The 56546-nt window shown below is 63.7% G+C and carries 56 protein-coding genes (1 of these 56 running past the window's edge); 27 read left to right on the forward strand and 29 right to left on the reverse strand.

Annotated features, from left to right (window positions below):
- The 3 genes from JQ591_RS32660 to JQ591_RS32670 all read right to left on the reverse strand — a co-directional run.
- Positions 1-1212: the 5' portion of a methyl-accepting chemotaxis protein gene (locus JQ591_RS32660; RefSeq protein WP_211400131.1), read on the reverse strand. The gene continues 456 nt to the left of window position 1, outside the view; 1212 of the gene's 1668 nt are visible here — the first part of the coding sequence; its start codon is at positions 1210-1212; its stop codon lies beyond the left edge, outside the window.
- Between the two features lie 175 nt (positions 1213-1387).
- Positions 1388-3049, reverse strand: coding sequence for a pilus assembly protein TadG-related protein (locus tag JQ591_RS32665; protein WP_211400075.1), 1662 nt, complete (start codon positions 3047-3049; stop codon positions 1388-1390).
- A 1-nt stretch (position 3050) separates the two neighbouring features.
- Entirely contained in the window at positions 3051-3461 is a 411-nt protein-coding gene (locus JQ591_RS32670; RefSeq protein WP_211400076.1) for a TadE/TadG family type IV pilus assembly protein, read from the reverse strand.
- Between the two features lie 242 nt (positions 3462-3703).
- Here JQ591_RS32670 and JQ591_RS32675 point away from each other — a divergent pair, with 242 nt between their 5' ends.
- The gene (locus JQ591_RS32675) at positions 3704-4600 is read left to right on the forward strand and encodes a LysR family transcriptional regulator (protein ID WP_211400077.1); all 897 of its coding nucleotides are present in this window, start codon (positions 3704-3706) and stop codon (positions 4598-4600) included.
- 45 nt (positions 4601-4645) lie between these two features.
- On the opposite strand, the gene JQ591_RS32680 is transcribed toward JQ591_RS32675, so the two are convergent.
- Positions 4646-5971 (reverse strand): MFS transporter, encoded by a 1326-nt coding sequence (locus tag JQ591_RS32680; protein WP_211400078.1) that lies wholly within the window; start codon positions 5969-5971, stop codon positions 4646-4648.
- A gap of 182 nt (positions 5972-6153) precedes the next feature.
- On the opposite strand from JQ591_RS32680, the gene cyoA reads away from it, so the two are divergent.
- From cyoA to JQ591_RS32715, 7 genes are read left to right on the forward strand one after another with little or no spacing between them, the layout of a single operon-like run.
- Complete coding sequence (gene cyoA / locus JQ591_RS32685; protein WP_211400079.1) at positions 6154-7314, forward strand: ubiquinol oxidase subunit II; 1161 nt, start codon at positions 6154-6156, stop codon at positions 7312-7314.
- An 11-nt stretch (positions 7315-7325) separates the two neighbouring features.
- Positions 7326-9323: a cytochrome o ubiquinol oxidase subunit I gene (gene cyoB, locus JQ591_RS32690; RefSeq protein WP_211400080.1), complete on the forward strand. Its 1998-nt coding sequence runs from the start codon at positions 7326-7328 to the stop codon at positions 9321-9323.
- Entirely contained in the window at positions 9324-9953 is a 630-nt protein-coding gene (gene cyoC, locus JQ591_RS32695; RefSeq protein ID WP_211400081.1) for a cytochrome o ubiquinol oxidase subunit III, read from the forward strand. It begins immediately after the preceding gene.
- On the forward strand, positions 9950-10330 hold the full coding sequence (gene cyoD / locus JQ591_RS32700; RefSeq protein ID WP_211400082.1) for a cytochrome o ubiquinol oxidase subunit IV: 381 nt from the start codon (positions 9950-9952) through the stop codon (positions 10328-10330). The genes cyoC and cyoD overlap by 4 nt, the downstream gene beginning before the upstream one ends.
- Positions 10327-11187, forward strand: a complete 861-nt coding sequence (locus JQ591_RS32705) for an SURF1 family protein (protein ID WP_211400083.1) — start codon at positions 10327-10329, stop codon at positions 11185-11187. Before cyoD ends, JQ591_RS32705 begins: the two co-directional genes overlap by 4 nt.
- Complete coding sequence (locus tag JQ591_RS32710) at positions 11159-12538, forward strand: ATP-binding protein (RefSeq protein ID WP_211400084.1); 1380 nt, start codon at positions 11159-11161, stop codon at positions 12536-12538. The genes JQ591_RS32705 and JQ591_RS32710 overlap by 29 nt, the downstream gene beginning before the upstream one ends.
- Positions 12528-13061 (forward strand): response regulator transcription factor, encoded by a 534-nt coding sequence (locus JQ591_RS32715; protein ID WP_211400085.1) that lies wholly within the window; start codon positions 12528-12530, stop codon positions 13059-13061. The genes JQ591_RS32710 and JQ591_RS32715 overlap by 11 nt, the downstream gene beginning before the upstream one ends.
- 114 nt (positions 13062-13175) lie before the next feature.
- Here JQ591_RS32715 and JQ591_RS32720 read toward each other — a convergent pair whose 3' ends face one another.
- The 5 genes from JQ591_RS32720 to JQ591_RS32740 form a co-directional block, all read right to left on the reverse strand.
- On the reverse strand, positions 13176-14012 hold the full coding sequence (locus tag JQ591_RS32720) for a CarD family transcriptional regulator (protein ID WP_211400086.1): 837 nt from the start codon (positions 14010-14012) through the stop codon (positions 13176-13178).
- Positions 14013-14356: 344 nt separating this feature from the next.
- Entirely contained in the window at positions 14357-14695 is a 339-nt protein-coding gene (fdxA, locus tag JQ591_RS32725) for a ferredoxin FdxA (RefSeq protein WP_211400087.1), read from the reverse strand.
- A 132-nt stretch (positions 14696-14827) separates the two neighbouring features.
- The gene (locus tag JQ591_RS32730; protein ID WP_211400132.1) at positions 14828-15097 is read right to left on the reverse strand and encodes an RNA-binding S4 domain-containing protein; all 270 of its coding nucleotides are present in this window, start codon (positions 15095-15097) and stop codon (positions 14828-14830) included.
- A gap of 22 nt (positions 15098-15119) precedes the next feature.
- Positions 15120-18557: a helicase-related protein gene (locus JQ591_RS32735; RefSeq protein ID WP_211400088.1), complete on the reverse strand. Its 3438-nt coding sequence runs from the start codon at positions 18555-18557 to the stop codon at positions 15120-15122.
- Positions 18558-19260: 703 nt separating this feature from the next.
- The gene (locus JQ591_RS32740) at positions 19261-20070 is read right to left on the reverse strand and encodes a DUF3108 domain-containing protein (protein WP_211400133.1); all 810 of its coding nucleotides are present in this window, start codon (positions 20068-20070) and stop codon (positions 19261-19263) included.
- 547 nt (positions 20071-20617) lie between these two features.
- Between JQ591_RS32740 and rpmB the strand changes: the two genes are divergently transcribed.
- From rpmB to JQ591_RS32770, 6 genes are all read left to right on the forward strand, one after another.
- On the forward strand, positions 20618-20929 hold the full coding sequence (gene rpmB / locus JQ591_RS32745) for a 50S ribosomal protein L28 (RefSeq protein ID WP_007604603.1): 312 nt from the start codon (positions 20618-20620) through the stop codon (positions 20927-20929).
- A 194-nt stretch (positions 20930-21123) separates the two neighbouring features.
- Positions 21124-21696: a 7-cyano-7-deazaguanine synthase gene (locus JQ591_RS32750; protein WP_211400089.1), complete on the forward strand. Its 573-nt coding sequence runs from the start codon at positions 21124-21126 to the stop codon at positions 21694-21696.
- Positions 21666-22640, forward strand: a complete 975-nt coding sequence (locus JQ591_RS32755; protein ID WP_211400090.1) for a hypothetical protein — start codon at positions 21666-21668, stop codon at positions 22638-22640. Before JQ591_RS32750 ends, JQ591_RS32755 begins: the two co-directional genes overlap by 31 nt.
- Before the next feature lie 2 nt (positions 22641-22642).
- A complete protein-coding gene (locus JQ591_RS32760) occupies positions 22643-23584 on the forward strand; it encodes a CBASS oligonucleotide cyclase (RefSeq protein WP_211400091.1) in 942 nt (313 codons plus the stop codon).
- Positions 23585-23729: 145 nt separating this feature from the next.
- Positions 23730-24149, forward strand: a complete 420-nt coding sequence (locus JQ591_RS32765) for a hypothetical protein (RefSeq protein ID WP_211400092.1) — start codon at positions 23730-23732, stop codon at positions 24147-24149.
- A complete protein-coding gene (locus JQ591_RS32770; RefSeq protein ID WP_211400093.1) occupies positions 24146-24802 on the forward strand; it encodes a hypothetical protein in 657 nt (218 codons plus the stop codon). The genes JQ591_RS32765 and JQ591_RS32770 overlap by 4 nt, the downstream gene beginning before the upstream one ends.
- A gap of 33 nt (positions 24803-24835) precedes the next feature.
- Here JQ591_RS32770 and JQ591_RS32775 read toward each other — a convergent pair whose 3' ends face one another.
- From JQ591_RS32775 to JQ591_RS32785, 3 genes are all read right to left on the reverse strand, one after another.
- Positions 24836-25114: a DUF1488 family protein gene (locus JQ591_RS32775; RefSeq protein WP_211400094.1), complete on the reverse strand. Its 279-nt coding sequence runs from the start codon at positions 25112-25114 to the stop codon at positions 24836-24838.
- A 218-nt stretch (positions 25115-25332) separates the two neighbouring features.
- Positions 25333-25629, reverse strand: coding sequence for a hypothetical protein (locus JQ591_RS32780; RefSeq protein ID WP_211400095.1), 297 nt, complete (start codon positions 25627-25629; stop codon positions 25333-25335).
- A complete protein-coding gene (locus JQ591_RS32785) occupies positions 25622-25888 on the reverse strand; it encodes a hypothetical protein (protein WP_211400096.1) in 267 nt (88 codons plus the stop codon). The genes JQ591_RS32780 and JQ591_RS32785 overlap by 8 nt, the downstream gene beginning before the upstream one ends.
- 358 nt (positions 25889-26246) lie before the next feature.
- On the opposite strand from JQ591_RS32785, the gene JQ591_RS35625 reads away from it, so the two are divergent.
- From JQ591_RS35625 to JQ591_RS32795, 3 genes are all read left to right on the forward strand, one after another.
- Positions 26247-26381 carry a hypothetical protein gene (locus JQ591_RS35625; protein ID WP_283817994.1) on the forward strand — a complete coding sequence of 45 codons (135 nt, stop codon included), beginning with the start codon at positions 26247-26249 and terminating at the stop codon, positions 26379-26381.
- Between the two features lie 271 nt (positions 26382-26652).
- Positions 26653-27987 (forward strand): DUF2235 domain-containing protein, encoded by a 1335-nt coding sequence (locus JQ591_RS32790; protein WP_211400097.1) that lies wholly within the window; start codon positions 26653-26655, stop codon positions 27985-27987.
- 322 nt (positions 27988-28309) lie between these two features.
- A complete protein-coding gene (locus JQ591_RS32795) occupies positions 28310-28555 on the forward strand; it encodes a PilZ domain-containing protein (protein ID WP_211400098.1) in 246 nt (81 codons plus the stop codon).
- Positions 28556-28651: 96 nt separating this feature from the next.
- Here the strand turns inward: JQ591_RS32795 and JQ591_RS32800 are convergent, their stop codons facing one another.
- The 5 genes from JQ591_RS32800 to cobS all read right to left on the reverse strand — a co-directional run bounded on the left by JQ591_RS32800 (position 28652) and on the right by cobS (position 34612).
- Entirely contained in the window at positions 28652-29059 is a 408-nt protein-coding gene (locus tag JQ591_RS32800; protein WP_211400099.1) for a hypothetical protein, read from the reverse strand.
- Between the two features lie 168 nt (positions 29060-29227).
- Positions 29228-30340 (reverse strand): NADH:flavin oxidoreductase/NADH oxidase, encoded by a 1113-nt coding sequence (locus JQ591_RS32805; RefSeq protein WP_211400100.1) that lies wholly within the window; start codon positions 30338-30340, stop codon positions 29228-29230.
- A 154-nt stretch (positions 30341-30494) separates the two neighbouring features.
- Positions 30495-31556, reverse strand: a complete 1062-nt coding sequence (locus JQ591_RS32810) for an esterase-like activity of phytase family protein (RefSeq protein ID WP_211400101.1) — start codon at positions 31554-31556, stop codon at positions 30495-30497.
- On the reverse strand, positions 31553-33454 hold the full coding sequence (cobT, locus tag JQ591_RS32815; protein ID WP_211400102.1) for a cobaltochelatase subunit CobT: 1902 nt from the start codon (positions 33452-33454) through the stop codon (positions 31553-31555). The genes JQ591_RS32810 and cobT overlap by 4 nt, the downstream gene beginning before the upstream one ends.
- Before the next feature lie 159 nt (positions 33455-33613).
- The gene (gene cobS, locus JQ591_RS32820) at positions 33614-34612 is read right to left on the reverse strand and encodes a cobaltochelatase subunit CobS (RefSeq protein ID WP_211400103.1); all 999 of its coding nucleotides are present in this window, start codon (positions 34610-34612) and stop codon (positions 33614-33616) included.
- A 296-nt stretch (positions 34613-34908) separates the two neighbouring features.
- Between cobS and JQ591_RS32825 the strand changes: the two genes are divergently transcribed.
- A complete protein-coding gene (locus JQ591_RS32825) occupies positions 34909-35568 on the forward strand; it encodes a DedA family protein (protein WP_211400104.1) in 660 nt (219 codons plus the stop codon).
- 137 nt (positions 35569-35705) lie between these two features.
- Here JQ591_RS32825 and JQ591_RS32830 read toward each other — a convergent pair whose 3' ends face one another.
- Positions 35706-36935: a citrate synthase family protein gene (locus JQ591_RS32830; protein ID WP_211400105.1), complete on the reverse strand. Its 1230-nt coding sequence runs from the start codon at positions 36933-36935 to the stop codon at positions 35706-35708.
- A gap of 75 nt (positions 36936-37010) precedes the next feature.
- On the opposite strand from JQ591_RS32830, the gene JQ591_RS32835 reads away from it, so the two are divergent.
- Complete coding sequence (locus JQ591_RS32835; RefSeq protein ID WP_211400106.1) at positions 37011-38105, forward strand: citrate synthase/methylcitrate synthase; 1095 nt, start codon at positions 37011-37013, stop codon at positions 38103-38105.
- Between the two features lie 165 nt (positions 38106-38270).
- On the opposite strand, the gene JQ591_RS32840 is transcribed toward JQ591_RS32835, so the two are convergent.
- Positions 38271-38906: a J domain-containing protein gene (locus JQ591_RS32840; RefSeq protein ID WP_211400107.1), complete on the reverse strand. Its 636-nt coding sequence runs from the start codon at positions 38904-38906 to the stop codon at positions 38271-38273.
- Between the two features lie 154 nt (positions 38907-39060).
- Here JQ591_RS32840 and JQ591_RS32845 point away from each other — a divergent pair, with 154 nt between their 5' ends.
- A complete protein-coding gene (locus tag JQ591_RS32845; protein ID WP_433995226.1) occupies positions 39061-39336 on the forward strand; it encodes a BolA family protein in 276 nt (91 codons plus the stop codon).
- A gap of 58 nt (positions 39337-39394) precedes the next feature.
- On the opposite strand, the gene JQ591_RS32850 is transcribed toward JQ591_RS32845, so the two are convergent.
- From JQ591_RS32850 to JQ591_RS32860, 3 genes are all read right to left on the reverse strand, one after another.
- On the reverse strand, positions 39395-40699 hold the full coding sequence (locus JQ591_RS32850) for an HlyC/CorC family transporter (RefSeq protein ID WP_211400109.1): 1305 nt from the start codon (positions 40697-40699) through the stop codon (positions 39395-39397).
- Between the two features lie 92 nt (positions 40700-40791).
- The gene (aroB, locus tag JQ591_RS32855; protein WP_211400110.1) at positions 40792-41940 is read right to left on the reverse strand and encodes a 3-dehydroquinate synthase; all 1149 of its coding nucleotides are present in this window, start codon (positions 41938-41940) and stop codon (positions 40792-40794) included.
- Positions 41937-42560, reverse strand: coding sequence for a shikimate kinase (locus tag JQ591_RS32860; RefSeq protein WP_211400111.1), 624 nt, complete (start codon positions 42558-42560; stop codon positions 41937-41939). The genes aroB and JQ591_RS32860 overlap by 4 nt, the downstream gene beginning before the upstream one ends.
- 183 nt (positions 42561-42743) lie before the next feature.
- Here JQ591_RS32860 and JQ591_RS32865 point away from each other — a divergent pair, with 183 nt between their 5' ends.
- The 6 genes from JQ591_RS32865 (at position 42744) to JQ591_RS32890 (ending at position 47919) form a co-directional block, all read left to right on the forward strand.
- Entirely contained in the window at positions 42744-42890 is a 147-nt protein-coding gene (locus JQ591_RS32865; protein WP_211400134.1) for a histidine kinase, read from the forward strand.
- A 17-nt stretch (positions 42891-42907) separates the two neighbouring features.
- A complete protein-coding gene (gene xerD / locus JQ591_RS32870) occupies positions 42908-43891 on the forward strand; it encodes a site-specific tyrosine recombinase XerD (RefSeq protein WP_211400112.1) in 984 nt (327 codons plus the stop codon).
- Positions 43892-44125: 234 nt separating this feature from the next.
- The gene (locus JQ591_RS32875) at positions 44126-45088 is read left to right on the forward strand and encodes an acetyl-CoA carboxylase carboxyltransferase subunit alpha (RefSeq protein ID WP_211400113.1); all 963 of its coding nucleotides are present in this window, start codon (positions 44126-44128) and stop codon (positions 45086-45088) included.
- Between the two features lie 511 nt (positions 45089-45599).
- Complete coding sequence (locus JQ591_RS32880; RefSeq protein WP_249137958.1) at positions 45600-47129, forward strand: L,D-transpeptidase family protein; 1530 nt, start codon at positions 45600-45602, stop codon at positions 47127-47129.
- Positions 47130-47278: 149 nt separating this feature from the next.
- Positions 47279-47509: an AbrB/MazE/SpoVT family DNA-binding domain-containing protein gene (locus tag JQ591_RS32885; protein WP_211400115.1), complete on the forward strand. Its 231-nt coding sequence runs from the start codon at positions 47279-47281 to the stop codon at positions 47507-47509.
- A complete protein-coding gene (locus JQ591_RS32890) occupies positions 47506-47919 on the forward strand; it encodes a PIN domain-containing protein (protein WP_211400116.1) in 414 nt (137 codons plus the stop codon). Before JQ591_RS32885 ends, JQ591_RS32890 begins: the two co-directional genes overlap by 4 nt.
- Before the next feature lie 122 nt (positions 47920-48041).
- Here the strand turns inward: JQ591_RS32890 and JQ591_RS32895 are convergent, their stop codons facing one another.
- The 7 genes from JQ591_RS32895 to JQ591_RS32925 form a co-directional block, all read right to left on the reverse strand.
- Positions 48042-48737 carry a branched-chain amino acid ABC transporter ATP-binding protein gene (locus JQ591_RS32895; protein WP_211400117.1) on the reverse strand — a complete coding sequence of 232 codons (696 nt, stop codon included), beginning with the start codon at positions 48735-48737 and terminating at the stop codon, positions 48042-48044.
- Complete coding sequence (locus tag JQ591_RS32900) at positions 48730-49464, reverse strand: ABC transporter ATP-binding protein (RefSeq protein WP_211400118.1); 735 nt, start codon at positions 49462-49464, stop codon at positions 48730-48732. Before JQ591_RS32900 ends, JQ591_RS32895 begins: the two co-directional genes overlap by 8 nt.
- Positions 49451-50548 (reverse strand): branched-chain amino acid ABC transporter permease, encoded by a 1098-nt coding sequence (locus tag JQ591_RS32905; protein ID WP_211400119.1) that lies wholly within the window; start codon positions 50546-50548, stop codon positions 49451-49453. The genes JQ591_RS32900 and JQ591_RS32905 overlap by 14 nt, the downstream gene beginning before the upstream one ends.
- A 6-nt stretch (positions 50549-50554) precedes the next feature.
- Complete coding sequence (locus tag JQ591_RS32910; RefSeq protein WP_211400120.1) at positions 50555-51772, reverse strand: substrate-binding protein; 1218 nt, start codon at positions 51770-51772, stop codon at positions 50555-50557.
- A gap of 4 nt (positions 51773-51776) precedes the next feature.
- Positions 51777-52634 carry a branched-chain amino acid ABC transporter permease gene (locus JQ591_RS32915; RefSeq protein WP_211400121.1) on the reverse strand — a complete coding sequence of 286 codons (858 nt, stop codon included), beginning with the start codon at positions 52632-52634 and terminating at the stop codon, positions 51777-51779.
- Positions 52635-52670: 36 nt separating this feature from the next.
- The gene (locus JQ591_RS32920; protein ID WP_211400122.1) at positions 52671-54185 is read right to left on the reverse strand and encodes an amidase; all 1515 of its coding nucleotides are present in this window, start codon (positions 54183-54185) and stop codon (positions 52671-52673) included.
- A 160-nt stretch (positions 54186-54345) separates the two neighbouring features.
- Positions 54346-55533, reverse strand: a complete 1188-nt coding sequence (locus JQ591_RS32925) for a substrate-binding domain-containing protein (protein WP_211400123.1) — start codon at positions 55531-55533, stop codon at positions 54346-54348.
- 178 nt (positions 55534-55711) lie between these two features.
- Here JQ591_RS32925 and JQ591_RS32930 point away from each other — a divergent pair, with 178 nt between their 5' ends.
- Complete coding sequence (locus JQ591_RS32930; protein ID WP_007599198.1) at positions 55712-56146, forward strand: MarR family winged helix-turn-helix transcriptional regulator; 435 nt, start codon at positions 55712-55714, stop codon at positions 56144-56146.
- Positions 56147-56546: the final 400 nt, after the last annotated feature.

The following is a 56546-nucleotide window of genomic DNA, read 5'->3' on the forward strand; positions in this document are numbered from 1 at the left end:
AGATATCTCCCGAATTGACGCGTTCATTTCCTCGCTACCGGCAGCGACCGACTCGATCAGTTCTCGCGCCCGCTCGGCTTTCATTCGTGCGACCGCCTGCGCGGTGACATCACTTGCATATTTCACGATTTTGAAGGGCTTTCCATTGAGATCCATGATGGGATTGTAAGAGGCCTGAATCCAGATCTCCCGTCTTCCCTTGGCAAGTCTCTTGTACTCGGCGGCCTGGAACTCGCCGCGATTGAGCTTCCGCCAGAATTCCGCGTACTCGGGCGAGTTGCGGTAGGCGGCTTCAACAAACATGCCGTGATGCCGTCCCTGAATCTCGGGCAGCGCATATCCCATTGCGTCGAGGAAATTCTGATTCGCCCAGCGAATGGTGCCGTCGATGTCAAATTCGATGACCGCCTGGGATTTCTTGATGGCTTCGATCTGGCCGTTGGTATCGGCCGCCCTCAACTTCTGCTCGGTAACGTCGGTCGCGAATTTGACCACCTTGAAAGGCTTGCCAGTCTCGTCGAGGATCGGGTTGTAGGATGCCAGAATCCATATCTCCCTCCCACCCTTGCCAAATCGCTTGTATTCGGCCGAAAGGTGCTCGCCCCTGTTCAGCGTCGCCCAGAATTCCAGATAGGCAGGGCTTGCGGCGAGGGCCGCGTCGACGAAGATGCTGTGATGCTTGCCGATGATTTCGTCGAGGCCATATCCCATCGCTTTCAGGAAATTGCCGTTTGCCGCAATAATCGTTCCGTCGAGGTTGAACTCGATCACCGCCTGGGCGCGGTCGATGGCCGCGATTTTTCCGGCATCCTCCATCGTCTTGATCTTTCCCGCCGTGATGTTTGTTGCAAATTTGATCACGGAGGCTGGTTTTCCGGACTTGTCGAATATGGGATTGTAGCTCGCCTGGATCCAGATCGGCGTGCCGTCCTTACTGACGCGCCTGTATTGCGCCGACTGGAATTCGCCCCGCTTCAGCCGCGACCAGAACTCGCGATATTCCGCCGTGTCACGCTCGGCTGCAGGCAAGAAGATGCTGTGGTGCTTCCCCCGGATCTCGTCAAGACCATACCCCATCGCCTGGAGGAAGTTCTCGTTCGCAGTGATGATCGTTCCATCAAGCTTGAATTCGATCACTGCCTGCGACTTGTTCATGGCTTGGACCTGCGAGAAGGCATGATCGACGTCGCTCCGCTTGCGCATTCCCAGCATCGGCATCATCCCCCATAGCGGTCATGTGATTGCAATCATCGTCTAAGCTAACGACTAGGCGCAGGGCTTCATCAGCATCCGTTATGCCCCATTCAGATCGCGCAAAGCCGTCGATCGCAAGTGCGCCGCAGCAACATGACGCTCGACCAAGTCGAACGCAGCCCGGCAAAGGAAGCTAGTTGACGAGCACCGCGCCGTCGCAGCGGATTCCGGAAACCCAGACATCGGCTTGACCGACTCCAACGCCGAGTGTCGACAAGGTGGAGACGATGAGTTGATCGATCGAACTGGTGGCTCCGGCCAGGGTGCCGCTGACCGCCGACGTCAGGCCTGGAATCGGAAGGCCGACGCCACTAACACTGAGCGACAGGTCGCCCAACAGGCTGGACGTCAACGACGACGTGAAGTTTCGCGTCGACACCGTCTTCGCCAACTGAGACTGGATGTCGACATAGGTGAAGGTCACCGGCGTCGCCGTCGTATTGCCCATCGCCGCATGCGCACGGCCGGATACGTTCAGCCCACTCACGCTGACCAGGACCGCCGCCGGCGGGTTTGGCTTGCTGGTGAAGTTCGTCATGTCGGCCATGGATACATTCCCAATCCAGGCGTCGACAATGCCGGGCGTCACGCCGAGCGTGACCGTCGAATTGCTGACGTCCGGATGACTGCAGGAAACAACGTTGAGTGCGGCTGTCCCCTGGGCAATCTCGACATAGAGCGGAAGATTGACCGTCGGAACGATGCCACTTCCTCCGACTTGCACGGTGAGCAGGATTCTGGTCTGGGCGGTGTGAACGCTCGCGCCCTCCGCGCCGACCGCCACCCATCCCGACCCGACCGGCCTTTCGCCGATCGTCGCGACCAGGCTGGCGTTCAAGATACCGGGTAGTCCGAGATTGACCGATGTCGCGATCTGATGTGTGCCATTGGCCACTTCCGCGATCGCCGACAGTAGGCTGTACACCGAGACGCTGGCGCCGACCTTCGGCTTCTGGCCGACGGTGAGGCCGTTATACGGGCCGAGATCGATCAGCGAGGCGAGGTTGACCTTGGTCGAGAGGCTGGATACAGCCTGCGATATGGTCGATAGCGCAATTGTCGCCTGGCTTGGCCCGTTGGTGGCCTGCTGCGTGGCAAGGGCTGCGGCGATTGCGTCAGACATCTTGATGTTGCCCGTTAGAATGCTGCTGTACGTCACGCCTGTGAGGCTCAAGCGTGTCGCCAGCGCGGAGGCGAAGTCGAAGGCGTCGATCCTGGCATTGATCAACGACTGGTAGTCCATCGCCGACAGAGACAGGCTGGTGCCGAGCATGCTGCCCAGCATGGCGTTCAGAAGACCGCCATTGATCGAGGCCAGTCGCGAACCGATTGCGAATGAGGCCAAAGCAGTGCTGGAAGCTGTCGCCGTCGTGGTGATCGTGAACTCGCTGGTGCCGGTGAAATAGCGCGCGAAATAGAGCGGCGTCTGGGTCTTCAGCGTGACCCGCGCCGCGTTTGCTGATCCGGTCGCGGGCGTCACGAAGCGGGCCTGCGGTGATACGGCAGAATTCGGAGTATAGGTACCGAGGTCGACGGCAACGAGCGAACTGGTCGAGTATTTGTTCTTCACGACGGTTGCGGATGCTGCATTGTAGGCGTTGCTGAGATTGCTTGCCGCGATGATCGCGGCAAGATCGGCCGCACTCTGCGCCTTTCTCCTGTCGGCGAAGATTGCGCCGACGTCGACAGCGAGGGCGGTGCAGCCGATGACGAGCGTCATGAGCCCCGCACCCATGATCGTGAAGTTGCCCGAACTATCGGCGCCAAAGCGACGAATGACGGAGTCGCCTCTCATCCTAGAACCCTCCGTATGGGATTACCGCCGACCGCGTTATCGGGAAGGGCATCGGCGGTGTGAACGGTAAGGTGAATATAAAGTTTGACGACGCGTCGTACTGGACCGTTACGACGTAGACATTCGGGTCTGAACCGGATGGGGCGGCAATCACATTGACTTTCGTGGCCTCAAGCAGAGGATAGCCGGCGACGTTGGTCGTGACATACGAAGTTGCAAGGCTATTGCGCTCGCTGTTGGTCAAGCCTGCTATCGATGTTCGCGCCGCCTCGGCTGCTAGCTGCTGAACACCGTGGACCATCGTGAGATAGGATCCGAATACCACGATACCGAAGATGATTGCCAAGAACACCGGAAGCAAAATGGCGAACTCGACGGCCGATGCTCCGCTCTGATTGGAAGGAAAACGCATTCGACACGGCCCCCTGCTCGAATCTCCGTAGCTTGACGAAGGCGCTTTTACGAAGCGTATAGTTGAATCTCGTGGAGGTTGAGGGATGTATAGATACTTATAGAGCCATAAATTCGGCTCAAGCGGCGCCGTCGGCGACGCGCAGCGGGTTTAACTAAAGAGCTACGAAAATTGTACAAAGTGGACAGCGCATCACCGAGCTGAGAGACAAGTCGCGATCAAGCTCGATTGCAGGAGACCGGATGCTTCGACACCAGCCCCTCAATATCCCTATGGAAATTGTGCGGACGGTCGTCGCCATTGCTGAAACGGGCAGCATGTCGAAGGCTGCCGAGAGGCTGTTTCTCAGCCAGCCCGCGATCAGCGCTCAGGTGAAGCGGCTCCAGGGGCTCGTCGGCGGCGAGCTGTTCACGCGGACCGCAAACGGAACGGTCCTGACCGAGCTCGGCAAGCTCGCACTTCTGCAGGCCCGTCGAATCATCGACGCCAATGACCAGCTTCTCCGGCTGGGGGGATCGGACAAGGCCACCGCGCGCCGCCTCGGCGTGAGCCAGCTATTGGCAAAGGCGCTCTTCGATGATTTCAGCCGCGAGGATCTTTCCACCCTCTTCCTTCTGGCCGAGCATTCCAGCGAGATCCGACGGGGTCTCCGCGAGGGATTTGTCGACGTCGCATGCCTGTTCCTGCACGACATCTCCGACACGGAGATCGAACGCTTGATCGTCGACGAAGTCGTGTTCGAAACAAGCTGGGTCAAGTCTCGAGACTTCGTCACGCGACCCGGCGCGCCGGTGCCGGTCGTCAGTCCCCCTGAGGACAGCTGGATGCTTGACCCGCTGGATCAGAGCGGAATTGCATACCGGATCGTACTTCGAAGCTCCGATTCGGCCGTTCGCGAAAGAGCCATCATGGCTGGCTTGGGCATATCGGCCATGCCCAGCGCGCTGGTTCCTTCAAGCATGGTGAAATCGAGAGATTACTATCTTCCAGCCCTCGCACCGTTTCGTGGTGTCGTATGTATTCGAGAAGGCTTGACGACTACCGACGTCAAACAGCTGGCAAGGCGCCTTTCCTCGCTTCTCGCGGCATTGAGTGGCAACTCACCTGCAGCTGGGCATCAGGCCAGCTCAAGCGGATGAGTCTTTTCAACCCGCTGCACGCCAATCGATCGCCGGCGAAAGGGCTCAACCGCCCGCATCCATATCGCCGGCCTCGCGCTGGCCGCTGAGCCAGAGCGCGAGCAGGGTCCAGAACGCGCCTGACAGCAGGTACGCACCCGAGGCGATGACGCCGAGATTGGTCGCAAGCAGAAGCGCCACCAGCGGTGCGAAACCGGCGCCAAACAGCCACGCCATATCGGATGTCAGCGCCGAGGCCGTGTAGCGGTACGCCTGCTTGAAGTTCGAGGCGATCGCACCCGACGACTGGCCGAACGACAGGCCGAGCAGGATGAAGCCGATCACCATGTAGATGGTCTCGCCGAACGCGCCGGCATCGAGCAGCTGCGGGGCAAAGCCGCTGTAGATCGCGATCGCGATCGCCGATCCCATCAGCAGCGACTTGCGGCCGACGCGGTCGGCGATGACGCCGGACAGCACGATCGCGCCGACGCCGAACACGGCCGCGACGATCTCGATGATCAGGAAGCGCACCGGGCTTTCGCGGGTGAACAGGAAAACCCAGGACAGCGGAAACACCGTGACCATGTGGAACAGCGCGAAGCTTGCCAGCGGCGCAAACGCGCCGAGCATGATGTTCTGGCCTTCGCGCGCCACGGTCTCGGAGATGCGCGAGGGCTGCAATTCGCGGGTCTCGAACAGCGAGGCATATTCTTCCGTCGTCACCATGCGCAGGCGCGCGAACAGCGCCACGACGTTGATGGCGAAGGCGACGAAGAACGGGTAGCGCCAGCCCCAGTCGAAGAAATCGTCGGCCGAGAGATTCCCGGCAAAATAGGCGAACAGCCCGCTCGCCACGATCAGACCGAGCGGCGCGCCAAGCTGCGGCACCATTGCGTACCAGCCGCGCTTTGAAGGCGGCGCGTTCAGCGCCAGCAGCGAGGCCATCCCGTCCCAGGCGCCGCCCCAGGCCAGACCCTGCGCGATGCGCGCCAGCGCCAGCAGCCAGATCGCCGCAACGCCGATCTCGTGATAGCCGGGCAGGAACGCGATCGCGACGGTGGCGGTGCCGAGCAGGAACAGCGCCGAGATCAGCTTGGCCGTCTTGCCGTACTCGCGATCGACCGTCATGAAAATGACGGTGCCGATCGGCCGGGCCACGAAGGCCAGCGCGAAGATCATGAAGGAATAAAGGGTGCCGGTCAGTTCGCTCGTGAACGGGAACACCAGGCGCGGGAAGACGATCACCGAGGCGATCGCGAAGACGAAGAAGTCGAAGAATTCCGAGGTGCGGCCGATGATGACGCCGATGGCGATCTCGCCGGGACTGGCCTGGTCGTGGCCGTGCTCGCCCGAGTGGTCTGCCATTGCGGGGGTCTGTGCCGTCGCCATTCGTGCGCCCTTAACGTCCTGAAAACCAAAGCCGACCGCCCGGCGAGGCGCCAGGCAATCTAGCCATGTCTGGCGCAACATCCCGCACTGCAACATTGGACAAATTGTCCAATGTCCGAATTGCTGCGCCGCAGCTACCCCTTGGCCCCGCAAAGGAAACTCATTCTCATAAGGCTCGGCCCGTGTCCCGTTTCAAGATTCTGGCGCTGCTACCCCTGGCAGTTGCGCTCAGCGGCTGCAACTACGTCGTGCTGGCGCCGGCCGGCGATATCGCGGCGCAACAGCGCGACCTCGTCATCATCTCCACCGTCCTGATGCTCCTGATCGTCGTCCCGGTGATGGCGCTGACGGTGCTGTTCGCCTGGCGTTACCGCCAGTCCAACACCGAGGCCCGCTACGAGCCGGAATGGGACCACTCGACCAGCCTCGAGCTGGTGATCTGGTCGGCGCCGCTTTTGATCATCGTTTGCCTGGGCGCGCTGACCTGGATGGGCACGCATCTGCTCGACCCCTATCGCGCGCTCGGCCGCATCCATGCCGACCGCGCTGTGGATCAGTCCAAGGCCCCGCTCGAGGTCGACGTCGTCGCACTCGACTGGAAATGGCTCTTCATCTATCCGGACTACGGCATCGCCACCGTCAACGATCTGGCGGCTCCGGTCGATCGTCCCATCAACTTCCGCATCACCGCCTCCTCGGTGATGAACTCGTTCTACATCCCCGCGCTGGCCGGCCAGATCTACGCGATGCCAGGCATGGAGACCAAGCTCCACGCCGTCGTGAACCACGCCGGCAGCTACCGGGGCTTTTCGGCGAACTACAGCGGCGCCGGCTTCTCCGGCATGCATTTCAACTTCCAGGGCCTCGACGACAAGGGCTTTGATGCCTGGATCGCCAGCGCCAAGTCCGGCGGCGGCTCGCTCGGCCGCGCCGAATATCTCCAGCTCGAAAAACCCAGCCAGAACGAGCCGGTGCGGCGCTACGGCACCGTCGATTCCGATCTCTACCGCCTGATCCTCAACATGTGCGTCGAGACCGGCAAGATGTGCCAGAGCGAGATGATGGCGATCGACGCCAAGGGCGGCCTCGGCCACGAGGGCCTGAACAACACGCTGCCGCTGGCTTACGACAAGTACGCCCGCCGCGGCACGGCGCTTGGGCCGGAGCCGACCTTCGTCGCCGGCACCTGCACGCCCGATGCGCCGCAGGGCAAGACCACCGCCTCCATCACGGCACCTGTCGACACCGCGCCGCTGCTCGGCGCCGGCTTGAAGCGGCCGACTTTCACGCCGCTGAAGTCCTCGTCCTTCTTCCTCGGACAACGTCCGAAGTCAGATTCGTAAAGAGATCCCGCATGTCTCCTGATCTTCTCAAGCTCATCTTCGGCCGGCTCACCATCGAATCGCTGCCGCTGCACGAGCCGATCGTCGTCGGCACCTTCGCGGTGGTGGCGACCGGCGGCCTCGTCATGCTCGCCGGCCTGACCTATTTCCGTCTCTGGGGTTATCTCTGGAGCGAGTGGTTCACCAGCGTCGACCACAAGCGCATCGGCATCATGTACATGATCCTCGGCATCGTGATGCTGCTGCGCGGCTTCGCCGACGCGCTGATGATGCGGTTGCAGCAGGCACTCGCCTTCGGCGGCTCGGAGGGCTATCTCAACTCCCATCACTACGACCAGGTCTTCACCGCCCACGGCGTGATCATGATCTTCTTCGTGGCGATGCCGCTGGTCACCGGCCTGATGAACTTCGTGGTGCCGCTCCAGATCGGTGCGCGCGACGTGTCGTTCCCGTTCCTGAACAATTTCAGCTTCTGGATGACGGTCGGCGGCGCGGTGCTGGTGATGGCTTCGCTGTTCATCGGCGAATTCGCCCGCACCGGCTGGCTCGCTTATCCGCCGCTGTCGAACATCGGCTACAGTCCGGATGTCGGCGTCGACTATTACATATGGGGACTACAGGTCGCGGGCGTCGGAACGACACTGTCCGGCATCAACCTGATCTGCACCATCGTCAAGCTGCGGTGCCCCGGCATGACCATGATGCGGATGCCGGTGTTCACCTGGACCGCGCTCTGCACCAACGTGCTGATCGTCGCTTCCTTCCCGGTTCTGACCGTCGTGCTCGCGCTGCTCTCGCTCGACCGCTACGTCGGCACCAACTTCTTCACGAACGATTTCGGCGGCAGCCCGATGATGTACGTGAACCTGATCTGGATCTGGGGTCATCCCGAGGTCTACATCCTGGTTCTCCCCGCCTTCGGCATCTTCTCGGAAGTGACCTCGACCTTCTCGGGCAAGCGGCTGTTCGGCTACACCTCGATGGTCTACGCCACGGTGGTCATCACCATCCTGTCGTACCTGGTCTGGCTGCACCACTTCTTCACGATGGGGTCGGGCGCCAGCGTCAACTCGTTCTTCGGCATCACCACGATGATCATCTCGATCCCGACGGGCGCGAAGATGTTCAACTGGCTGTTCACGATGTATCGCGGCCGCATCCGCTTCGAGCTGCCGATGATGTGGACGATCGCGTTCATGCTGACCTTCGTGCTCGGCGGCATGACCGGCGTGCTGCTCGCGGTGCCGCCGGCCGACTTCGTCCTGCACAACAGCCTGTTCCTGATCGCGCACTTCCACAACGTGATCATCGGCGGCGTCGTGTTCGGCGCGTTCGCCGGTATCGGCTACTGGTTCCCGAAGGCGTTCGGCTTCAAGCTCGACCCGTTCTGGGGCAAGCTGTCGTTCTGGTTCTGGGTCACCGGCTTCTACCTCGCCTTCATGCCGCTCTATGTGCTCGGCCTGATGGGCGTGACCCGCCGGCTCCGTGTGTTCGACGACCCGAGCCTGCAGATCTGGTTCATCGTCGCCGGCATTGGCGCCTTCCTGGTCTTCCTCGGCATCCTCTCGATGTTGATGCAGTTCGCCGTCAGCTTCCTCAGGCGCGAGCAGCTCAAGGACGTCACCGGCGATCCCTGGGACGCGCGCACGCTGGAATGGGCGACCTCCTCGCCGCCGCCGGACTACAACTTCGCCTTCACCCCCGTCGTTCACGACAATGACGCGTGGTGGGACATGAAGAAGCGCGGCTATCAGCGCCCGCTCACCGGGTTCAAGCCGATCCACATGCCCAGCAGCACCGGCACCGGCATCATCCTCGCCGGCTTTGCCACCGCGATGGGGTTCGGCCTGATCTGGTACATCTGGTGGCTTGCGGCCGCGAGCTTCATCGCGATGCTCGCCGTCGGCATCGGTCACACCTTCAACTATCACCGCGATTTCGACATTCCGGCCGACGACGTCATCCGGGCCGAAGACGCGCGCACCAAACTGCTCGCCGGAGCCAAGTAAATGACTGTCGCTGTCAATCCCACGCAAACCGGCGAGCCGGTCTTCTACCTCGCCGACGAACACCCGCATCCGGAAGGCTACAGCACTTCGCTCGGCTTCTGGATCTATCTGATGAGCGACTGCCTCATCTTCGCGATCCTGTTCGCCACCTTCGGCGTGCTCGGCGGCAACTACGCCGCCGGCCCGGCGCCGAAGGATTTGTTCGAGCTGCCGCTGGTCGCGGTGAACACCTCGATGCTGCTGCTGTCGTCGATCACCTACGGCTTCGCCATGTTGACGATGCAGCAGAACAAGATCGGCCAGACCCAGATGTGGCTGGCGATCACCGGCCTGTTCGGCGCCGCCTTCATCGGCATCGAGCTGTCCGAGTTCGCCCACATGATCCATGAGGGCGCGACGCCGCAGCGCAGCGCCTTCCTGTCCGCCTTCTTCACCCTGGTCGGCACCCACGGCCTGCACGTCAGCTGCGGCCTGATCTGGCTGGTGACCCTGATGGTGCAGGTCTGGAAGTTCGGCCTGATCGAGGCCAACCGCCGCCGCCTGATGTGCCTGTCGATGTTCTGGCACTTCCTCGACGTGGTCTGGATCGGTGTCTTCACCTTCGTCTATCTCCTGGGAGTTCTGCGATGAACACCGATACTCACGCCGCCCACGCGGACGATCATCACCACGGCGATAGCCACGCTCACGGCTCGTTCTCGACCTACATGCTCGGCTTCGTGCTCTCGGTCGTGCTCACCGCGATCCCGTTCTGGCTGGTGATGAGCGGCGCGCTTCCGAGCAAGCAGATCACCGCGCTCGTCATCATGGCCTTCGCGGTCGTGCAGATCGTCGTGCACATGATCTACTTCCTGCACATGAACACGACGTCCGAGAACGGCTGGAGCATGATGGCGCTGATCTTCACCATCGTCATGGTGGTGATCGCGCTGTCCGGTTCGCTGTGGGTGATGAACCACCTCAACAGCAACATGATGCCGATCCACCAGATGACCGGGATGAAGTGACCGAAACCCGGACCGCGACGAGCAAGGCAATCGGGGCGCGCGGCGACGCTGCGCGTCCGTCCTTGTGGCTCACGGTCCTCTCGCTCACGGCCTTCGTGCTCCTGATCGCGCTCGGCATCTGGCAGATCGAGCGCCGCGCCTGGAAGCTGGCGCTGATCGACCGCGTCGAGCAGCGCGTTCACGCCCCGGCCCAGCCGATCCCCTCGTCCGCTTCTTGGCCTGCGGTGTCCGCCGCAGCCGACGAATACAGGCATGTCCGCGTCACCGGACGCTTCCTGCATGACCGCGAGACGCTGGTTCAGGCCGTCACCGAGCTAGGCCCCGGCTATTGGGTGATGACGCCACTCAAGCGCGACGACGGCACGCTGGTCCTGGTCGACCGCGGCTTCGTGCCGTCCGAGCGGCGCGACGCATCGACGCGCCGGGACGGCAATCCGCAAGGCCAGGTCGAGATCACCGGCCTCTTGCGCGTGACGGAGCCAAAAGGCGGATTCCTCAGGAACAACGTGCCCCAGCACAATCGCTGGTATTCGCGGGATGTCGCCGCGATTGCAGCGGCACGCGGCCTCGACCACGTCGCGCCGTTCTTCGTCGATGCCGACGCCGGATCACAATCCGGCAGCGGTCCAACCGGCGGATTGACCGTGATCAGCTTTCCCAATAACCACCTGATCTATGCGCTGACGTGGTTTGCCCTGGCTTTCATGCTGGCCGGCGGGCTTTTCGTCACATTCGGCGGCGGGCTGTTCCGCCGCAAGAAGCCCTGGAGCGGCTTCGTCCACGAACCGGCCGGCGGCTCCGATGCTGCCGCCCGCAGGACGGGATCAGATGCTGGAACGATCGTCGAGCCCACCTGACGACGGAAGAACGCATGGCGCCGTCACGCTGCAATCGCAGGCGGACGCGCGCAGCGAGCTGATCGGCGCTGCGCCAACCGACGACGAGACCAACCGCAAGAACATGGCGCTGCTGATCCAGCTGCGCTGGATTGCAGTGGTCGGCCAGATCGTGACGATCGGCGGCGTGCACGCCTGGCTCGGCATTCCCCTGCCCCTCACCCGCATGGGCGCGGTGATCGGCGCACTGGTCTTTCTCAACGTCTCCAGCCTCGTCTGGGTGCGCCATCGCGCCGCGATCACCAACAACGAGCTGCTGGTCGCCCTGATGCTGGACGTCGCCGCGCTGACCGCGCAGCTCTATCTCAGCGGCGGCGCCACCAATCCCTTCACCTCGCTATTCCTGCTCCAGGTGACGTTGGGCGCGGTGCTGCTCGATGGCCGCTCGACCTGGTCGCTGGTCGCGTTGACCTGCGCGAGCTTCGTCTGGCTGACGGTCGCCTATCGGCCGCTCGATCTGCCGCCGAATCCGATCAGCGAGACCTACAGCCTCACGGTCACGGGCATGCTGCTGGGCTTCGTGCTCAACGCCGTGCTGCTGGTGGTGTTCGTGACCCGCATCAACAGGAATTTGCGTGAGCGCGACGCGCATCTGGCGGCGCTGCGCCAGCATGCGGCCGAGCAGGATCACATCGTGCGCATGGGCCTGCTCGCCTCCGGCGCGGCTCACGAGCTCGGCACGCCGCTCGCCTCGCTCTCGGTCATCCTCGGCGACTGGCGCCGCATGCCCGACCTCGCCGCCGATCAGGAGCTGGCCGAGGATCTGGCTGAGATGGAGACCTCGCTGCAGCGCTGCAAGTCGATCGTGACAGGCATCCTGGTGTCGGCGGGCGAAGCCCGCGGCGAAGGGTCGTCGCCGACGACGGTGACGGCTTTCGTCACCGCGCTGGTGGAAGAATGGCGCGACGCGCGCTCGGCGCGCACGCTGTATTTCGTCAACACCTTCGGCGAGGACATCGCGATCGTCTCGGACGTGGCGCTGAAGCAGGTGATCTTCAATGTGCTCGACAACGCCTACGAGGTCTCGCGCGACTGGGTCGAGCTCGTTGCCGAGCGCGAGGGCGATAATCTCGTGCTGTCGATCAGCGATCGCGGTCCCGGCTTTGCGCCGGAAATGCTGGCACAGCTCGGAAAACCCTATCAGTCGAGCAAGGGCCGCGCCGGCGGCGGGCTCGGCCTGTTCCTGGTGGTGAACGTGGTGCGCAAGCTCGGCGGCAGCGTGACCGCCGAGAACCACAGGAAGCGCGGCGCCACCGTCCGCCTCACGCTGCCGCTCGCAACGCTCGCGATCGGAGGCAGCTTTGACGCCTGACCGTTCGCTCATCGTCGTCGAGGACGATGCCGGCTTCGCGCGCACCCTGAAGCGTTCGTTCGAGCGCCGCGGCTACGAGGTCGTGCTCGCCGCCTCGATCGAGGACGTGCGGAAAGTTCTGGAGGAACGATCGTTCGGCTATGCCGTCGTCGACCTCAAGCTCGGCGGCGCCTCGGGCCTCGCCTGCGTCGAGCTTTTGCACACGCACGATCCGGAGATGCTGATCGTGGTGCTGACGGGCTTTGCCAGCATCTCCACCGCCGTCGAGGCCATCAAGCTCGGCGCTTGCCACTATCTGGCAAAGCCGTCGAACACCGACGACATCGAGGCCGCCTTCAACAAGGCCGCAGGCAACGCCGAGGTCGCGCTCGATGCCCGGCCGACCTCGATCAAGACGCTGGAATGGGAACGTATCCACCAGACCCTGATCGAGACCGATTTCAACATCTCGGAAGCAGCACGGCGGCTCGGGATGCATCGGCGGACGCTGGCGCGGAAGCTCGAGAAGCGGCCGGTGAAGTGAGTTCTTTCGTCGGGTCGACATCGAGTTTGTTGAGCGCGCCCTTACGACGCACCAAACAAAAAGCCCGGCCAACCGGCCGGGCTTTTGATCTGTTGCGATGAACGCGCGGGACGCTTACGCCGCCTCGTCGGCGACCGTGGCGCCGCCGTCGCCATCGGTCTCGTCGCTATCGCCCTCGGCATCCGTATCGGCCTCGCCTTCGGCGGCTTCCGACTTGGCTCCGGTGCGGCGCGGGCTCTTGGCGAGCTGGGCCTCGATCTCCTTGACCGCTTCGGTCTCGGTCGAGTGCTGCACCACCGCGATCTCGCGGGAGAGACGGTCGAGCGCTGCTTCATAGAGCTGGCGTTCGCTGTAGGACTGCTCGGGCTGCGACTCGGAGCGATAGAGGTCGCGCACGACTTCCGCGATCGCGACGATGTCGCCCGAATTGATCTTCGCTTCGTATTCCTGGGCGCGCCGCGACCACATGGTGCGCTTGACGCGGGCACGGCCCTTGAGTGTCTCGAGCGCACGCTTCACCAGCGCGGGCTCTGACAGCTTGCGCATGCCGACATTGGCGACCTTGGCGGTCGGCACGCGCAGCGTCATCTTGTCCTTGATGAAGTTGATGACGAACAGCTCGAGCTTCGCGCCGGCGATCTCCTGCTCCTCGATGGCCAGGATCTGGCCGACGCCGTGAGCGGGATAGACGACGAATTCGTTGGCCTTGAAGCCCTGACGCTGGGTGACGACCTTCTTTTCCTCGACCTTGGGCGCAGCAGCCACGGGCTTCACGGCCGGCTTGGCAGCAGCGACAGGGGCCTTGGCAGGAGCAGCAGCAACAGGAGCCTTCGGCGCGGCGGGCTTTGCAGCGGGAGCCTTGGCGGCGGGTGCCTTGGCAACAACAGGCTTGGCAGCAACAGGCTTGGCAACGGTCGCTTTCGCGGCCGGCTTGGCAGTCTTGTTAGGCATTGCGCTTCTTTTGTTCTTCGAGGACTTTGCAGCCGGCGCCTTCGTCGCGGTCCGACCCTTGGATGCGCTACGGCTGGCCGCGGCGACTTTCTTGGCGTCCTTATGGGAAGCCTTCGCTGAAGTACTCTTTTTACGCGTTTTCTGTGACACAGCCTGCGCGCGGAAACTGCCACGCCCCTGTTCGACATTTGGTTTCACGGGAACCCAACGGGGCCGACGGGGCTAACCAGGGTTCGGCTCAATGTGCCCAATATAGCACATTTCCCGCAAAAATCAATGATTTAGGGGTCTTAAGGGCTGGTTTTCGGCGATAACGCCGCTATTAGGGTTAAGTTTGGTCCGAATTAGTCGCCGGAGCCGGGGTTCGAGGAGAAATACTTGTCGAACTTGCCCTCCACGCCGTCGAATTCCTTGGCGTCGGCGGGTGATTCTTTCTTCTGGGTGATGTTCGGCCAGCTCTTGGCGTAGTCGGCGTTGACCGTGAGCCACTTTTCCAGGCCCGGTTCCGTGTCCGGCTTGATGGCGTCGGCGGGGCATTCCGGCTCGCACACGCCGCAATCGATGCACTCGTCAGGATGGATGACGAGCATGTTCTCGCCCTCGTAGAAACAGTCGACCGGGCAGACCTCGACGCAGTCGGTGTACTTGCACTTGATGCAGGCTTCAGTGACGACGTAAGTCATCCAACGCTCCGAAAAGCTCTTTTAAAAGTCGCGGCTTGCGTAGCGCGGATGGCCCGGCGCCGCAAGCTCAGGAACGGTCGATCATGACGGCTTTATGCGCTTGATCGACCAAGAAATGAATTCAAAGCGCAATTAATTGCGCTGAGAATTCGGATGGCCTTCGCTCAGCTCTTCGTAGAGCACACGGGCCGAGGCGGCATCGCCGCGGCGCTCGTTGAAGGCGACAACTTTCAAGACGCGCACGGTGCGATCGAGCGCGATGGTGAGCACGTCGCCGATCTTGATCGCATGCCCCGGCGCTTTCTCGCGTGCGCCGTTGACGCGAACATGGCCGGACTCGACAAGCTCGGCGGCAGAGGTGCGCGCCTTCACCACCCGCGCGTGCCACAGCCATTTGTCGATGCGCTGCCGCTCGGTCGTGGGATCACTCCTTACGCCCGGACAGCTGCTCCTTCAGCGCAGCGAGCTTTGCGAACGGCGAGTTCGGATCGACCGGACGATCGCGCTCGCGCGGGTTGGCGCTCGATGCGTAGGGTCGCAGCGAGGGCCCGCCCTGGCGGTCGCGGCCCTTGTCGCGGTCGCGGCCACGGTTGTCGCGGCCCTTGTCGCGATCGCCGCCGAACTTGCCCTTGTTGCGATCCTTGTTGTCGCGGTCCTTGCCTTGATCTCGACCCTGGAAGCTGCGGTTCTTGTCGTCGCGTCCCTGCCCCTCCGGACGCGGCGCGCCTTCGCCGCCACCTTCGCGCGGCTTGCGGAAGTCTCTGCCGCCATCGCGACCAGAATCCCTGCGATGACCGCCGCCATGGCGATGGCGCTCACCGCGCTTCTCGCCGTCGGCGGCCTGCGCGGCTTCGCCTTCGGCAGGAGCAGTGCCTGCTTCAGCAGCCGCCTGCGGACGCGGCTGGTGATGACGCTGGTTGCGATGGCGCTCGTGGCGCGGCTTGCGTTCGTCGTGACGGCCGCCCGGACGCCAGACCTCGATGAGCTCGGGCTCGGCGGGCGTGGCCGCGGCCTCCGCAGGCGCAGCGGCATCGGCCGACGCGGCGGCTTCGGTTGCAGCGGTCTCTGCAGGCGCGGTTTCGGCGGGAGCGGTTTCGGCAGCTTCAGCGGGGACCGCAGCCTCTTCGGCCGGTGGCGCGATGCCGGGAGCGTCTTCCGGCGTGACGGGAGCCTCAGGGGAAGCTTCGAGCGCCGGCTCGTCATGCGCGGGCTCGTCGTGCTGCTCCATGCCGGGCGCGTCTTCGACGGTCACAGGCTCGGCGGCGGCTTCGATCGCCGTGTCCGCGGGCGCCGCGCCGTCTTCGACCGGCGTTTCGGTTGCTTGCGTCTCGGCGGGGGTCTCTGCGCTGGAGGCTTCAGCAACAGGCGCCTCAACAGCCGCAGCGGGCTTCGCCGGCAGCGGCGGACGCTTGTCCATGCGATAGCCGAGCGCGCGCAGCACGGACGCAAAGTCTTCGCCGGCCGAACCGGTGAGCGACGTCATCGCCTGCGTCACCACGAAGCTGCGGCCGTCGAATGCACCGGCGGGCTTTTCGCCGGACGCGTTCTCGCGCCAGGCCAGCGCCGGGCGGATCAGATCGGCAAGGCGTTCCAGGATGTCGACGCGCACGGCGCGTTCGCCGGCCTGCTTGTAGCCGAGCACGCGATAGGCATCGCGCGGCAGCTGCTTGTCGACCGGGAACGAGGTGCGGCCCGAGCTCGCCAGATGCTGCGCGCCCGACAGCGCGGAGGGATCGACATTGTCCTGCTTCAGCGCCCAGAGCAGCGCGGCCAGCGCGCGCCCGGCCGGCTTGAGCAGGCCGGGGAAATAGATGTGATAGGCGCCGAAGCGGACGCCGTATTTGCGCAGCACGGCACGCGAAGGCTGGTCGAGGTCCTTCAGCTCGTTGGCGATCTTCTGGCGCTCCAGCACGCCGAGCGCCTCGACGAGCTGATAGGCGATGCCGCGGGCGATGCCGGTGACGTCCTCGGCCTTGCTGAGCTCGAACATCGGCCCGAGCAGCTTTTCGACATGCGTCTTGAGCCAGAGGTCGAGCCGGGCCTGCACCTTCTCGCGGGGACCGCCCGTGAGGCGTTCGTCGGAGATGATGCGGATGCGCGGATGCAGCGCGTCCTCTGCGGCAGACAGCCGCGCCACGGCGTCGCCGGTCCAGCGGATGATGCCTTCCGAGGTCAGCACGAACTGCTCGTCCGGCGCATTGCCCAGTTTTTCGGCGCGCGCGTTGATCTCGCCGGCGAGCACGGCCTGCGCTGCAGCCTGCAACGCTTTCGCATCGGAGCCGGCTTCCGCCGCATCCGGTGCAAAGGTGAAGCCATCGAGGCGGCCGATGACATGGCCTTCGACGATGACTTCGCCGGTCTTGCCGATTTCCGTATTCAAGCTCGTGTTCTCCCGCAGGCGGCGCATCAATACACTGGTCCGGCGATCAACGAAACGCTCAGTCAAGCGTTCATGGAGCGCATCCGATAATTTATTTTCGATCTCGCGGGCGATCCCCTGCCAGCGTTCGGGGTCTTTCAGCCAGTCGGGACGGTTGGCGACGAAGGTCCAGGTGCGAATCTGCGCGATCCGGGCCGACAGCGTGTCGATATCGCCGTCGACGCGGTCGGCCTGGTCGATCTGGGTCCTGAACCAGGCGTCGGGGATGCAGCCCTTCCGCATCAGGAAGCCGTACAGCGTGGTGACCAGCTCGGCATGGGCGGCCGGCGACAGTTTTCGGTAGTCCGGGATCTGGCAAGCCTCCCATAGCCGTTCCACCGCATCCTTGCCATGCGCGACATCGCGCACCTCGGCGTCGCGGGCGGCATGGTCGAGCACGCGCATGTCCTCGGCGATCGGCGCGCGCGTCAGCGCCTCATGGCCGGGGGCCAGGTTCAGCGACACCTGGAGCGCGCCCAGCGAGGCGAAATCCAGCTTCGAATTGCGCCATTGCAAAACCTTCACGGGGTCGAAGGTGTGGTTCTGCAGCGCATTGACGAGCTCGGGCTCGAATGGCGCGCAGCGGCCGGTGGTGCCGAAGGTTCCGTTGCGGGTGGCGCGGCCGGCGCGACCGGCGATCTGGGCGAATTCGGACGGCGTCAGGCGGCGGAACTGGTAACCGTCGAACTTGCGGTCGGAGGCGAAGGCGACGTGGTCGACGTCGAGATTGAGGCCCATGCCGACGGCATCGGTGGCGACGAGGTAATCGACCTCGCCGTTCTGGAACATCGCCACCTGCGCATTGCGCGTGCGCGGCGAGAGCGAGCCCAGCACCACGGCGGCGCCGCCATGCTGGCGGCGGATCAGCTCGGCGATGGCGTAGACCTCGTCGGCCGAGAAGGCGACGATGGCGGTGCGGCGCGGCTGGCGCGTGATCTTGCGATCGCCGGCGAATTCCAGCTGCGACAGGCGCGGCCGCGTGATCATGGAGACGCCCGGTAGCAGCCGCTCGATAATCGGGCGCATCGTCGCGGCGCCGAGCAGCAGCGTCTCGTCGCGGCCGCGGCGGTTGAGGATGCGATCGGTGAAGACGTGGCCGCGTTCGAGGTCGGAGGCGATCTGCACCTCGTCGACGGCGAGGAACGAGACGTCCAGATCCCGCGGCATCGCCTCGACGGTCGAGACCCAGTAGCGCGGCGATTTCGGCTTGATCTTCTCCTCGCCGGTCACAAGCGCGACGGCGTCGGGGCCGACCCGCGCGGCGATCTTGTTGTAGACCTCGCGCGCGAGCAGGCGCAGCGGCAGCCCGATCATGCCCGAGGGATGCGCGAGCATCCGCTCGATGGCGAGATGGGTCTTGCCGGTGTTGGTCGGCCCGAGCACCGCAGTGACGCCGGCGCCGGGGAGCCGCTCGGAAGCGAAGGGGGAGGAGGAAAAAGGCATCTGGGGGATTAGGTAATGGCGATTGGGGCGAATGTCAGTGCTGTTTTGGGGCGACGGCGCGAAGCGCCTGGAAGTCACCTCGCCGCGGCTTCTCCGCTGTCATCCCCGGCTTGACCGGGGCATCCAGTACGCTGCGGCTTCTCCGCTCAACCACAGACGCCTCGGCGTACTGGATCGCCCGGTCAAGCCGGGCGATGACACCGAGAGTGTGGGAGCATCCTCCCCGAATCCCGCGCAACTGTCTCACTTTGCGACGCTTTTCCCGTTGGCTTTAAGCTTCGGAACGAGTTGAGAACGAATCGCGGCCGAATCGCTGACTCCCCCTTGAGTCCCGTTCCGTTCACGCAACATGTCGCGGGAGGCTTATTGGCTTCGTACTAGATGGAGTTTTGCCCCGCCGCACAAGCGACGTTTCGATGGCGGATTCGCTAAAGCTGGGGACGGCGCGGAGTCGAATCAGAATCGGGAAGGAGTCAAATGGATTCCCGGCCCTCGACCCCTCCCCAGCAAAAAACGCGAAAACAACCCCATGCACAGTAGGCATGTCTTTGAAATCACTTGCATTTATTTTTGCCAAAACGGCAGGGTCGTAGCCCGTATGGAGCGAAGCGGAATGCGGGGGAGCCAAGGCAAGGAAGAAACCCGGATTTCGCTGCGCTCTATCCAGGCTACGGCTACGGCAGCCGGGCCACTGCAGCGCGGCTCACTGCGTCTTCGCGACCCTGGGCGGCTGTGCCGTGGTGATGAAGGAGGTTGCTTCCAGCATGGCCGGCCCGAGCGGCGTCGGCACTTTCAGCCAGAACGGGACCAGGATGCGCGTGCCCGCCACCGGCGCGAACGCGACCTCGATGTTGCGCTGGGCGGCGAGATATTTGATCACGGGGCGGTCTGGGATGTAGCCGGCAATGGGGACGAAGTAGAGCGAGCAGACCACGACGGGGCCGTGATAGCCCTTCTCCGCCTTCACGGTTTCCATGCGCTTGAAATCGAGCTTGAGCTCGTAGCGCATGCGGCCGTCGAACACGGCGGCGCTGCCGTGGCAGGCGTCCGCCGACAGCACCTCGCCGGTGCCAGCCACGCGCACCAGCGAGGCCGTCATCGGGTCCCAGACGCCGCGGCGATGCGCGTCGGTGACGACGATACGGTCGGGATCGACCGGCGGCTCCGGCACGATGCCGAACTCCTTCACATTGCCCTTGTCGAGCGTGATGCGGATCTCTTCGGTCTTCTTCGAGGTGGTGGTGGAGGCCTGGTAGCCGGTCGCGACCAGCGCGCCGTTGACCACGCGGCCCTGCGAGGCGCCGGTGCCGGACCCGCCCGCGAATGATTTCAGCAGCCCCGAGGTGCCGCCGGAGGCAGCGGCCGCGAACACGTCGTCCTGGATCTCGATATTCCAGGCGCCCTTGCCGACCGGAATGCCGGCCAGCGTCGCCTCGTATTGCGCCTCGAGCTTGCCTTGCGCCGCTGCGGGCTCCGCCGCCCACGCCAAGGCCAGCCCACCGAGGGCCGCCATGGCCAACCGGCCGGCAGAACGCGGACGGGCCGCGCGCGGCTCCGTCGAGCGCAGGCCGGGCGCGAGATGAGGCGTTGTGAGCACGAAACAATCCAATCGGGGCGCGAACGGTTGTTACTTAAGCCAAAAACCACTGCAAACAATGTGTCCGGGCTTGTCCGCTTCCGGAACTCCACCGGATATTTCGGGTGCGAATGCGCCCTTTATGTGATGGTAAGGCGTTTTAAACATTGCCGTTTTGGTGATCGGGGGCGGGGCAGAAGCGCGCACCTCACCCCGCCACCTCCGCCCGTCATGCCCCGGCTTGACCGGGGCATCCGGGACGCTGCGGCCCCTCTGGTCAGCCGCACCGGCCCGGAGTACTGGATCGCCGGTCAAAGCCGGGCGATGACGGCTACCCTGGAGCACGAAACCCGCCCCAAAACCTTGACGGCTCGCCGCTTCCCCCCTATACGTCCGCCCGCTCCCTGCAAGGACGAAAGAATTAGCCCCCGTGGCGCCCCGGATGGCGGCCGCACTCGTTGGGGGCTCGAACAAGGATTTTGACATGTCTCGCCGCTGCGAACTGACGGCCAAGGGCCCCCAAGTCGGCCACACGGTCAGCCACTCCAACATCAAGACCAAGCGCCGCTTCCTGCCGAACCTGGTCAACGTGACCTTCATCAGCGAAGCGCTGGGCCGCAACGTGCGCCTGCGCGTCTCCACCAACGCGATCAAGAGCGTCGACCACAATGGCGGCCTCGATCCCTTCCTGCTCAAGGCCAAGGCCGCCGTGCTGTCGCCGCGCGCCCTCGAGCTGAAGCGCGCCATCCAGAAGAAGGTCGGCCCGACCCCCGCGCCGGCGAAGAAGGCGAGCTAAGAATTTCGAATTGGGCGGGGGCTAAGTAGCGTCGCGTGGCGTAGGCTTAGCCAAGTAGAGTTTGCGTGACGGCCGGATCGGAAGATCCGGCCGTTTTTGCGTTGCACATTGATCAATGCGGTCTAGACCTCGCTGGCAGCCACCACCTAAGGTTTAAGGGCACCGACCGATGATTCGCCTGTAGGGTAGCGTCCATGAACAAGGCGACAGTCCTGCTTAGCGGAGGAATCGACTCCGCATCAGTAGCAATGCTGCTGAAGGCTAAAGGGTTAGCGGTCCGGGGGCTGTTTATCGACTTTGGACAAGCATCACGTGAGATGGAGCAAAAATCAGTCGCGCAACTGAAGGAAATAATCGGAATTCCCGTTGACCAGATTCAGGTCAACTCGCTCCGCTCATATGGCGCAGGCGAGTTAGTCGGAAGGAATGCTTTTTTGATTTTTGCTGCGGCACTACTCGGAAACTGCGACTCAGGCGGAATAGCTATCGGGGTTCATAGCGGTACTGCCTATTACGACTGCTCATCCGATTTCATGCAGAAGATAGATGCCCTCATTCAACAGTGCTCCGACGGAAAACTATCCGTCTTGGCGCCTTTTGTTCGTTGGAGCAAAGATGACGTTTACAGCTATTTCCTCTCCCAAGGCATTCCCCTCGAAAACACGTACAGCTGTGAGGCTGGCAGTTCGCCTCCTTGTGGTCGGTGTACATCTTGTCTCGACCGAGCGAGGCTAGAATGTTCGCTAAAAGGCGCTTCGTCAGATTAAGCAATGGCACTGAACTGAAGACACCTATTCTTTTGCCTTCGTTCTCCAGCAAAGGCTTTCCGAAGGTACAGAAGATACTCAAGGCATGCGAAGAATACATCGCTGATCAGGTACTGGTCAGCGCTTACGACATCTCCTACGGATTGCTGTTACCTGAGCTTGATTTTGCCTCTGCAATATTCCTCGACAGCGGCGGATACGAAGCATCCAAAGATTCTGATTTGTCAGAAATCTATGAAGGCGATCACTCTCCTAGAGAGTGGTCTCCCGAGAAGTACGATGACGTCGTTCGAAATTGGTCTAGCCTCTCTCCGACCATCTTCACCAGCTTCGATCACCCCAAGTATCGAGTGGACACAAAGGATCAGATAGAACGCGCCCGCAGGCTTCCCATTCCTTTGGGCGAACACGCACGATCAATATTGTTCAAACCTGAGGGCGAAAAAGGAATCAGGCTACATCTTGATCGAGTCACTCCACATCTCGGCAAGCTCAGGGAATTCGCCATTGTGGGCGTCACGGAAAAGGAGATCGGCGATTCAATCTTGAACCGCATGGCAAACGTAGCGCGGCTTAGGAAGGCGCTCGACCGACATCATCCAGATCTGCCTATACACATATTTGGAAGCCTCGACACGATCTCCACCTACCTTTTTTTCCTAGCAGGTGCAGACATATTTGATGGGCTCACTTGGCTTCGATACGCGTTTGCTGACGGAGATACAGTCTATCGGCATTCCTTTGGAGCTCTGAAAATGCCCATCAGTATGAATTCTGATATCGTAGAAGGGTGCTGCTGGTCAAACAACTATCAGTACATGCAGCAAATGCGCCTAAACATGTCGAAGCATGTCAACGATAGCGAATTTGAGCATTTTGGGAAACATAGCGAACTCATAAGAAGCGCTTATCAGGCCATGTGCGCAGAAATTGCCGGAGATTGAACATGGGCGGAAGCGGCGGCGGAAATGTCTTTCAGCACAGGTCTCCGGAGCAACTCGCTAAGCAAGTGCGTAAGGCGGAAGACGAGACGACCGTCAAGGTGTTCGAGACGGACCTGAACTCATTACTCGGCGAATTGCTCGCTTCAGCCAATAGTCGCAATGTCGACCTCGTTCAGGATCGTCTTTCGGAGATCAAGGATGAACTTAGCGACACCTTGGAGGAATCCGTGGACTTGCTATTCGGCGGATCAGTAGCAAAGCACACATATGTTGATGGAATTAGCGATATCGATTCGCTTTTAGTTTTTAGCCAATTGGACTTCGAAGGCGATAAGCCCTCCGCTGCGCTTGAAAGGATTTCCGAGATTATCCGAAATGCCGTTCCGACTTCTGCGACGGTCGCGGCAGGCCGCCTTGCCGTTACGATCGAGTACAAAGATGCGATGCAGATTCAACTTCTCCCCGCATTCCGCACCAATGGTGGCCTAAGGGTTCCCTCTTTTCTACGCGACGGCTGGTCTCATATCGCGCCGCAAGAATTTCAAAAGGCCCTAACTGCGCGCAATGATGAGTGCGGCGGAAAACTTGTCCCCACGATCAAGTTGGCCAAGGCAGTTATTGGCACTCTGCCGGAGAAGCAACGCCTAACAGGCTATCACGTTGAGAGCTTGGCCATAGCTGCGTTTAGGGATTATCAGGGTGCAAAGACCAGCGCAGCGATGCTGCCCGTTTTTTTTGAACGCGCTCGCGAACTCGTACTGCAACCGATACGGGACAGCACCGGCCAATCAATCCACGTTGATGGCTATCTTGGCGAGACAAACAGCGCTTCGCGTGTTGCCTCAAGCCATGTACTCGGAAGGATCGCAAAGCGAATGAGAAATGCGAGCGCGCATATGTCCCACGATCAATGGAAGGCGCTCTTTGGATTGGCCGATGAGTGATGCAGCTCTTCGAACCCAAATCGAACACATGCAGCGAGTCGCTGACCAACTTTGTTCAGCGCACGCCGCCTTACGGGATCGCTTCGCTAACAGACAGTTCTATTGTGATGTTGTTATCCTTCTCCTAGCCGGATGGACAACGTGCATGGGATTTGTGGACCCGCACCTCACGTCCTGGCTGACTCCCCCTCATCTGGAGGCTCCGCTCTGGATCGGACTGCTCGGCGCGTTCACATTCGGACTGACGCTTGTTCAGTTTAAGGCCGACTGGCGAGGGCGGAGCGAAGCCCATCAGCGCAGCTTTACAATGTACGCCGAGGTGAAGCGGGAAGCGGGATACCTGCTTGCAGAACAGGGCCAGATCGCATCACGTGATTTCCAGCGGCTTGCCGACCGATACGATATGGCAAGCGACGTCGGGGCGGGAGTGCCCGAGAAAGACTTCTTGCCTCTGAAGCGCCGTCACAAGATGAAAGTAGCACTGAGCAAAATGCTAGACGAACGGCCGGGATCAGCATTATGGTTAACGAAGCTTAAATTGATTTTGCGCGACAATTTGAGATGACTCGCAGTCCATCGACAGACCTTTTTGCCTACTACCAGACTGCAAAGACCTGGATCGAACGCTCGGACTTTTCGGGCGAGATTCGTTGGCAAGCAGAGCTTCAACAGGCAGATTTTTCGGAGTCAGACTTCTTGCGTGAGTATGCGTGGGTCGTGTTGAATTCCGGCTTTCGAGAAGCGGTCATCAGAAAGTATTTTGACTACATTTCGCTTTGCTATTGTGATTGGTCTTCTGCAAAGGAAATATTCGAACTCGGCGATGTGTGCAGCAATGCTGCCGCTAGAGCCTTCGGCAACATTAGAAAACTTAGAGCCATTACGCACACGGCCGGCGTCTTGGACCAGATTGGCTTTGCCAACTTCAAAGGTTCCTTGATTGCGGATTTCGATTCCTGTCAGATCCTGCCGTTCATTGGTCCCATAACTGCCACGCATCTCGCCAAGAATCTCGGATTCGATGTGGCAAAGCCCGATCGGCATTTAGCTCGACTTGCGACGCGGTTCGGCTATTGCAGCGTACATGATATGTGCTTGGCGATCTCAGAGCGCACCGGCGACCGTCTAAGCGTTGCCGACATTGTGTTATGGCGTTTTGCGGAACGATCGAAAGCTGGCCCCACTTCCATTGCGGCCAGCGACCATTGCAGCAACTGATCGGACCGATGCTTCCGGCGTAGACGCCTCCCCCTACCCCCGAAAATCAATGCTCCGCAGCACGATCCCCGGCGGTGTGCCCTCGAACTCCGTCGCCTGATATTTGCGTCCGGTGCAGGCTTCGATGCGCTCGCGCAGGCGGGTGAACTGGGCTTCGCGCTCGCTGGGCCTGGCGCGCGGGCCGCGCTCGAGGTCGTCCATCGCGGAGGTCGAGATCGCGCAGGCGATCTCCTTGGGTCCGTCCTGCATCGAGAACTGGACGATGCCGCGGTCCTGGTCGTGGCCGATGAAGCGGCTGGTGGTGAGCGTCATGGGGTAACTCCTTTACGGCCACGCGTCGTCCCGGCTGAGTTGCGCAACGGCGCACGGGGGACGCCGGTCAGCGTTATCGAAGCACGCTGTGGCACAAGCATGCACAACAACTCACTTCGGTGGTTATGGGTCCCGGCCCCCGTGCGCCATTGCGCACGCGGCCGGGAGGACGCCTGTGTTTGCGAGCATTGCGCGATGGAGACACGAGTTGGCCGCCTTCAGCTGTCGCCGTTGAGCCTTGCGAAATCGTCGAACAGCGCGGCCACCAGCGCACGGTGGCGGGTGTCCTCGGCGGGCAGGCCCGCGGCATAGAGGTTGAGCAGATGGCGGGCCTTCACGGCGGCCTCCGGCCAGGACGCGGCCGGCACCGACATCATGCGGTTTTCCAGATCGGCCTCGCGCTCGCGCAGCTCCCTGACCTGGGCCTCGACATCGGCCAGCGCGCGGCGCAGATCGGTCGCCTTCTGGGCGGCCATGCCGCGATGGCTGTCGAGATCGACCGGGATGTCAGTCATTGGCGGCACTCGCGTCGATGCGTTGGGCATCCGCAAGGTCGACCGAGCCGATCGACAGCATCTCCGTCGCGCCCCGCACGTCCGCGGACGGCACCGTGATGATGGTGGCGATGCGGCGATACGACGCGAAGGACAGGCCCTCGATCATCTCCTCGTCGGTGACGACCTCATAGGCGCCGGCCGGCAACTCGCGCTCGACGCCGCGGATGTGGAATGGATGCTTGAAGGTGATGGTTTCTCGTCGCGAGCGGATGGTCATGCGCCTGCCTTTCGCAAAGAAGGGGCCCCAACCGACGCCAACTGCAGCGAACCATGCGCCTGTTGCCCGGCAATAGCCAGCATTATGTCAGCGCGGGCCGACACTTAAGGCCGATCGCAGCACTCGCGCGCGGCGTTTTAGTCCTCGCAATCGGCATGGTGCGGGCGTACGCTCGACCACGTCAGCGCAGCTCACGCAATTGCCGCGCGTCGATGTTGCGCTGCATCTTCCGCGCCTCGTGCGCGCAGCGGCGATTTTCAATGGTTCGGGCAGATAGATCCCGTCGCCATTCCATGCGGATATTGCAGCACCAATCTCGCACGCGGACGAACACGAAACCACAGAGGAGACGGACGTCATGGCCAAGGGACAGCAACGCAGCAACCGCGAGACCAAGAAGCCGAAGAAGGACAAGGTCAAGGCCAGCGCCGCGGCACCGAGCCGCAAGGATGCCGCCTGGCAGCCGGAGATCGGTCAGGGGAAGAAGAAGTAGGGGCGGGCGAGCAGGGCTCGCGCTGTCTTCCCTTCTCCCCTTGTGGGAGAAGGTGACTTGCCGAAGGCAAGGCGGATGAGGGGTTGTTTCGCGGAGTTCTGACGCAAGAGATTCATGCGCGGAGTAGAGGCCCCTCACCCGTCTCAATCGCGCGGAGCGCGATTGATCCACCCTCTCCCACAAGGGGAGAGGGGAAGAACCACCGTCGTCTCTTGTCCGTCGCGCTTTTCCGCTATACTCGCCCGGGTAGCATTACCGGGAGGGGTATACCGTGGAGCAGGACCGCATCACCGACCACAAATCCGAGAAAAACCTCGTCATCTGCTGTGACGGCACCGGCAACGAGATCTCGGAGAACATCTCCAACGTCCTGAAGCTCTATCGCTGCCTGCGCAAGACCGACAAGACGCAGCCGCGGCAGATGGTGTTTTACGATCCCGGGGTCGGCACGGTGACGGAGCCGTCGACGTGGCATCGCTGGAAGGCCAACGTCAACCTGGTGCTGGGGCTCGCCACCGGCTACGGGCTCGACGACAACGTGCTGTCGGCCTATTGCTTCCTGGTCGAGCATTACGCGCCGGGCGACAAGATCTACCTGTTCGGTTTTTCACGCGGTGCCTACACGGTTCGCGTGCTGGCGGGGCTGATCCACAAGATCGGCCTGATCTCGCCGGAGCAGGCCAATCTCGCCGGCAGTGGCCTCGTCGCCTACAAGCAATATTCCGGCACCGGGCGCGGCAACGACATCGAGGACCTCAAGGACGCGGGCTCCGACGAGAACGGGCCGCTGCCGAAGGACGAGTTCGATCTCGCCGCGCAGTTCGCGCGCATCACCTCCTCGCGCTGGCCGACCATCCACTTCATCGGCGTCTGGGACACGGTGGCGAGCGTGATCGTGCCGCGGCGTGACAATTTCTTCTTCGTGTTCAGCCTGGAGGAGCTCGCCTTCACGCTCCGCAATCCCAGCGTCAACATCTTCCGGCAGGCGATCGCGATCGACGAGCGGCGCTGCATGTTCCGCCTCAAGGACTATGAGGAGCCGCAGGAATACTGGCGCAACCGCTTCGTGCCGGATCACAAGAAGGAGCCGCAGGACATCTTACAGGTGTGGTTCGCCGGCGTGCATTGCGACGTCGGCGGCGGCTATCCCGAGGCCGAGAGCGGCGAGTCCAAATATCCGCTGATCTGGATGATCGAGCAGGCGGAGAAGGCCGGGCTGAACTTCAACCCGCGCACGGTGAACCAGCTCGCCTGGGGCATCCAGCGCAAGAACTCGCCGTTCCAATACGTCGAGCCTGCCTACACCGGCAAGACGGGCGAATTGCATAATTCGATGACGGCGCTCTGGCGCGTGCTGGAGTATCTGCCGAAGAGCGCGACCTACAAGGAATGGCCGGAGCGGAAGGTGTTTCTGGGGTTCTACATCCCCGATTGCGAACCGCGCGTCATCCCCGAAGGCGCGCATGTGCATGAGAGCGTGCTGAAGCGGATGGCGGTGGAGCCGGGGTACCGGCCGGTGAACTTGCCGAAGGATTATGTGACGGTGCCGATGCCGGTGCCGCCGCATGCGGGCTCCGGCGAGGCGGGCGAGATCGTGGCGGGGTGAGGTTTGCTTGCAGGTACTGGTGCCAGAAAAAGGTGTCGTCCTGGCGAAAGCCAGGACCCATACCGCGTGATCTTTCGATTGCGGGTAGTAGACGTACCGAACAACGAATCTTCGCCAAAGCACGTCCTGGGGTAATGGGTCCTGGCTTTCGCCAGGACGACGCCAAAATACAGCCACCACCCCACCCCGCTACCGCCGCTTTCACCCTTCGCCGACACTTTTCATTAAAATTCTCCGCCCCGCCTTAGCCGGATCGCATCAACTCCTCTGCATCATCGGCCGGACCACCCGCGCTATCCGCGGAAATTGGAGGAGAGTGCCAATGCATCCGCGACGACATGCCCGCGTCAAACCCGCCGGCCTGGTGTCCCGCCAGGCCAAGATCATCACCGACCCGCGCGCGCCTGTGATCGTCTGCACGCTGATCGACTATTCGCCCGGCGGGGCCTGCGTCGATCTCGGCGGCCAGGTGACGATTCCCGACAGGTTCGAGCTGCTGCACGTGAACACGAAAAAACGCTGCCGGATCGCCTGGAAGCGCGGCACGCGGGTCGGCGTGGTGTTCTAGAGCGAACCCTCCCCGTCGTCCTGGCCTAGTGCGCAATTGCGCACTAGGCCAGGACGACGGCGGAATCTGGAGCGTGCACCACCTTGCCCCACTCCCTTACTTCCGCATCCGGGCCTTCGCGCCCGCGACGATCTGCATGGCGACGCCGGCGATCCAGCCGATCAGAGCGAGCCAGGTCCAGGCCACGTGCGGCTCGAGCCGCAGCACGATGATGGCGATGGAGGCAAAGGCGGTGAGCGTCGCGCAGAGCGTGCCGGCAGCGCTCAGGAATTCCGCGGCGTCGAGCTGGCTGTGGGCCTCGTCGAACGGAAGCTGCGGCGTGTCGATGCCGAGATAGAAGCCGAGGACGCCGAGCAGCATCATCCCCAGCAGAAAGCCCTGCGTGGTGAGCGACGCAATCGCAGATCCGACATAGGCGCCGACGAACAGCCCGCACGCGGCCCCCGCCATCGCGAGGCCAACGCGCTCCAGCACATGAGCAGCCTTCCGGACACGAAAACGCATGACAGGCCTCGCAGGCTTGAGTGCGCGCAAGGTTAGGCCTGTTTTGTGGAAGGTGGAAGGCAACGGGGGTTACGGATGCGTGAGGTGGTGGCGATGCGGTGACCCTGACCGAACGGAGTACTCCTGATGATCAGGGATGATCGTACCCGCGCCAAATCCACCGCCCCCCTACCGCGCCCCGAACGTGGTCTTGCCGAACAGCGCCTTCTGCGTCGAGGGCTGCGAGCGCCAGTATTGCGGCGGCGCTTCGACCTCGCCGCCGATGTCGGCTGCGGCGTGCCAGGCCCAGCGGGGGTCGTAGAGCATGCCGCGGGCGAGCGCGACCATGTCGGCCTTGCCGGATGCGACGATCTCTTCGGCCTGCCTGGCTTCGGTGATCAGGCCGACGGCAATGGTGGGAAGTCCCGTCTCGCGCTTGATGGCCTCGGCAAACTGCACCTGGTAGCCGGGACCGAGCGCGATCTTCTGCAACGGCGAGACGCCGCCGGAGGAGGCATCGATCCAGTCGACGCCGCGCGCCTTCAGCGCGTTTGCGAATGCGATGGTCTGCGCCAGATCCCAGCCGCCCTCGACCCAGTCGGTCGACGACACCCGCATGCCGACCGGCTTGTCGTGCGGGAACACCGCGCGGACCGCGTCGTACACCTCCAGCGGGAAGCGCATGCGGTTCTCGAGCGAGCCGCCATATTCGTCGGTGCGCCTGTTCGAGATCGGCGACAGGAACTGATGCATGAGATAGCCGTGCGCGCCGTGCAGCTCGATCGCGTCGATGCCGATGCGATCGGCGCGTTTGGCGGCATCGACGAAGGCGTCGCGGATGCGCTTGAGGCCCGCGGCATCGAGCGCCAGCGGCGCGGCCTCGCCCTCCTTGTGCGGCAGCGCCGACGGCGCCACCGTCTGCCAGCCGCCCTGATCCTGCGGGATCAGCTGGCCGCCGTCCCAGGGCCGCGCGCTGCTCGCTTTCCGGCCGGCATGCGCGAGCTGCATCGCCACTGCGGTGGAAGAATGTTTCCGCACCGAGGTGAGGACCTGCTTCAGCGCGGCCTCGGCGGCATCGCTGTAGAGCCCGAGGCAGCCCGGCGTGATGCGGCCGATCGCCTCGACATGGGTCGCCTCGATGCAGAACATCGCCGCGCCCGACAGGCTGAGATTGTTGATGTGGGTGAAGTGCCAGTCGGTGGGAACACCGTCTTCGGCCGAATACTGGCACATCGGCGACACCACGATGCGGTTCTTCAAGGTCAGGCCGCGCAGCTTGATCGGGGAAAACAGGGCGCTCATGCGGGGGAGTTCCAAAAGGGAGGGAGGGTGGAAGCGATTGCATGAAGTGTAGTGGGCGGATGGCGGATTGCCACCTGCGCGGCGGGAATGGCCGCCCGTGGCGGCATGCATTGCGCGTCACACCCTCAGTCGTCGTCCTGGCGAAAGCGGAGCCCTACTCCACCAGCGCGAACTGCAACAGCAACGTGCGCTGAAGCAGCGAGAAATTGTCGTCCGACACCAGCGTCAGCACGGTCTCGCCCTCGGCGGTGACGTGGGCGTCGATGCCTTCCATGTTGTCGATCTCCTGGCCGAGATCGGCCCTGAACAGCGCGGGGCCGTCGACCACCGCGCCGGGCGCAATCGACTTCAGGGGGATCGCGCGGATGCGGATGTCGACGCCGGTAAACCAGGAGAATTTGCGTTCGAGGATCAGGAGATCGCCCGAGGGCAGCAGCACGGCGTCGCTGATGAGCTGCTGGTCGGTGCGGCGGATGCTGAACTGGCCGGGTGTCGGGCCGCCGATCAAAAATCCGATCAGATTGCCGTCGGCATCGAAGCCGCCCTCCGACAGCGCGATCAAGCTGCCCGCGAGCTGCTGCCCTTTGGGGACAAACACCAGCGCCTCGAGCCCCTTGTTATAGGGCAGCTTGCGCACCGCCGGCGGCGTCTGCAGCACCTCGCCGCGGGCGCTTGTGCCGCCCTTCGAAAAATCGAACCGCATGATCTGGTTGACGCGCTCGAGCCCGACATAGACGAGGTCGCCGTCGCGCGCGAGTGACTCGGTGTCGTACCACAGCCGCTTCTCCGTGATCGGCCGCCCCTCCGCATTGAGCACCGGCGCGGCCTCGACGTCGTCGAGACCCGTCATGCTGCGCCCGGCATAACGGATGCGACCGGTGAACCAGGTGGCCTGGTCGGAGATCGCGAGAAAGCGCTCGCCCTTGGTATCGAGGAAGCGGAAGCCGGACAGGCCGCCGAAGCGGCTATAGGGCGAGGTCAGCACGAGGCCGCCGCGATACTCCAGCGAACCGAAGCGCGTGCGCGCGCGGTCGCGCGGCTCGAAATTGGGAATCGGCCGCGCGTTGACCTCGATGCCGACGGGCGCGGCGACGGCGTGCTCGATGAGCGCCGGCTTCGGCGCAGGCTGCGCCTGCGCCAGGCGAGAAAGTGCGAGAGTGGAAAATCCCGCCGCCGCGTGGCCGATAAAGCTGCGGCGGGATCGATGGTTGCTCACGAATGCAGTTTGCGGCGCGGGCGGTTGGCCGGTTGCGTGGGCGCGGTGTTGGTCTCGCTGAACAGTTCGGCGAGCTTTTCGGTGATGGCGCCGCCGAGCTCTTCGGCGTCCACGATCGTCACCGCGCGGCGATAATAGCGCGTCACGTCATGGCCGATGCCGATCGCGATCAGCTCGACCGGCGAGCGGGTCTCGATCTCCTCGATGATGTGGCGCAGGTGCCGCTCGAGGTAATTGCCGGGATTGACCGACAGCGTGGAATCGTCGACCGGCGCGCCGTCCGAGATCATCATCAGGATCTTGCGCTGCTCGGGCCGGCCGAGCAGGCGCTTGTGCGCCCAGTCGAGCGCCTCGCCGTCGATGTTCTCCTTCAGCAGCCCCTCGCGCATCATCAGGCCGAGATTCTTCCGCGCACGGCGCCACGGGGCGTCGGCGGATTTGTAGATGATGTGCCTGAGATCGTTGAGACGACCGGGATTGGCCGGCTTGCCGGCGGCAAGCCACGCCTCGCGCGATTGCCCGCCCTTCCAGGCGCGCGTGGTGAAGCCGAGAATCTCGACCTTGACGCCGCAACGCTCCAGCGTGCGGGCGAGGATGTCGGCGCAGGTCGCCGCGACCGTAATGGGGCGGCCGCGCATCGAGCCGGAATTGTCGAGCAGCAGCGTCACCACGGTGTCGCGGAACGTCGCCTCCTTCTCGTGCATGAAGGACAGCGGGTGATAGGGATCGGTCACCACGCGCGACAGGCGCGCGGGGTCCAGAATGCCCTCTTCGAGATCGAACTCCCAGGCGCGGTTCTGCTGCGCCATCAGCCGGCGCTGCAGCCGGTTGGCGAGACGGGCGACGATGCCCTGCAGATGCGCGAGCTGCTTGTCGAGATAGGCGCGCAGGCGCTCCAGCTCGTCATGGTCGCAGAGGTCTTCGGCGGCGATGACCTCGTCGAACTTCGGCGCAAAGGCGTGATATTCCGGCCCGCGCGGCTCGTTCTTGCCGTGCGAATTCGGCCGCGTCGCCTCGCCCGGCGTCTCGTCGTCGCCGAGCTCGCCGTCGTCGAAGGTGTCGGAGGTCGAGGCCTGCGCGCTTTCCATCGCGCTCTCGCTCATCTCCTCGCTCGACGCCTGCGCCTGGTCGGCGCTCATCTCCTGCGCGGCGTCGGAATCGGGCGAGCCCTCGGCGCCGGACTGGTCGTTGTCGCCGTCCTGGTTCTCGTCGTTGTCGTCATTGTCTTCACTGTCGGCGTTGCGCTCGTCACCGATCTCGAGCGCGGTCAGGAGATCATGCACGGCATCGCCGAACCTGGTCTGGTCCTCGACCAGGGTATCGAGCCGGTCGAGCCGCCTGCCGATCTTGTCTTCGAGAATAGGACGCCAGAGATCGACCATCTTCTTCGCGGCCGTCGGCGGCGCCATGCCGGTCAGGCGTTCGCGCACCAGCATCGCCAGCGCGTCGGCGAGCGGCGCGTCGGCGCGATCGGTTATCTCGTCGAACTTGCCGCGATGGAAATGGTCGTCGAGCATCGCGGTGAGATTTTTCGCAACGCCCGCCATGCGCCGCGCACCGATCGCCTCGACACGGGCCTGCTCCACCGCCTCGAACACGCCGCGCGCCTGCGGATTGCCCGGCATCAGCTTGCGATGCAGCTTCGGATCGTGACAGGCGAGCTTGAGCGCGATCGAGTCGGCATGGCCGCGCACGATCGCGGCATCACGCCTGGTCATTTTTCGCGCGGGCTCGGGCAGCCGCGCCTTGCCCGGTGCGAGCCCAGGGCGCTCGGCGGCGAAGCTGACGTCGAGCTCGGGCGACTTGGCGATCGCCTTCAGGCACGAAGCCACCGAGCGCTTGAACGGCTCGGTCGGAGCTTCCTTGGTGTTACGGAATTTTGAGTTGGAGGTGGTCATTTCACCCTATCCGTCGTCCCGGCCTAGTGCGCAATTGCGCACGGGGGCCGGGACCCATAACCACCGGCCGCTATTATTTCAGGAAACTATCGGCGTCGCTTCACCCGAGACATCACGCGGTATGGGTCCCGGCTTTCGCCGGGACGACATCACACAAGATCAGGACAGCGCCACGTTCACCGACGATTCCGGCAGCTCCGCGTTGAAGCAGCGCTGGTAGAACTCGGCGACGAGAGGACGTTCGAGCTCGTCGCACTTGTTGAGGAAGGTGACGCGGAAGGCGAAGCCGATATCGCTGAAGATGTCGGCGTTTTCCGCCCAGGTGATCACCGTGCGCGGGCTCATCACCGTCGACAGATCGCCATTGGCGAAGGCGTTACGGGTGAGATCGGCGAGGCGCACCATCTTGTTGACGATGTCGCGGCCCTCCTGGGTGCGATAGTGCTTGGCCTTGGCCAGCACGATCTCCACTTCCTCGTCATGGGCGAGATAGTTCAGCGTGGTGACGATCGACCAGCGATCCATCTGGCCCTGGTTGATCTGCTGGGTGCCGTGATAGAGGCCCGAGGTGTCGCCGAGGCCGACGGTATTGGCGGTCGAAAACATGCGGAAGCACGGGTGCGGCTTGATCACCTTGTTCTGGTCGAGCAGCGTCAGGCGGCCGGAGACTTCCAGCACGCGCTGGATCACGAACATCACGTCCGGGCGGCCGGCGTCGTATTCGTCGAACACCAGCGCGATGTTGTGCTGGAGCGCCCAGGGCAGGATGCCGTCGCGGAATTCGGTGACCTGCTTGCCGTCGCGGACCACGATCGAGTCCTTGCCGACGAGGTCGATACGGCTGATGTGGCTGTCGAGGTTGACGCGCACGCAGGGCCAGTTCAGCCGCGCGGCGACCTGCTCGATATGGGTGGATTTGCCGGTGCCGTGATAGCCCGTGACCATGACGCGGCGGTTGTGGGCGAAGCCGGCGAGAATGGCGAGCGTGGTGGCGCGATCGAAGCGGTAATCGGAATCGACTTCGGGCACGTGAGGATCGACTTCGGAATAGGCTGGGACTTCGAGATCACTGTCGATCCCGAACACCTGGCGCACCGACACCTTCATGTCGGGCAAACCGGAAACTCCCTCAACTTTGGACATCGCGGCGGTCGTCATCAATCCTCCGAGGTCCCGGGCGATCCCGTGACCAGTTAGTGCACGTTGGCTGCGGCTGGGTGCGGTCGCGAACCTATCAGAGACAACGTGCGGGCAGAAGCCCGCCCCCCAATCAAAGTTCCGTTGTCTTTTCATTTAGATAGGCAAGGAACGCGATTTTTGGAAGGCTGCTCTGCGAATCACGCTTGAATTTCGTGCCGAAGGCACGGTCCTGCCCACGCGGGTGGCACTTTTACCGCGCCTCGTGACTTATGTAGGGTCCGAACCCCAAAGCCCAATCCCACCACAGAGACGACGTGACGTCCTTTCTCGATCCCCTCATTTCATTTGTCTCGGCCCATGCGGGGCTGGCCTATCTGACCCTGTTCCTGGCGGCCCTGCTGGAGGCCGTTCCGGTGGTGGGGTCGGTGATCCCTGGCTCGACCATCATCCTGGCGCTGAGCGCCTTGGTCCCGGGCGGCGAGCTCAAGCTGCAATGGGTGCTGCTGGCGGCGGCGCTCGGCGCAGTGCTCGGCGATGGTTCGGCCTACTGGGTCGGGCACCGGCAGCAACGGGAGATCCTCAACACCTGGCCGCTGACCAACTATCCGCGCGTGGTCGAGCAGAGCGAGAACTTCTTCCACCGCTTCGGCACCTGGGCGGTGTTCTTCGCCCGCTTCGTGCCGCCGATCCGCGCCTTCGTTCCGGTTACGGCCGGCGCGCTCGGCATGGCGCCCGCGCGCTTCTATGCAATCAACATCCCCGCGATCCTGGTCTGGGCCCCGGCCCATGTGCTGCCGGGCGTGCTGGCGGTGTCGGCCCTGCACGAATATGCCGGCCTGCCGCATCACGAGCATATCGGCAAGCACATCTGGATGCTGGCCGTGGTCGGCATCGCGATCGTTCTGGGCCTGGCGGTCTGGATCTATCGCCGCCGGAATGGTGGCGGTGTGGCGGTGGCGAAGCCGCGGGGTTGATCTCCTGTATCCAAGCACACCACCCTCATCCTGAGGGCCCGCCAACGGCGGGCGTCTCGAAGGATGGCCGCGGGCGGCAGCCAGGCCTGCATGGTTCGAGACGCGCGTTCCGCGCTCCTCACCATGAGGGTTTTTGATTATCCCTTGGAATCAGCAGCGCCTGCCCTCCGCCCCGGCGCCGGCCCGACATAACGTGCCCGCGGCCTGATCAGCTTGCCGTGCTGTAGCTGCTCGCTGGCATGCGCGATCCAGCCGACACTGCGGGCCATTGCGAACAGCGCGAGCTCGCTGCCGGGCGGGCAGCGGAGCGCGTGCACCAGAACGGCGAGCGCATAGTCGATGTTGACGAGCTCGCCGGTCGCCTCCGCGATCCGCTCCGGCACTTCGCGGGTGAATTTTCGTGGCGCGCCGGCGCGAGAGAGCGCGTTGAGCAGCGATTGCGCGCGGGGATCGCCGCGCTTGTAGACACCGTGGCCGAAGCCGGCAAAACGTTCGCCGAGCGCGACACGCTCGCGCACCATCGGGGCGACATCGCGATCGACCAGCGTCTTGACGAGCTGCGAGGCCAGCACACCGGCGCCGCCATGCTTCGGCCCCTTCAGCGCGGCGAGGCCGGCGATGACGGAATCGTAGAGATTGAGCCCCGTCGACGCCGCGCAGCGTGCGGTGAAGGTCGAGGCGTTCAGTTCATGATCGGCGAGCAGCACGAGCGCGCGGCGGATCAAATCGGGAGCGTGCTTGTTGTCGGGCGCCCAGGCCTTTGCGATCTCCTGATGCAGCGGCTCGGCTGACGGCTCGGCATTGAGCATGGTCGCCACCAGCAGGCGGACGATGCGCGCGCCGACCATGGCGCGGCCATCCGGCGCACGGGTGAACGCGCGGGGATCGGCGCTCGCGGCCAGTGCGAGCACGGCGATGGCACGGTCGATCGGTGCCGCCCGGCGCGCGACCTGTGCGATCGCGCGCATCTCCTCGGATAGCGCAGGCTGATTGGCCGGCGCGAACGGATCGACGCCGGAGACGTCCCACAGAAGCGTCGCCGTGTGCTCCAGCGTGTCGTTTTCGGCGAGATCGACGCAATTGACGCCGCGATAAATCGCGCCGTCCTCCGTGATGGTGGAGATCTCCGTGTCCATGACCGGCAGATCGGCATCGAAGCTGCGCAGGCCGCGCGGCTCCGGCGACGGCACCCGGCGCTCCTTCAGCGCCCGAACGTCCTCGGCGCGATAGCGGTTTTTGCGCGAGTTCGACGTCGGCTCGGACCGGATCAGGCCGCGGCTGACATAGGCGTAGAGGGTGGCCGGCGAGATCGCGAGCTCAGCGGCGGCTTCCCGGGCGGAGAGGTAAAGCCCCTCGGAATTTTTCATATTGATTGATGTAATCAAGATTGATCAATCTGTCGAGAGGCCCGACCTTTCGCTGGTGCAAAGGAGATTTGGGCCATGAACATCCACCTCACCAAGAGCCAGATCGGGCTGGACGGCGTTCCCGCGGCCGAAACCGTGCTGAGCCATGTCGACGGCGAGCGCGGCGAGCTGATCATCGCCGGCGAGCATGTCGGCCGCCTGGCGAGCCAGTCGAGCTTTGAGGGCGTCACCGCCCGGCTCTGGAACGGCGCCAGCAAGACCAGCTTAAGCGAAGCCAATGTGCGGGCGAGCCTGGGCGCCGCACGCGAGCGCGCCTTCGCGCGGCTGGATGAGCTGCTGCCGGCGACGCGCGGCATGGGCATCATCGACGGGTTTCGCGCGGCGGTTGCGGGACTTCGCGCCGAGCACGGGCTGGAGCACGAGGCGACCATCGTCGGCGCATTCCCGGTGATTGCGGGCGCGCTGGTCCGCCGCGCCAAGGGTCTCGATCCCGTGGCGCCCGATCCGAACGTGAGCCAGGCTGCCGATACGCTTCGCATGCTGCACGGGCGCGCGCCTGAAGCACGCGAGGTCACGGCGTTGGACGCTTATCTCGTCACCGCCAGCGACCACGGTATGAACGCCTCGACCTTCACCGCGCGCGTGGTGGCCTCAACGCAGGCTGATCTATTTGCGGCCGTGACCGCCGGTTATTGCGCGCTGACGGGGCCGCTGCACGGCGGCGCGCCGGAGCCGGTGCTGGAAATGCTCGATGCGATCGGCTCGCGCGAGCGCATCCAGCCCTGGGTGGACGCGGCACTCGCCCGCGGCGAGCGCATGATGGGCTTTGGTCACCGCGTCTATCGCGTGCGGGATCCGCGCGCCGACGTGCTCAAAACCGCGATCGAAGCGTTCGCCTCCAACGGCGCCAACCTTCCCTTCGCCGGCGAGGTCGAGGCCTATATTCGCAGCGCGTTGCGCAAGAAGAATCCGGAGCGGCCGCTGGAGACGAATGTCGAGTTCTTCACCGCGATCCTGCTCGATGCGCTGGCGATTCCGAGGCAGGCCTTCACGCCGATCTTCGCGGTAGCGCGCGCCGCCGGCTGGACCGCGCATGCGCGCGAGCAACAGCGGACGGGGCGGCTGATCCGGCCGAGCTCGTCGTATGTGGGGGCGATGCCGAAGGCGTGAGGTATCGCGGATGTCCCCGCGAGCCCGGAATCGTAGGGTGGGCAAAGGCGCACTTGCGCCGTGCCCACCATCGATCCGAAACTGCAACAGAAGCGGTGGGCACGCTTCGCTTTGCCCACCCTACGATACTCCCACAAGGGGAGAAGGAGAAAGAAGGTGCGAAGCTCAGGCCTCGCGCACCACGGTCTTCAGATAATTATACGCCTTGATGATCTCGATCAGGCGATCCTCGGTGGAGCGGTCGCCACCGTTGGCGTCGGGGTGGTGCTGCTTCACCAGCGCCTTGTACTTGGACTTGACGTCGGCGAGCGTAGAGTCGGGGCCGAGGCCCATCACCTGGAGCGCCTTGCGCTCGGCGTTCATGATCTTGCGCGTCTCGGCCTTCGGCGCGGCCTGCGGGCCGGCGCGCCAGCCGGTGCGGCCGTTGAGCTCCTGGAACATGCTGAACGGATCGAAGGCGCTGTCGATCTCGGCCTCCGCGCCCTTCTTGACGCCGCCGTTGGCGCCCATCTTCCAGGTCGGACGATGGCCGGTCAGCGCATCTTTCTGATAGCGCGCGACGGCGTCGGCATTCATGCCGGAGAAGAAATTGTAGTTCTGGTTGTACTCGCGCACGTGATTCAGGCAGAAGTGCCAGTACTCACGCTGGTTGTCGCGACCCTTGGGCGCACGATGGGCGCCCTTGTTCTGACACCCGGTCCATTCGCAGTTGACCGCGGCGTCGCGCGGTTTCACTTCCGGTTGCTTGCCTTTCGGCTTGACCCGGATGGAGTCGAAGAACTTTGATGAATCGATCGGCATGACTGACTTTGACTACGCAATGCAAAAACCTTCAAGTCTTGACATTGCAATTAGCTGGAAAGCATAGCCGAAGCTATGCTGAGGCATCCTTGAACGGTCGCCAGAGGCGGCCTATGCAAATAACGGAGAGCGATCTCGCACCGTAATGACCCAGATGGCCATCAGAGACACTATCAGCAACAAGTTGCAGGAAGCTTTCACGCCGGAAAGCCTGCAAGTCGTCGACGAGTCACATTTGCACGAGGGCCACGCCGGCCATCGGCCGAGCGGCGAGACGCACTTCCGCGTTTATATCGTGTCTCAGGCCTTCAAAGGGAAGAGCCGGGTCGATCGCCACCGCATGATAAATTCGGCGCTGGCCGCGGAACTCTCCGGCAGCGTGCACGCGCTGGCGATCCACGCGCAAGCGCCGGGGGAAGGCGGGAGCTAGCTCGCCAAATCGGCTGTCCTGCCTCGCGAAGGCGGGCGATGACTATTTCCTGAGCGAATCAAAACGACGTCCCGGCCCGCCTCCGCTTGGCTTCCTCCATTTCCGTCTCGCGCGGCACCGGTGAAATACGGAGCGCGGTGATGCGGTTGCGCTCGCGGCGGAGGACGCGGAAGCGGAAGCCGTGAAAGGTGAAACTCTGGCCGCGGTCGGGGATCGAGCGCGCTTCGTGAATGACGAGGCCGGCGACCGTCGTTGCCTCTTCGTCGGGCAGGTGCCAGTCCATGGCGCGGTTGAGGTCGCGGATCGGCACCGAGCCGTCGACGACGACCGAGCCGTCCGGCTGGGCGCGCACGCCCGCGACCACGACGTCATGCTCGTCGGAGATGTCGCCGACGATCTCTTCCAGAATGTCTTCCAGCGTCACGAGACCTTCAACTTCGCCGTACTCGTCGACGACCAGCGCGAAATGGGTCTTGCGGCGCCGGAACGCCTTGAGCTGCTCGGAGACGGGCCGCATCTCCGGCACGAACCAGGGCGGCAGCGCGATGGTGGAGACGTCGATGCGCGAGGTCTCGCCGTCGGCCGCGCGGATCGCGCGCAGCAAATCCTTGGCGTGGAGCACGCCGATGATGTTTTCCGGCTTCTCGCGCCACAGCGGGATGCGGGTGTATTCGGCCGCCAGCACCTCGCGCACCAGATCCTCCGGCGGCAGGTCGGCGTTGATCATCGTCATCTCGGTGCGATGGATCATGACGTCGGAGACCTGGAGCTCGCGCAGATCGAGCAGCCCGCCGAGCATGTCGCGGTCCTGCTTCTCGAACTTGCCTTCATGATGCAGCAGGTCGACCGCTCCGCGGAGGCGCTCGGTCGGCGACAGGATCGCCTGGTGCTCGCCGGCAAGGCCAAACAGGCGCATCAACAGCCGCACGATGACTTCCACGATCCGCAGCAGCGGCCCCAGCACGTACATCGTCAGCCGCATCGGGCGCGCCACCGCGAGCGCCATGCGGTCGGGCGCGTTGATCGCGATGGTCTTGGGCAGCACCTCGGCGAAGATCACGACCAGCGCGGTCATCAGGCCGGTGGCGTAGAGCACGCCGACGTCGCCGAACCAGGCGGTGAAGATGCTGGTGGCCAGTGCGGATGCACTGATATTGGCGATGTTGTTGCCGAGCAGCAGCGCGCCGATCAGGCGCTCGCGCATGTCGAGCAGCTGCGAGACCACGTCGGCGTCGCGATTACCCTGCTTGGAGAGCCGCAGCATGCTGGCGCGCGAGGCGCCGGTCAGCGCGGTCTCGCTCGCGGCGAAAAAGCCGGAGACGAGCAGGCAGAGAATGACGATGGTGAATCCGAGCCAATCCATGAACCACTCTGGTTTCTTGTTTTGACGCGTTTTCCAGACGCGAACCGGTACCCACTTCGCTCGAAAACGCTCTAGCGCCGTTCAGCCGCGTGTCACGCCTTGTGGGCGAGCTTGTCCTTCAGGAAGTCGCGCACCGGAGCCGGTTCGACGTTCTTCGCGATGACGGCACGCCCCACAGCCTCCAGCAGGATGAAGGTGAGCTTGCCGCGCTCGACCTTCTTGTCCTGCGCCATCAGCGCCATCAGCGCGTCGGCATCGGCAAGCCCCTCCTGCGCGAAGCCCGCGATGTCCTGCAAGCGCGTCGGCAAGCCGGCCTCGACGAGGTGACGCTCGACTCGCGTCGCATCCGCTTCGCCGATCATGCCGAGCCGGGCCGAGAGCTGCGCCGCCAGCGTCATGCCGATCGAAACGCCCTCGCCGTGGAACAGGCGGTCGGAGAAGCCGGTCGCGGCTTCCAGCGCGTGACCAAAAGTGTGGCCGAGATTGAGCAGCGCGCGCTCGCCGGTCTCGCGCTCGTCGCGCGAGACGACGCCGGCCTTGGCGCGGCAGGAGGTCGCGATCGCATGCTCACGCGCCGAACCGCCCCTGGAGATGTCGGAATGGTTCTTCTCGAGCCAGGTGAAGAAAGCCTCGTCACCGAGCACGCCGTATTTGGCGACCTCGGCATAGCCGGCGCGGAATTGCCGCGGCGACAGCGTGTCGAGCACGGCGGTGTCGGCGATGACCAGCACCGGCTGGTGGAAAGCGCCGAGCAGATTCTTGCCCTGCGGCGAATTGATGCCGGTCTTGCCGCCGACGGAGGAATCGACCTGCGCCAGCAGCGAGGTCGGCACCTGCACGAAGTCGACGCCGCGGCGCAGGACCGCCGCCGCAAAGCCGGCGAGATCGCCGACCACGCCGCCGCCGAGCGCGATGACGAGATCGTTGCGCTCGATTTTCGCGGCGATCAGGGCTTCGCTGACCTTTTCGAGACCGGCATAGGTCTTGGAGATCTCGCCTTCATCGACGACGATGCGCGACGTCGGAATGCCCGCGGTGGCGAGCGATGCCTCGGCGGGCTCGAGCCAGTATTTCGCGACGGTGCGATCCGTCACGATCGCGGTACGCACGCCGGGACGTAAACGCGCGACCCGTTCGCCGAGCGAGGCCAGCACACCGCGGCCGATGACGATGTCATAGGCGCGATCGCCGAGCGCGACCTCCACATTGACAGGATCGGAATGTTTCAAAGGCGCGGTCATCGTACGGCACTCGCGACGTCGGCTGGTGGCGGGGACGCCTGTTCGCGGCAAAGATGCGCGCGCAGCGTCTCGATGGTCTCCTCGACGATCTTGTCGTGCGGCACGTCGCGCGAGGCGATGGTGAGGTCGGCATTGCCGTAGACCGGCTCGCGCTCGGTGAGCAGGCGCGTCACGGTTCCCTCGGGATCGGCGGTCTGGAGCAGCGGACGGTCGGCACGCCGGCGCACGCGACGCATGATGACATCATGGTCGGCCTTGAGCCAGATCGAGATCGCCTTCGCCGCGATGCGGCCCCGCGTCTCCTCGCGCATGAAGGCGCCGCCGCCGGTCGCCAGCACGATGGGACCGCCGTCGAGCAGACGCGCGATCACGCGGGCCTCGCCGTCGCGAAAATGCGGCTCGCCGTGGCGCTCGAAGATTTCCGGTATGGTCATGCCGGCCGCCGCCTCGATCTCGGTGTCGGCATCGACGAAGGGCAGCTTGAGCCGGGTCGCCATGCGGCGGCCGATGGTGGATTTGCCCACCCCCATCATGCCGACGAGCACGATCGAGCGCGTCCCGAGCGCCGACAGGATGTCGGCCTCGGGCGAAGCTTGGATCGGCAACGCGGCGTCGGACATTTGTCTCGCTCGAATGGGTCTCGCTCGATCTGCCGCCAAGGCGGCATCCTTTGGCCACCTATACGACCCCGCAGGGGCCCTCGCCAGAGGACTCTTGCCACGAAACGGCGAACGTGTTGGATGATTTCATTGGTTAATTTGCCCGCCAAGCCCCTGACCGAGACCCTCTCCGAGATCCTGCCGATGCCCAGCCTGTTCCGCTTCCTGACGGTCGTCGCCGTGATCGCCGGCATCGTCTATGGCGTGGTCTTCGCGCTGGCGAACTTCGTCAATCCCAAGTCGCGGGAAATGACGGTGACGATCCCGCCGGACAAATTTCTCAAGAAATAGGAGCTAGGCTGCCGGGCATGCGTGCCAGATCTTCCGCCAACAAGCCCTCAGACGCCAAGCTCACCGGCCTGTTCCTCGACATGCTCGCGGCGGAACAGGGCGCCGGCCCCAATACGCTTGATGCCTACCGCCGCGACCTCACCGACTTCTCCGAGTTTCTCGGCCGCGGCGGCCATGCATTCGCGGACGCGGCGACACAGACCCTGCGCGACTATCTCGCCGATCTCGACACGCGCGGCTTCAAGTCCACCAGCGTCGCGCGACGGCTGTCGGCGATGCGGCATCTCTATCGCTTCCTCCTGAACGAACGGATCAGAACCGACGATCCCGCGGCGATCCTGTCCGGCCCCAAGCGCGGCCGCGGCCTGCCGAAGGTGCTGTCGATCGCGGATGTCGACCGCATGCTCCGCCGCGCCAAGGAATTGAGCGAGGCGGAGGAGGCCTCGCCCTCGAAACGGCTGCGCGCCCTGAGACTCTATTGCCTGCTCGAAGTGCTCTACGCCACCGGCCTGCGCGTCTCCGAGCTAGTGGCGCTGCCGCGCACGGCCGCGAAGCGCGACGCCCGCATGATCGTGGTGCGCGGCAAGGGCAACAAGGAACGGCTGGTGCCGCTCAACGAGGCCTCGCGCCAGGCGATGGCCGATTATCTCGCGGCGACGGAGGCCGCCAAGGAAAACAACAAGACGGACAAGAAGAGCAGCGTGGCGGCCTCGAAATGGTTGTTCCCCTCGTTCGGCGAGAGCGGGCATCTGACGCGGCAGCATTTTGCCCGCGACTTGAAGGAGCTCGCGGTGGCTTCGGGCCTCCAGGCCCGGCTGGTCTCCCCACACGTGCTGCGCCACGCCTTCGCCAGCCACCTGCTTCACAACGGTGCCGATTTGCGCATCGTGCAGACGCTGCTCGGCCACACCGACATCTCGACGACCCAGATCTACACCCACGTGGTCGAGGAGCGGCTGAAGAGCCTGGTCCGCGACCTGCACCCGCTGGCGGAGAAGTAGGGCTCCGGGCCCCGGCTCTGCGCAGCAGCGCGTCCGGGACACGAGAGCCAGCCGGGATGACGATGAAACCGCCTTGACTTCGGCCACATCTCCGCAGAAAGAGCCGTGGCCTCACGTTTGATTTGGCCTGTGCTCCTTGCGAGCGCATAAGCCAACTCATTGACAAATCTACACTTCTTTCCGCGACATCGAATCCGCTTCGCCGCTTCGCCCCGTCCTCCCTATATTGAGTTGATGCCAGACCAGATGCGCAGCTATCTCGATTTCGAAAAGCCCGTCGCCGAGCTCGATTCCAAGCTCGACGAATTGCGGACGCTTGCGGCCTCCGGCAGCGACATCGCCGAGGAGATCGGGCGGATCGAGGACAAGGCGGCGCAGGCGCTGGCCGACCTCTATCAGAACCTGACGCCGTGGCAGAAGACGCTGGTCGCGCGGCATCCGCAGCGGCCGCATTTCAACGACTTCATCAAGGGCCTGATCACCGAATTCACCCCGCTCGCCGGCGACCGCAAGTTCGGCGAGGACGAGGCACTGGTGGCCGGCTTCGGCCGCTTCCGCGGCGAGGCCATCTGCGTGATGGGCCAGGAAAAGGGCGATTCCACCGAGAGCCGCATCAAGCATAATTTCGGCATGGCGCGGCCCGAGGGCTATCGCAAATGCGTGCGGCTGATGGAGATGGCGGAGCGGTTCGGCCTGCCGGTGCTGTCGCTCGCCGATTCCGCCGGCGCCTATCCCGGCATCGGCGCGGAAGAGCGCGGCCAGGCCGAGGCGATCGCGCGCTCGACCGATGCCTGCATGGCGCTGACCGTGCCGAACGTCGCCATCATCACCGGCGAGGGCATGTCGGGCGGCGCCATCGCCATCACCACCGCCAACAAGGTCCTGATGCTGGAGCACGCGATCTACAGCGTGATCTCGCCCGAGGCCGCCTCCTCGATCCTCTGGCGCGACGGCTCCAAGGCGCAGGAAGCCGCCAACAACATGAAGATCACCGCGCAGGACATGCTCCGCTTCGGCGTGATCGACAGCATCCTGAAGGAGCCGGTCGGCGGCGCCCATCGCGACCCCGCCGCCATGATCGCCACCACGGGCGACGCCATCGCCAAGGCCTTTGACGAGCTGCGCGGCCTCGACGGCGACGCCGTCCGCAAGCAGCGGCGGCAGAAATTCCTCGATATCGGTCGGAAACTGGGCTGATTCGGCCGGTTTAGGGCCCGTCGGACGCGTCACCCTCCGCCGTCGTCCTGGCGAAAGCCAGGACCCATACCGCGGAATCTCTCGATTGGAGACGATGGGAGTACCAGACCGCGGATCTTCGCCAAATTGCGCACCGGGGTAATGGGTCCTGGCTTTCGCCAGGACGACACTGAACTTGAGGCCCGGCCAAACCGCCCCGTATGCCCCCGGTAACCCAGCGTTAACCCTTTTTTTGCCCAAATCGGCGATCTCAGTACTGGTTTGGCCGCGAGGCCCAAGTTACGGCCCAGTTTAAGTCTTCGTTGACCACACCTTTGGGCCAACGGGCTCGTGATCCCCGCTCGGGTTGCGACCACATGCCCCAGAGGTTAGAATTTTAATCAATGGCTTCAGGGCATAAGCGCTGGAGCGTGATTTGAAAAAGCCCGTCGCGACGGGTCCGGGTCTCCGGTCGGATCATGCTTCAAGATTGGGGTTTGCGCGCGATGCCCTGGACGGTGTGGGGTCCATCTTGATTTCTCGTTCGCTTGCTCGCGCGTTTTTGGTTTCGGTGGCGCTTGCCGCCAGCTTTGTGCTGGCCGGCTGCGACACCGACCAGGTTTCGCTTGCGACCAATGCCAAGGCCAACCAGCCGGTCCCGCCAAAACTTCTCGCCGCGATGGTCGAGAAGAACATGGATCTGCAATCGCCGATCCTGGTGCGCCTGTTCAAGCAGGAGGCCGAGCTCGAGGTCTGGAAGCAGACCCGCAACGGCCAGTTCGCTCTGCTCAAGACCTATCCGATCTGTCGCTGGTCGGGCGACCTCGGCCCGAAGGTGCGCGAAGGCGACCGCCAGGCGCCGGAGGGATTCTACTCGATCAATCCGAGCCAGATGAATCCGCAGTCGGCATACTATTTGTCGTTCAACACGGGCTATCCGAACGCGTTCGACAAGGCTCTGGGCCGCAGCGGCTCGCAGCTGATGGTGCATGGCGATTGTTCGTCGCGCGGCTGCTACGCGATGACGGACGAGCAGATCGCCGAGATCTATTCGCTCGGGCGCGAGTCGTTCTTCGGCGGCCAGAAGGCGTTCCAGCTGCAGGCCTACCCGTTCAAGATGACGCCGGTGAACATGGCCAAGCACCGGAACAATCCGAACATGCCGTTCTGGAAGATGATCAAGGAAGGCTATGATCATTTCGAGGTGACGCGGCAGGAGCCGAAGGTCGATTTCTGCGAGAAGAAGTACGTCTTCGACGCAACGAAGGCGCCCGACGCCAAGCGCGATCCGGTGTTCGACGCCTCGGCAAAGTGCCCCGCCTATGTGATCCCCGAGGACATCGTCAGCGCCGTGCGCGAGAAGGACCAGCGCGACCAGGCCGAGTACAACAAGCTGGTTTCGCGCGGCACGCCCGTTGCGCGCATGAATACCGGCATCGACGGCGGCATGAACAAGATCTTTGCCGCGAAGATTCCGGAAGGCTCGACAGGTCTGTCCGAGGGTGCCGAAGGCACGACCTTGCAGATGCTGGCGATGGCGAAGGCGCCGGGCACGATCCCCGGACACGTCAATCCGCCGAAGCCGAATCTCGATGCAGCCGCGCCCTCGCCGCAGGAAGAGCCGGTCGTCGCCGTCAGCGCGCCCGCCGCCAGCGCCCGCGTCGCCACCGCAGCTCCGGCCGAGAAGTCCGGCTTCTTCTCGAATCTCGGCCGCAAGATGGGCATGGGCAACGCTGACACCACGGCGACCGCGCCTCCGCCGCAGGCCACGGCATCTGTCGCCCCGGCCGCGACGACCACGACGCCGCCGACCGCAGCATCGAGGCTGAAGGCCGCGGTGACCCGGTTCGTGCCGGGTCGCGACACATCCAAGGACGCGCCGAAGCCGACGGTGGCCGCCAAGCCCGTCGAGCCGGTGAAACCCGACACCCGCCTCGCCGCGACCCGCCCGACGCTGAAGCCGTCGGTGTCGGATGGCGCGGGTGAAGCAACGCAGATCATGGGCGCCGCGCCGGTGGTGTCGTCGAACTCGTTCGACAGCCGGTTTGGGGCGGTGAAGTAAGCGGGCGGGCACCTTTCGCCCTTTCCCGATTCTTACCAAGGTGACGGCCGTCCCGGATGATCAGCGGCATTCCAAGACCCGAACGCCCTTGAATTGCGATGATATCCGCTCCATGATATACAATGATCTTGTATATCATGGAGCATTCCATGCTGGTCTCCAAATGGGGTAACAGCCTCGCAGTCCGCCTGCCTAAAGCACTCGTTGAGGCCTTGAACCTCTCACCCGGTGACGAGCTCAACGTCGTAGAGGCTTCGACAGGCCAGATCGCGGTAGAGAAGGTCGACAGACGAGCGGAATTTCTCAAGCAAGCCGAGCAGTTCCGGATTCCCCTGCCCGAGGGTTACAAATTCGACCGCGACGAAGCAAACGAGAGATGAGCTCGTTCTTCGACAGCAACATCTTGGTCTATGCCTTTTCGGCCGACATCCGACGCGAGCGCGCGCTGACTACAATTGCTGGCGGCGGCGTCATCAGTGCGCAGGTGCTGAACGAGTTCACCAACGTACTGCGCAAGAAGCAGAGACAGGACTGGTCCGTTATCGAGGCAGCGGTGCAAGCTATCCGATTTCGGTTTCCGGATATCACACCGCTCACCGCCGACACGCACGCTACGGCGCTTGCGCTTGCGCGCGACCATACGCTTGCCTTCTACGATGCTCTGATCGTAGCGGCCGCAATCGAGGCTGGCTGCGAGACCCTATATAGCGAGGACATGCAGCACGGCCGCAGCATCGGTGGGCTGTCCATCGTCAATCCATTTTTCGGAAGCACTTCGTCGGCACCCTGAGGTGGCCGCTTCTGCAGCGGCCCTCGAAGGGCGACGGCCCCGCTGACAGCTCGGCCGTACATCCTTCGAGGCTCGCTACTCGAGCGCCTCACGATGACGGGACTGGTACGGTGCGCCGCGCCTTACGGCGCCAGATACCGCAGCAGCTCCGGATTCCCCCTCACCTCGCCGGCCTGCCCCTGCAGCGCGACGCGCCCGCGGTCGAGCACGTAGGCGTAATCGGCGACGCGGAGCGCAAGGTCGAGGTGCTGCTCGACGATGATGACGGCGATGGTTTTCGCGAGTTCGATCAGGCGCTCGGTGATCTCCTCGATCACGCCGATCCAGACGCCTTCGGTCGGCTCGTCGAGCAAGAGCAGCTTCGGATCGCCCAGCATCGCGCGGCCGATGGCGAGCATCTTGCGCTCGCCGCCGGAAAGCGTGCCGGCGGGCTGGTCGAGGCGCTGGCCGAGCTTTGGGAAGATGGTCAGCACGTGGTCGATCGCGTCGGCCTTCCTGCTCGCGAGCGAGCCGACCGCGAGATTGTCGCGCACCGACAGGCGCGCGAACACCGAATGCTCCTGCGGCACATAGCCGATGCCGGCGCGCACGCGCTCCTGGGTCGCGCGGCGGCTGATGTCGCGGCCGTCGAAGGCGACCTCGCCCTTCCACGCCGGCAGCTCGCCGACGATGGTCTTCATCAGCGTGGTCTTGCCGGCGCCGTTGCGGCCCAGCACGGCGACACCGCCACGCCAGGGAATGCCGAGGTTGACGTCGAACAGGACCTGGCTGCGGCCATAGCCGGCGTCGAGATGCTTGATGTCCAAAAATTCAGGCACGGCGCAAATAGATCTCCTGGACGGCCTTGTTGGCCTGGATCTCGGACACCGTGCCGGACGCCAGCACCTTGCCCTGGTCGAGCACGGTCAAACGATCACAGATGTCGCGAATGAAATCGAGGTCGTGCTCGACGATGACGAGCGAGCAATGTTTCTTGATCGGCTGAAGCAATTCGCCGGTGACGCGGCGCTCCTCCAGGCTCATGCCGCCGGTCGGCTCGTCCAGCAGCAGAAGTTTCGGCTTGCCGGCAAGCGCCATCGCGATCTCCAGCCATTGCTGCTGGCCGTGCGATAGCGCCGCCGCCGCGTCGAAAGCGCGGTCGGCAAGGCGAAATTGCGTCAGCATGGTCATGACCTGGTCATGCAGGAGCCCGCGGGTGCGCGAGAACACCAGATCGAACAGCGAGGACTGCGCCTGTAGCGCGAGCAGGATGTTGTCGTAGAGCGTCAGCGACGGCAGCACCGACGTGATCTGGAATTTCAGGCTCATGCCGGCGCGGGCACGCTCGGTCGGCGTGAACGCGGTGATGTCGGTGTTGACGAAACTCACCTTGCCTTGGGTGGGCACTTCGGCGCCGGCAATGCACTTCATCAGCGTGCTCTTGCCGGAGCCGTTCGGGCCGATCAGGCCGTGAAACTCGTTCTCGCCGACGGTCAGCGCGGCGCCATCGAGCGCGGTGAGCTTGCCGAAGATTTTTCTGACGCCGGTGGCTTCAAGGAGCGGCATCGCGCTTCTCCTTTCCGGTCTCCCTGGACTTGCCACCAAAGCTGCCGACCCGCTCGCGCTCGCCGAGCACGAAACTGATCAGACCGAGCGGCCGGAACAGGATCACGAGCAGCAGCAGCACACCAAGGATGATCGGCCAGACCTCGCGGTAATTGTCCGAGAGCCAGAAACTGACGCCCTCGACGATGACAGCGCCGATGACGGCGCCGATCAGCGTGCCGGAACCGCCGAACAGGACGTAGAGCACGACTTGCGTCGAGACCACGACGCCGACCATGTTGGGCCAGACGAAACCCTCGTGGAAGGCGTAAAGGCTGCCGGCAAGACCCGCCACCGCGCCGCCGATCGCGAAGATGATCGCCTTCAGGTGCTGCGCCTTGTAGCCGAAGAAGGCGATGCGCTGCTCGTTCTCGCGCAATCCCGCGAGCGCCAACCCGAACTGCGAGCGCACGAGAAAGCGGCAAAGGAGATAGACCACGACCAGAATGCCGAGCGCGAGATAATAGAACGGCGGCCCTTCCGAGAACTCGTAGGCACCGAGCGTCATCGGCGCGATCGAGGGGATGCCGTTCTGGCCACCGAGATAGTACCAGCCGCGCGCGAGCCGGTCGGCCGCGTAGGAACCGGTCAGCGTGCCCAGAGAGACGAAGATCACGCTGGAGGGATGCCGTCCCAGCAGCAGGAAGCCGCCGAGCAGCAGCGCGAAGGTGAGGCCGATCAGCGTGCCCGCGGGCAGCACCAGCAGGATGTTGGTGATGTCGAGGTCGCGCGCGAGCAGTGCCACACCGTACCCGGCTGAGCCAAAAAACAGCGCCTGGCCAAAGCTCATGATGCCGGCATAGCCCCACACCAGGTCGAACGACAGCGCGAACAGCGCGAGGATGATCACGCGCGTCGCGAACACCGTGAGGTAGTCCTGCAGCACCAGCGGCGCGACCAGCGCCGCGACGAGCACGACGGCCTCCACGATCGGCAGGACTTTTCGTCCTGCCGCGACCTGTTCCGCTACCGCGCGCTCAGCCATCCCATCGTCCGCTTCGTCGCCGGCGATGGCCTCTCTTACCACACTCATCGACTTCGGCATTCCGCCTCAGCATTCCTTGGGATCGACGAGCCCGTCGCTGCGTCCGACGATCTCGTAGTTCCCGCCCTTGGCGACCGCGGTGTACATCTTCATCTTGCAGTGCCGCTTGCCCGGCACCATTTCGGCCGGCCCGCCCGGACCTTCGGCGATCTTGGCATGGTCGAGCGTCGCGGCGACCGATTCGCGGTCGATCTTGCCGGCTTCCTTGACGGCGGCCTCCCACAGCTTCAGGCCGCGATAGGTGCCGGTGGCGGCACTACCGGCGGCGAACAGGAAGTTGCCCGGAAAATCCTTCTCGTAGGCCGCCTGGATTTTTGCGTCGAACGGGTTCTCCTTGGTCAGCACCTTGAAATAATCGAGACAGCTGGCGAGACCCTCGATCTCGGCCGCCTGGTTGATGTTGAGCGTGTTCTCGTCATAGTAGACGCAGGCGAGGCGGCCGCCGTTCTTGAGGAAGCCGGCTTCATAGAGCTGCTTGAAGAACGGACCGACGCCCGGCGGGATGACGGTGTTGAAGACGACGTCGACCTTGTTGGAGATGATGCGGTTGACGGTCGAGGAGAAGTCGACCTGGTCGAGCGGATAGTATTCCTCGAACACGACCTCGCCGCCGTTGGCCTCGATCACCTTGCGGGCGTAGACGTTGAGCGTGTGCGGCCAGACGTAGTTGGCGCTCGGCAGCGCGAATTTCTTGCCCCCGTTCTTGATCAGCCAGGGAATGAAGTCGTCGCACTGCTGCGCCGGCGTCGGCCCGGTGCAGAACAGATAGGGCGTGCACTCCTTGCCTTCGTAGAGCTGCGGATAGATGTAGAGCGTCTTGCCGCGCGCGACGATCGGGTCCTTGATCGCGTTGCGCATCGACGAGGTGATGCCGCCAAGCACCATGTCGACCTTGTCGCGCTGGATCAGCTTGCGGACGTTGCCCACCGCGACGGATTCGTTCGAGGCGGTGTCCTCGATATAGAGCTCGAGCGGGCGGCCGAGCAGACCGCCGCCGGCGTTGATCTCCTTGATCACCATCTTCGCGACGTTGGCGTCGGCATTGCCGGCGTAGGCGATCGGCCCGGTGAGGTCGGTGGCGATCCCGACCTTGATCGGGGCTTCGGCCGCATTGGCCCAGGGCGCCGGGATCACCCAGCTGCCAACGCCGGTTGCGACCGCGCCGGCGGCAAAGGCGAAATTGGAAAGGAAACGGCGACGGGAGAGCTGAGTACGATCGGACATGCGACTAAATCCCTTTTCCAGCGATGAGGCCCTGCGGGCGGAATTTGATGAAGACGATGGCGAGAACGAAGACGAGGACATCGGCCACGACGGGCGCCATCACCCAGGGCAGCGCGGCACTGAGTGTGCCGATGACGCCGGCGCCCGCGACCGGCCCGATGAAGGAGCCGACGCCGCCGACCATGACCGCGACAAAGCCCTGGATCAGGAAGCGGAGGCCGAGATCGGCGAACAGGCTGAACACCGGCACGATCAGCGCGCCGGCAAGGCCGGCAAGCGCCGCGCCGAACGCAAAGGTGGCGCCGTAGATCAGCGGCGTGGAGATTCCGGAGGAGCGCGCCAGCGACGGATTCTCCAGCGTGGCGCGCACGCGCAGGCCGAAGCTGGTGCGCGCCAGCAGCAGATAGCAGCCGCCCATCACCAGCGCCGTGATGACGATGATGGTGAAGCGCCAGGCCGAGATGTGCATGGCGCCGATGTCGATCGAGCCGCCGATCGGCTCCGGCACGGTGAGATAGAAGCCGCCGATCAGGCCGCGCACGGATTCGCGGATGATCAGGCCGAGCGCATAGGTGCCGAGCATGGCGACGATGGGTGCTGCGTAGAAGCGTCGGATGATCAGCGCCTCCAGCACGAAGCCGAGTGCGCCGACGGCGAAGGGCGCGGCGACCATGCCGGCCCAGATCGGCAGGCCCTTGGCGTAGGCGAGATAGGTGATGTAGGCCCCGAGCAGGACGAACTCGCCTTGCGCGAAGTTGAAGATGCCCATCATGCTGGCGATGATGCCGAGCCCCAGCACGATCAGGACGATGATCGCGCCAAAGCTCAGGATCTCGAACGCCGCGACGAACGCGTTAGCCATATGATGGTGTTCCGTCCGTCTGCATCAATGCCTCGCTCACATCTTCTTCCAGTCGCCGATCTGCTCGAAGGCGTGGGCGGCGCGGTAGATGGTGGATTCCTCGAACATGCGGCCGACCAGCATCAGGCCGACGGGCAGGCCGTCGACCATGCCGCAGGGCAGCGACATCGCGGGATGATGGGTGATGTCGAACGGCGCGGTGTTGGAGATCATCTCCAGCGCGCGGGCGACATAATCCTCGCGGCTCGCGGTGGGCTCCGGCAGCTTCGTCGCCTTCATCGGCGTGGTCGGAAGCAGCAGCAGGTCGTAGTCCTTGAAGGCCTTGTCATAGGCCGCGGTCAGGCGGCGGGAGATGTTGAGCGCCTTGCCGTAATAGCGGGGACCGAAATTGTTGTTGATGTAGGTGCCGAGCAGCAGGAACAGCTTTGTGGTCTCGGACAGCGAATCCGCCTGCCGGCGCCAGCCGCGGTGGAAATCCATCAGCGTGGTCGAGTAGAGATCGGAGCGGGACAGGCCATAGCCGTCGCCATACATCATGGTCTGGGTCATGCCCTCGGTGCCGATTGGCGTCCAGATCGCGGGGCCCATCAGATGCATCGGGATCGAGACGGTCTCGACGGTGGCGCCGAGATCCTTGAAACGCTTTGCCGCCTCGCGGACGCTTTCGTTCACCGCGGCCTCCGCGGTCGCCTGCTCAAAGCCCTCCTTGAGGATGCCGATCTTCATGCCTTTCACGCCCTGGCCGAGCGCCTTGGTGTACTCCTCGACCTTGGGCGCCTTGATGCGGGGATCGTAGCCGTCGTCGCCGGCCAGCACCTCCAGCAACAGCGCGTTGTCGGCGACGGTCGCCGTCATCGGGCCGGTGTGGTCGACGAAGATCTCGATCGGCATGATGCCGGTGTAGGGCACGAGGCCCCAGGTCGGCTTCATGCCATAGGTGCCGCAGAACGAGGACGGCATGCGGATCGAGCCGCCCTGGTCGCCGCCGATCGCCATGTCGACCTCGCCGAGCGCGACGACAACGCCGCTGCCTGACGACGAGCCGCCGGCCGAATAGCCCATCTTGTGCGGATTGTGGACGGCGCCGACTGCATTGGTGTGGCTGCCGCCGGACATGCAGAAGGATTCGCAATGAACTTTTCCGGCGATCTCGGCGCCGGCATCGAGCATGCGCGTGACGATGGTGGCGTCGAAATCGGGGACGTAGCCTTCGAGCGTCGCCGAACCGTTCATCATGGGAACGCCGGCAAGCATGATGTTGTCTTTCAGAGCGACCGTCTTGCCCTTGAGCTTGCCGCTCGCCGCACCCTTCACGGTCGACTTGCGATACCAGGCGTTGCGCGGGTTCTCTTCCGGCGAAGGCCGATAGCCCGGCGTGCGCGGATATTTGACCTCCGGCACCTCGTCCGGCATGGCTCCGACGAGATTGTAGGCTTCGATCGAGCCCTGCATCAGGCCGCGGAACGAGGCGACATCGTCATCGGTCAGCGCGAGGCCGCACTGCTCGGCGACGCTGCGAAGTTGGGCTGGCGTGGGAAGGACAACTGTCACGGCGCTCTCCTCAAAGGCTTCTTGTTCCCTGGCATCGGAGCCTCATGGGCGCGCTTGCACGGCGCGGGCCAGTCGGCTTCACGTCGATATTACAGACGGAAATATTTTCCTTTTCAAGTATTATTTTGGATTCGGGCGTTTGCGGATTGCCGCGCCGGCATCAGACCGGCTTGATCAGCTTGAAGTCGAGGCCATCTGCCCCGGCGAGATACATTTGCATCCGGGTGTGACCGTTCCTGACGGTGACGGGGCCACGCGCGCCGCCATAGACGATGTTGCGGCCGGCCGCGAGCATGGGCCCCATCGCCAACGTGCCCGCCTTGTTCGCCACGGCTTCGAGGAAGCGCAGTCCCTCATAGCTGGATTGACCGAGCGAGCCGATCGGGGGGCCGTTCGGTCCGAACATCGCACGATAGCGGCTCTGGAAGTCGTCGTTGGCCCGCGATCCGATGCCGGGGAAATAGCCGGAGGCGCAGAACAGATTCTCGCTGTTGTCGGCGCCGATTCCGAGCAGCACGGTCTCGTCCATCGCCCCGGCCAGCCGCAGTGTCGTGGCGCCAAGACCGCATTCGCCGAACGCGCGATTGAACGTGATGCTGTCGGTGCCGATCAACGAGATAAGGACGACGTCCGGCCTCGCGGCACGGATGCGCTCCAGATGCGGCTCGTGGTTGTCTTCGCCGAGGGGAACGAACTCTTCGCCGACGACATGGCCGCCGGCCTCCTTGATGTAGCGCTTCACCGCGCGGTGCGACTGCCAGGGCCAGACATAATCGCTGCCGATCAGGTACCAGCGCGCCGCCTTCTTGACGTCGGCAAGCCAGTGGATCGACGGGCGGCTCTGCCAGCGCGGCGTCTCGCCGATCGCCATGACACCCGGCGTCTGCTCGCCGCCCTCGTAGACGGGCGTGTAGATGTAGGGGATGCGGTGGCGGGTGGTGACCTTGCGCAGCGCCACACGCACCGCGCTGGTATGCAGCCCGACGATGAGGTCGATCTCATCCGAAGCGATCGCCTGCTCGGCGCGGCTCAGAATCTCGTCGAGCGGGCCGCCGGCGTCGTAGATCGAAAGCTCGATCTCGCGTCCGAGGATGCCGCCGCGCTTGTTGATCTCGGCGACCGCGAGCTGCGCGCTGCTTGTCGCGCACGGGCCCCAAACGCCGGGCGAGCCGGTGCAGCAGATGAAGCCCCCGATGCGGAGCCTATTGCGTGCGCCGCGGCGCTTCATGAAATGCGCGTCAACCGGCGACAGGTCGAAATCCGCCGCCGACGACGACAGATTCCTGAACAGCAAGGACGGCGGTAACGCCGGACCGCCGTGAGCCGGGAAGTTTACCGTCGCGCGCACGCCAACTCCTGTCTGACACCAGACTTGAAAGCTCATTCAGCAGGCGGCCGCGGCACCCGCCCTTTTGTTGGGCAATATCCTATTTTGAAAATATTGAATATTCAAGAATTGAAGTGCATATAGATGCAGCATCGATTGCAAGACATTCACTCATTTGGGTCAAGACGAAGTCTTAGCCGTGGCAAAACCGAACACCCCGATCACCGAACACCTCGCCTATTTGCTCGCGCAAGCCAACCGGGAGATCAACCGACAGCTCGAACTGCGGTTGAGCAAGGAAGGCGTACCCGTCGAGCAGTGGCGCATCCTGAAAGTGCTGTCGGATGGCAACGGCCATTCGATGGGCGAGCTCGCGGATGCCGTGCTGCTCAACCATCCGACGCTGACCAAGATGATCGACCGCATGGTCTCGGACACGCTGGTCTACCGCGTGCAGGACCCGAACGATCGCCGCAAGGTTTTGATGTTCATCTCCGATCGCGGCAAGGTGCTGAGCAAGAAGCTCAACTCGCTCGCGGTGGACCAGGAGGAGCACATCCTCGAAAGCTACGGCGACAAATCGACGAGCGAATTGAAGCGGCTGCTGGAGAGCCTGATCGACAGCTCGAATTGAGCGGCGCGTTTTCGGCTCGCGCTCTCAAGGCCCGTCGTCCTGCACAAGCGAGCGTAGCAAGCGCTGATCCAGGACCCATTACCCCAGGATTGGGTTTGGCGAGAACTCGCGGTTACCAGCTCGCGCTACCACGTCTCCCTGGGGTAATGGGTCCTGGCTTTCGCCAGGACGACGATGTGGAGCAATGCGCGCGCCACACGCTCAATCGTCATCGTCCGGCTTGACCGGACGATCCAGTATCCCGAGACGTTTGTGATTGAACTGAGAAGCCGCAGCGTACTGGATGCCCCGCTTTCGCGGGGCATGACAGTGGAGTTTAGCGACTAGCCGTACCGCCCGTGGCAGTGCTTGTACTTGTAGTGGAAGTGAAATCTCGGAATTGTTTCAGTAGCTTGCAGCC

This window comes from Bradyrhizobium canariense (genome assembly GCF_018130465.1).
In the GTDB taxonomy this organism is placed as follows: Bacteria; Pseudomonadota; Alphaproteobacteria; order Rhizobiales; family Xanthobacteraceae; genus Bradyrhizobium; species Bradyrhizobium canariense_C.

Coding starts and splice junctions, on each gene's coding strand:
- JQ591_RS32665 (WP_211400075.1), bottom strand. CDS start 3,049: ATGAGAGGCGACTCCGTCATTCGTCGCTTTGGCGCCGATAGTTCGGGC.
- JQ591_RS32670 (WP_211400076.1), bottom strand. CDS start 3,461: ATGCGTTTTCCTTCCAATCAGAGCGGAGCATCGGCCGTCGAGTTCGCC.
- JQ591_RS32675 (WP_211400077.1), top strand. CDS start 3,704: ATGCTTCGACACCAGCCCCTCAATATCCCTATGGAAATTGTGCGGACG.
- JQ591_RS32680 (WP_211400078.1), bottom strand. CDS start 5,971: ATGGCGACGGCACAGACCCCCGCAATGGCAGACCACTCGGGCGAGCAC.
- cyoB (WP_211400080.1), top strand. CDS start 7,326: ATGTCTCCTGATCTTCTCAAGCTCATCTTCGGCCGGCTCACCATCGAA.
- cyoC (WP_211400081.1), top strand. CDS start 9,324: ATGACTGTCGCTGTCAATCCCACGCAAACCGGCGAGCCGGTCTTCTAC.
- cyoD (WP_211400082.1), top strand. CDS start 9,950: ATGAACACCGATACTCACGCCGCCCACGCGGACGATCATCACCACGGC.
- JQ591_RS32710 (WP_211400084.1), top strand. CDS start 11,159: ATGCTGGAACGATCGTCGAGCCCACCTGACGACGGAAGAACGCATGGC.
- JQ591_RS32720 (WP_211400086.1), bottom strand. CDS start 14,012: ATGCCTAACAAGACTGCCAAGCCGGCCGCGAAAGCGACCGTTGCCAAG.
- fdxA (WP_211400087.1), bottom strand. CDS start 14,695: ATGACTTACGTCGTCACTGAAGCCTGCATCAAGTGCAAGTACACCGAC.
- JQ591_RS32735 (WP_211400088.1), bottom strand. CDS start 18,557: ATGCCTTTTTCCTCCTCCCCCTTCGCTTCCGAGCGGCTCCCCGGCGCC.
- JQ591_RS32740 (WP_211400133.1), bottom strand. CDS start 20,070: ATGGCGGCCCTCGGTGGGCTGGCCTTGGCGTGGGCGGCGGAGCCCGCA.
- rpmB (WP_007604603.1), top strand. CDS start 20,618: ATGTCTCGCCGCTGCGAACTGACGGCCAAGGGCCCCCAAGTCGGCCAC.
- JQ591_RS32750 (WP_211400089.1), top strand. CDS start 21,124: ATGAACAAGGCGACAGTCCTGCTTAGCGGAGGAATCGACTCCGCATCA.
- JQ591_RS32755 (WP_211400090.1), top strand. CDS start 21,666: ATGTTCGCTAAAAGGCGCTTCGTCAGATTAAGCAATGGCACTGAACTG.
- JQ591_RS32760 (WP_211400091.1), top strand. CDS start 22,643: ATGGGCGGAAGCGGCGGCGGAAATGTCTTTCAGCACAGGTCTCCGGAG.
- JQ591_RS32765 (WP_211400092.1), top strand. CDS start 23,730: ATGGGATTTGTGGACCCGCACCTCACGTCCTGGCTGACTCCCCCTCAT.
- JQ591_RS32770 (WP_211400093.1), top strand. CDS start 24,146: ATGACTCGCAGTCCATCGACAGACCTTTTTGCCTACTACCAGACTGCA.
- JQ591_RS32775 (WP_211400094.1), bottom strand. CDS start 25,114: ATGACGCTCACCACCAGCCGCTTCATCGGCCACGACCAGGACCGCGGC.
- JQ591_RS32780 (WP_211400095.1), bottom strand. CDS start 25,629: ATGACTGACATCCCGGTCGATCTCGACAGCCATCGCGGCATGGCCGCC.
- JQ591_RS32785 (WP_211400096.1), bottom strand. CDS start 25,888: ATGACCATCCGCTCGCGACGAGAAACCATCACCTTCAAGCATCCATTC.
- JQ591_RS35625 (WP_283817994.1), top strand. CDS start 26,247: ATGGCCAAGGGACAGCAACGCAGCAACCGCGAGACCAAGAAGCCGAAG.
- JQ591_RS32795 (WP_211400098.1), top strand. CDS start 28,310: ATGCATCCGCGACGACATGCCCGCGTCAAACCCGCCGGCCTGGTGTCC.
- JQ591_RS32800 (WP_211400099.1), bottom strand. CDS start 29,059: ATGCGTTTTCGTGTCCGGAAGGCTGCTCATGTGCTGGAGCGCGTTGGC.
- JQ591_RS32805 (WP_211400100.1), bottom strand. CDS start 30,340: ATGAGCGCCCTGTTTTCCCCGATCAAGCTGCGCGGCCTGACCTTGAAG.
- cobT (WP_211400102.1), bottom strand. CDS start 33,454: ATGACCACCTCCAACTCAAAATTCCGTAACACCAAGGAAGCTCCGACC.
- cobS (WP_211400103.1), bottom strand. CDS start 34,612: ATGACGACCGCCGCGATGTCCAAAGTTGAGGGAGTTTCCGGTTTGCCC.
- JQ591_RS32830 (WP_211400105.1), bottom strand. CDS start 36,935: ATGAAAAATTCCGAGGGGCTTTACCTCTCCGCCCGGGAAGCCGCCGCT.
- JQ591_RS32835 (WP_211400106.1), top strand. CDS start 37,011: ATGAACATCCACCTCACCAAGAGCCAGATCGGGCTGGACGGCGTTCCC.
- JQ591_RS32840 (WP_211400107.1), bottom strand. CDS start 38,906: ATGCCGATCGATTCATCAAAGTTCTTCGACTCCATCCGGGTCAAGCCG.
- JQ591_RS32845 (WP_433995226.1), top strand. CDS start 39,061: ATGGCCATCAGAGACACTATCAGCAACAAGTTGCAGGAAGCTTTCACG.
- JQ591_RS32850 (WP_211400109.1), bottom strand. CDS start 40,699: ATGGATTGGCTCGGATTCACCATCGTCATTCTCTGCCTGCTCGTCTCC.
- aroB (WP_211400110.1), bottom strand. CDS start 41,940: ATGACCGCGCCTTTGAAACATTCCGATCCTGTCAATGTGGAGGTCGCG.
- JQ591_RS32860 (WP_211400111.1), bottom strand. CDS start 42,560: ATGTCCGACGCCGCGTTGCCGATCCAAGCTTCGCCCGAGGCCGACATC.
- JQ591_RS32865 (WP_211400134.1), top strand. CDS start 42,744: ATGCCCAGCCTGTTCCGCTTCCTGACGGTCGTCGCCGTGATCGCCGGC.
- xerD (WP_211400112.1), top strand. CDS start 42,908: ATGCGTGCCAGATCTTCCGCCAACAAGCCCTCAGACGCCAAGCTCACC.
- JQ591_RS32875 (WP_211400113.1), top strand. CDS start 44,126: ATGCCAGACCAGATGCGCAGCTATCTCGATTTCGAAAAGCCCGTCGCC.
- JQ591_RS32885 (WP_211400115.1), top strand. CDS start 47,279: ATGCTGGTCTCCAAATGGGGTAACAGCCTCGCAGTCCGCCTGCCTAAA.
- JQ591_RS32890 (WP_211400116.1), top strand. CDS start 47,506: ATGAGCTCGTTCTTCGACAGCAACATCTTGGTCTATGCCTTTTCGGCC.
- JQ591_RS32900 (WP_211400118.1), bottom strand. CDS start 49,464: ATGCCGCTCCTTGAAGCCACCGGCGTCAGAAAAATCTTCGGCAAGCTC.
- JQ591_RS32905 (WP_211400119.1), bottom strand. CDS start 50,548: ATGCCGAAGTCGATGAGTGTGGTAAGAGAGGCCATCGCCGGCGACGAA.
- JQ591_RS32910 (WP_211400120.1), bottom strand. CDS start 51,772: ATGTCCGATCGTACTCAGCTCTCCCGTCGCCGTTTCCTTTCCAATTTC.
- JQ591_RS32915 (WP_211400121.1), bottom strand. CDS start 52,634: ATGGCTAACGCGTTCGTCGCGGCGTTCGAGATCCTGAGCTTTGGCGCG.